The 57,671-nt window shown below is 46.0% G+C and carries 57 protein-coding genes and 2 pseudogenes (1 of these 59 running past the window's edge); 28 read left to right on the top strand and 31 right to left on the bottom strand.

Annotation, left to right across the window (positions count from 1 at the left end):
• From BLP80_RS07005 to BLP80_RS15620, 12 genes are all read right to left on the bottom strand, one after another.
• Window positions 1–357 carry the start of a type II secretion system F family protein gene (locus BLP80_RS07005; protein ID WP_090541709.1) on the bottom strand. The gene continues 591 nt to the left of window position 1, outside the view, so 357 of the gene's 948 nt are visible here — the first part of the coding sequence; it begins with the start codon at window positions 355–357; its stop codon lies beyond the left edge, outside the window.
• 76 nt (window positions 358–433) lie between these two features.
• Window positions 434–1,408, bottom strand: a complete 975-nt coding sequence (locus BLP80_RS07000) for a type II secretion system F family protein (RefSeq protein ID WP_090541707.1) — start codon at window positions 1,406–1,408, stop codon at window positions 434–436.
• Between the two features lie 9 nt (window positions 1,409–1,417).
• Entirely contained in the window at window positions 1,418–2,794 is a 1,377-nt protein-coding gene (locus tag BLP80_RS06995; RefSeq protein WP_090541705.1) for a TadA family conjugal transfer-associated ATPase, read from the bottom strand.
• Window positions 2,795–2,851: 57 nt separating this feature from the next.
• The gene (locus BLP80_RS06990) at window positions 2,852–4,018 is read right to left on the bottom strand and encodes a CpaE/TadZ family protein (protein WP_090541703.1); all 1,167 of its coding nucleotides are present in this window, start codon (window positions 4,016–4,018) and stop codon (window positions 2,852–2,854) included.
• A gap of 41 nt (window positions 4,019–4,059) precedes the next feature.
• A complete protein-coding gene (locus BLP80_RS06985; RefSeq protein ID WP_090541701.1) occupies window positions 4,060–4,536 on the bottom strand; it encodes a TadE/TadG family type IV pilus assembly protein in 477 nt (158 codons plus the stop codon).
• Complete coding sequence (locus BLP80_RS06980) at window positions 4,533–5,048, bottom strand: TadE/TadG family type IV pilus assembly protein (RefSeq protein ID WP_256324990.1); 516 nt, start codon at window positions 5,046–5,048, stop codon at window positions 4,533–4,535. Before BLP80_RS06980 ends, BLP80_RS06985 begins: the two co-directional genes overlap by 4 nt.
• Before the next feature lie 5 nt (window positions 5,049–5,053).
• Entirely contained in the window at window positions 5,054–6,331 is a 1,278-nt protein-coding gene (locus BLP80_RS06975) for a pilus assembly protein TadG-related protein (protein WP_090541698.1), read from the bottom strand.
• Window positions 6,332–6,379: 48 nt separating this feature from the next.
• Window positions 6,380–6,715, bottom strand: coding sequence for a tRNA dimethylallyltransferase (locus BLP80_RS06970; RefSeq protein ID WP_090541696.1), 336 nt, complete (start codon window positions 6,713–6,715; stop codon window positions 6,380–6,382).
• 13 nt (window positions 6,716–6,728) lie between these two features.
• Entirely contained in the window at window positions 6,729–8,327 is a 1,599-nt protein-coding gene (locus BLP80_RS06965) for a type II and III secretion system protein family protein (protein ID WP_090541694.1), read from the bottom strand.
• Window positions 8,328–8,344: 17 nt separating this feature from the next.
• Window positions 8,345–9,148: a Flp pilus assembly protein CpaB gene (gene cpaB / locus BLP80_RS06960; RefSeq protein WP_090541692.1), complete on the bottom strand. Its 804-nt coding sequence runs from the start codon at window positions 9,146–9,148 to the stop codon at window positions 8,345–8,347.
• Window positions 9,149–9,561: 413 nt separating this feature from the next.
• On the bottom strand, window positions 9,562–10,098 hold the full coding sequence (locus BLP80_RS06955; protein WP_090541690.1) for an A24 family peptidase: 537 nt from the start codon (window positions 10,096–10,098) through the stop codon (window positions 9,562–9,564).
• An 83-nt stretch (window positions 10,099–10,181) separates the two neighbouring features.
• Window positions 10,182–10,370: a Flp family type IVb pilin gene (locus BLP80_RS15620; RefSeq protein ID WP_176754299.1), complete on the bottom strand. Its 189-nt coding sequence runs from the start codon at window positions 10,368–10,370 to the stop codon at window positions 10,182–10,184.
• Between the two features lie 747 nt (window positions 10,371–11,117).
• On the opposite strand from BLP80_RS15620, the gene BLP80_RS06940 reads away from it, so the two are divergent.
• The 5 genes from BLP80_RS06940 to BLP80_RS16215 all read left to right on the top strand — a co-directional run bounded on the left by BLP80_RS06940 (window position 11,118) and on the right by BLP80_RS16215 (window position 13,076).
• On the top strand, window positions 11,118–11,738 hold the full coding sequence (locus BLP80_RS06940; protein ID WP_090541735.1) for a methyltransferase family protein: 621 nt from the start codon (window positions 11,118–11,120) through the stop codon (window positions 11,736–11,738).
• A gap of 230 nt (window positions 11,739–11,968) precedes the next feature.
• Entirely contained in the window at window positions 11,969–12,259 is a 291-nt protein-coding gene (locus BLP80_RS06935) for a type II toxin-antitoxin system RelE/ParE family toxin (RefSeq protein WP_090541733.1), read from the top strand.
• 15 nt (window positions 12,260–12,274) lie between these two features.
• Window positions 12,275–12,568, top strand: coding sequence for an addiction module antidote protein (locus tag BLP80_RS06930; RefSeq protein ID WP_256324989.1), 294 nt, complete (start codon window positions 12,275–12,277; stop codon window positions 12,566–12,568).
• A gap of 15 nt (window positions 12,569–12,583) precedes the next feature.
• Window positions 12,584–12,817 carry a type II toxin-antitoxin system BrnA family antitoxin gene (gene brnA, locus BLP80_RS06925; RefSeq protein ID WP_090541732.1) on the top strand — a complete coding sequence of 78 codons (234 nt, stop codon included), beginning with the start codon at window positions 12,584–12,586 and terminating at the stop codon, window positions 12,815–12,817.
• Window positions 12,818–12,941: 124 nt separating this feature from the next.
• Window positions 12,942–13,076 (top strand): hypothetical protein, encoded by a 135-nt coding sequence (locus BLP80_RS16215; protein ID WP_256324988.1) that lies wholly within the window; start codon window positions 12,942–12,944, stop codon window positions 13,074–13,076.
• 198 nt (window positions 13,077–13,274) lie between these two features.
• On the opposite strand, the gene BLP80_RS06915 is transcribed toward BLP80_RS16215, so the two are convergent.
• From BLP80_RS06915 to leuS, 7 genes are all read right to left on the bottom strand, one after another.
• Window positions 13,275–13,559 (bottom strand): hypothetical protein, encoded by a 285-nt coding sequence (locus BLP80_RS06915; RefSeq protein WP_090541682.1) that lies wholly within the window; start codon window positions 13,557–13,559, stop codon window positions 13,275–13,277.
• A 347-nt stretch (window positions 13,560–13,906) separates the two neighbouring features.
• On the bottom strand, window positions 13,907–14,599 hold the full coding sequence (locus BLP80_RS16210; protein WP_090541679.1) for a LuxR C-terminal-related transcriptional regulator: 693 nt from the start codon (window positions 14,597–14,599) through the stop codon (window positions 13,907–13,909).
• 213 nt (window positions 14,600–14,812) lie between these two features.
• On the bottom strand, window positions 14,813–16,294 hold the full coding sequence (locus BLP80_RS06905; RefSeq protein WP_090541677.1) for a VCBS domain-containing protein: 1,482 nt from the start codon (window positions 16,292–16,294) through the stop codon (window positions 14,813–14,815).
• A 320-nt stretch (window positions 16,295–16,614) separates the two neighbouring features.
• Window positions 16,615–17,031, bottom strand: a complete 417-nt coding sequence (locus BLP80_RS06900) for an OsmC family protein (protein WP_090541675.1) — start codon at window positions 17,029–17,031, stop codon at window positions 16,615–16,617.
• Between the two features lie 254 nt (window positions 17,032–17,285).
• Complete coding sequence (gene holA, locus BLP80_RS06895) at window positions 17,286–18,305, bottom strand: DNA polymerase III subunit delta (RefSeq protein WP_090541673.1); 1,020 nt, start codon at window positions 18,303–18,305, stop codon at window positions 17,286–17,288.
• Window positions 18,306–18,345: 40 nt separating this feature from the next.
• Window positions 18,346–18,918 (bottom strand): LPS-assembly lipoprotein LptE, encoded by a 573-nt coding sequence (gene lptE / locus BLP80_RS06890; protein ID WP_256324987.1) that lies wholly within the window; start codon window positions 18,916–18,918, stop codon window positions 18,346–18,348.
• A gap of 119 nt (window positions 18,919–19,037) precedes the next feature.
• Complete coding sequence (gene leuS / locus BLP80_RS06885) at window positions 19,038–21,638, bottom strand: leucine--tRNA ligase (RefSeq protein ID WP_090541671.1); 2,601 nt, start codon at window positions 21,636–21,638, stop codon at window positions 19,038–19,040.
• Between the two features lie 117 nt (window positions 21,639–21,755).
• Between leuS and BLP80_RS06880 the strand changes: the two genes are divergently transcribed.
• From BLP80_RS06880 to BLP80_RS06870, 3 genes are all read left to right on the top strand, one after another.
• Window positions 21,756–22,553, top strand: coding sequence for a M48 family metallopeptidase (locus BLP80_RS06880; protein WP_090541728.1), 798 nt, complete (start codon window positions 21,756–21,758; stop codon window positions 22,551–22,553).
• 348 nt (window positions 22,554–22,901) lie between these two features.
• Window positions 22,902–23,771, top strand: a complete 870-nt coding sequence (locus tag BLP80_RS06875) for a phosphoribulokinase (RefSeq protein ID WP_090541669.1) — start codon at window positions 22,902–22,904, stop codon at window positions 23,769–23,771.
• 105 nt (window positions 23,772–23,876) lie between these two features.
• Window positions 23,877–26,117 carry a UvrD-helicase domain-containing protein gene (locus BLP80_RS06870; protein ID WP_090541667.1) on the top strand — a complete coding sequence of 747 codons (2,241 nt, stop codon included), beginning with the start codon at window positions 23,877–23,879 and terminating at the stop codon, window positions 26,115–26,117.
• 3 nt (window positions 26,118–26,120) lie between these two features.
• Here BLP80_RS06870 and BLP80_RS06865 read toward each other — a convergent pair whose 3' ends face one another.
• The 4 genes from BLP80_RS06865 to BLP80_RS06850 all read right to left on the bottom strand — a co-directional run bounded on the left by BLP80_RS06865 (window position 26,121) and on the right by BLP80_RS06850 (window position 29,307).
• The gene (locus tag BLP80_RS06865) at window positions 26,121–26,918 is read right to left on the bottom strand and encodes a BPSS1780 family membrane protein (RefSeq protein WP_176754298.1); all 798 of its coding nucleotides are present in this window, start codon (window positions 26,916–26,918) and stop codon (window positions 26,121–26,123) included.
• A gap of 206 nt (window positions 26,919–27,124) precedes the next feature.
• On the bottom strand, window positions 27,125–28,078 hold the full coding sequence (locus tag BLP80_RS06860) for a homoserine kinase (RefSeq protein ID WP_090541664.1): 954 nt from the start codon (window positions 28,076–28,078) through the stop codon (window positions 27,125–27,127).
• An 82-nt stretch (window positions 28,079–28,160) separates the two neighbouring features.
• Complete coding sequence (locus BLP80_RS06855) at window positions 28,161–28,535, bottom strand: DUF2782 domain-containing protein (RefSeq protein WP_090541662.1); 375 nt, start codon at window positions 28,533–28,535, stop codon at window positions 28,161–28,163.
• Between the two features lie 52 nt (window positions 28,536–28,587).
• Window positions 28,588–29,307, bottom strand: coding sequence for an LOG family protein (locus tag BLP80_RS06850; RefSeq protein WP_090541660.1), 720 nt, complete (start codon window positions 29,305–29,307; stop codon window positions 28,588–28,590).
• Window positions 29,308–29,323: 16 nt separating this feature from the next.
• Between BLP80_RS06850 and polA the strand changes: the two genes are divergently transcribed.
• The 3 genes from polA to BLP80_RS06835 all read left to right on the top strand — a co-directional run bounded on the left by polA (window position 29,324) and on the right by BLP80_RS06835 (window position 33,767).
• Window positions 29,324–32,059: a DNA polymerase I gene (gene polA / locus BLP80_RS06845; RefSeq protein WP_090541658.1), complete on the top strand. Its 2,736-nt coding sequence runs from the start codon at window positions 29,324–29,326 to the stop codon at window positions 32,057–32,059.
• Window positions 32,060–32,124: 65 nt separating this feature from the next.
• Window positions 32,125–33,432 (top strand): Xaa-Pro aminopeptidase, encoded by a 1,308-nt coding sequence (gene pepP, locus BLP80_RS06840; protein ID WP_090541656.1) that lies wholly within the window; start codon window positions 32,125–32,127, stop codon window positions 33,430–33,432.
• Window positions 33,429–33,767 carry a PepSY domain-containing protein gene (locus tag BLP80_RS06835; protein ID WP_090541654.1) on the top strand — a complete coding sequence of 113 codons (339 nt, stop codon included), beginning with the start codon at window positions 33,429–33,431 and terminating at the stop codon, window positions 33,765–33,767. The genes pepP and BLP80_RS06835 overlap by 4 nt, the downstream gene beginning before the upstream one ends.
• Before the next feature lie 242 nt (window positions 33,768–34,009).
• On the opposite strand, the gene BLP80_RS06830 is transcribed toward BLP80_RS06835, so the two are convergent.
• From BLP80_RS06830 to BLP80_RS16205, 4 genes and pseudogenes are all read right to left on the bottom strand, one after another.
• Window positions 34,010–35,521 (bottom strand): dynamin family protein, encoded by a 1,512-nt coding sequence (locus tag BLP80_RS06830; RefSeq protein ID WP_090541652.1) that lies wholly within the window; start codon window positions 35,519–35,521, stop codon window positions 34,010–34,012.
• A gap of 135 nt (window positions 35,522–35,656) precedes the next feature.
• Window positions 35,657–36,568, bottom strand: coding sequence for a fructosamine kinase family protein (locus BLP80_RS06825; protein ID WP_090541650.1), 912 nt, complete (start codon window positions 36,566–36,568; stop codon window positions 35,657–35,659).
• A gap of 3 nt (window positions 36,569–36,571) precedes the next feature.
• Window positions 36,572–37,978 (bottom strand): argininosuccinate lyase, encoded by a 1,407-nt coding sequence (argH, locus tag BLP80_RS06820; RefSeq protein ID WP_090541648.1) that lies wholly within the window; start codon window positions 37,976–37,978, stop codon window positions 36,572–36,574.
• A 90-nt stretch (window positions 37,979–38,068) separates the two neighbouring features.
• Window positions 38,069–38,714: pseudogene (locus BLP80_RS16205) on the bottom strand (IS5 family transposase); the annotation flags it as partial.
• Between the two features lie 1,008 nt (window positions 38,715–39,722).
• On the opposite strand from BLP80_RS16205, the gene BLP80_RS06815 reads away from it, so the two are divergent.
• Entirely contained in the window at window positions 39,723–39,944 is a 222-nt protein-coding gene (locus tag BLP80_RS06815) for a helix-turn-helix domain-containing protein (protein ID WP_218120397.1), read from the top strand.
• 189 nt (window positions 39,945–40,133) lie between these two features.
• On the opposite strand, the gene BLP80_RS06810 is transcribed toward BLP80_RS06815, so the two are convergent.
• The 3 genes from BLP80_RS06810 to BLP80_RS06805 form a co-directional block, all read right to left on the bottom strand.
• The gene (locus BLP80_RS06810; protein ID WP_090541646.1) at window positions 40,134–40,586 is read right to left on the bottom strand and encodes a hypothetical protein; all 453 of its coding nucleotides are present in this window, start codon (window positions 40,584–40,586) and stop codon (window positions 40,134–40,136) included.
• 117 nt (window positions 40,587–40,703) lie between these two features.
• Window positions 40,704–40,871, bottom strand: a complete 168-nt coding sequence (locus BLP80_RS15615; protein WP_176754297.1) for a hypothetical protein — start codon at window positions 40,869–40,871, stop codon at window positions 40,704–40,706.
• Between the two features lie 93 nt (window positions 40,872–40,964).
• The gene (locus BLP80_RS06805; RefSeq protein ID WP_256324986.1) at window positions 40,965–41,210 is read right to left on the bottom strand and encodes a transcriptional regulator; all 246 of its coding nucleotides are present in this window, start codon (window positions 41,208–41,210) and stop codon (window positions 40,965–40,967) included.
• A 374-nt stretch (window positions 41,211–41,584) separates the two neighbouring features.
• On the opposite strand from BLP80_RS06805, the pseudogene BLP80_RS16200 reads away from it, so the two are divergent.
• From BLP80_RS16200 to BLP80_RS06715, 16 genes and pseudogenes are all read left to right on the top strand, one after another.
• Window positions 41,585–41,716: pseudogene (locus BLP80_RS16200) on the top strand (transposase); the annotation flags it as partial.
• Window positions 41,717–42,264: 548 nt separating this feature from the next.
• Window positions 42,265–42,696, top strand: a complete 432-nt coding sequence (gene rimP, locus BLP80_RS06785) for a ribosome maturation factor RimP (RefSeq protein ID WP_090541638.1) — start codon at window positions 42,265–42,267, stop codon at window positions 42,694–42,696.
• A 31-nt stretch (window positions 42,697–42,727) separates the two neighbouring features.
• The gene (nusA, locus tag BLP80_RS06780) at window positions 42,728–44,200 is read left to right on the top strand and encodes a transcription termination factor NusA (protein ID WP_090541636.1); all 1,473 of its coding nucleotides are present in this window, start codon (window positions 42,728–42,730) and stop codon (window positions 44,198–44,200) included.
• A gap of 123 nt (window positions 44,201–44,323) precedes the next feature.
• Window positions 44,324–46,942, top strand: coding sequence for a translation initiation factor IF-2 (gene infB, locus BLP80_RS06775; RefSeq protein WP_090541633.1), 2,619 nt, complete (start codon window positions 44,324–44,326; stop codon window positions 46,940–46,942).
• Window positions 46,943–46,959: 17 nt separating this feature from the next.
• Complete coding sequence (gene rbfA / locus BLP80_RS06770; protein ID WP_090541630.1) at window positions 46,960–47,316, top strand: 30S ribosome-binding factor RbfA; 357 nt, start codon at window positions 46,960–46,962, stop codon at window positions 47,314–47,316.
• A gap of 142 nt (window positions 47,317–47,458) precedes the next feature.
• A complete protein-coding gene (gene truB / locus BLP80_RS06765) occupies window positions 47,459–48,442 on the top strand; it encodes a tRNA pseudouridine(55) synthase TruB (protein WP_090541628.1) in 984 nt (327 codons plus the stop codon).
• A gap of 147 nt (window positions 48,443–48,589) precedes the next feature.
• A complete protein-coding gene (gene ccmA, locus BLP80_RS06760; RefSeq protein WP_090541626.1) occupies window positions 48,590–49,204 on the top strand; it encodes a cytochrome c biogenesis heme-transporting ATPase CcmA in 615 nt (204 codons plus the stop codon).
• A 1-nt stretch (window position 49,205) separates the two neighbouring features.
• On the top strand, window positions 49,206–49,865 hold the full coding sequence (gene ccmB, locus BLP80_RS06755; protein WP_090541624.1) for a heme exporter protein CcmB: 660 nt from the start codon (window positions 49,206–49,208) through the stop codon (window positions 49,863–49,865).
• Between the two features lie 33 nt (window positions 49,866–49,898).
• A complete protein-coding gene (gene ccmC / locus BLP80_RS06750) occupies window positions 49,899–50,639 on the top strand; it encodes a heme ABC transporter permease CcmC (protein ID WP_090541622.1) in 741 nt (246 codons plus the stop codon).
• A complete protein-coding gene (gene ccmD / locus BLP80_RS06745) occupies window positions 50,636–50,818 on the top strand; it encodes a heme exporter protein CcmD (protein WP_090541620.1) in 183 nt (60 codons plus the stop codon). The genes ccmC and ccmD overlap by 4 nt, the downstream gene beginning before the upstream one ends.
• Window positions 50,815–51,264, top strand: coding sequence for a cytochrome c maturation protein CcmE (gene ccmE / locus BLP80_RS06740; RefSeq protein ID WP_090541618.1), 450 nt, complete (start codon window positions 50,815–50,817; stop codon window positions 51,262–51,264). Before ccmD ends, ccmE begins: the two co-directional genes overlap by 4 nt.
• Before the next feature lie 79 nt (window positions 51,265–51,343).
• A complete protein-coding gene (locus tag BLP80_RS06735; protein ID WP_090541616.1) occupies window positions 51,344–53,386 on the top strand; it encodes a heme lyase CcmF/NrfE family subunit in 2,043 nt (680 codons plus the stop codon).
• On the top strand, window positions 53,383–53,907 hold the full coding sequence (locus tag BLP80_RS06730) for a DsbE family thiol:disulfide interchange protein (RefSeq protein WP_090541614.1): 525 nt from the start codon (window positions 53,383–53,385) through the stop codon (window positions 53,905–53,907). The genes BLP80_RS06735 and BLP80_RS06730 overlap by 4 nt, the downstream gene beginning before the upstream one ends.
• A gap of 5 nt (window positions 53,908–53,912) precedes the next feature.
• Window positions 53,913–54,443, top strand: a complete 531-nt coding sequence (locus BLP80_RS06725) for a cytochrome c-type biogenesis protein (RefSeq protein WP_090541612.1) — start codon at window positions 53,913–53,915, stop codon at window positions 54,441–54,443.
• 6 nt (window positions 54,444–54,449) lie between these two features.
• Window positions 54,450–55,790 (top strand): c-type cytochrome biogenesis protein CcmI, encoded by a 1,341-nt coding sequence (gene ccmI, locus BLP80_RS06720; protein ID WP_090541610.1) that lies wholly within the window; start codon window positions 54,450–54,452, stop codon window positions 55,788–55,790.
• 40 nt (window positions 55,791–55,830) lie between these two features.
• Entirely contained in the window at window positions 55,831–56,292 is a 462-nt protein-coding gene (locus BLP80_RS06715) for a peroxiredoxin (protein WP_090541608.1), read from the top strand.
• Between the two features lie 7 nt (window positions 56,293–56,299).
• Here BLP80_RS06715 and BLP80_RS06710 read toward each other — a convergent pair whose 3' ends face one another.
• Window positions 56,300–57,283, bottom strand: coding sequence for a malate dehydrogenase (locus BLP80_RS06710; RefSeq protein ID WP_090541606.1), 984 nt, complete (start codon window positions 57,281–57,283; stop codon window positions 56,300–56,302).
• Window positions 57,284–57,671 lie beyond the last annotated feature (388 nt).

The raw sequence follows: 57,671 nt of genomic DNA, 5'->3' as shown, positions 1-57,671 counted from the left end.
AGCAGACAACAGGAAGATTGCTGGGAACACCAGCGTCAGCAATGTCTTGGCAGCAAAAAAAATCATTGGTGCCGAACTGGAGCGGTAGCCCGCATGTAAAAAGCGAGTCCGTAATACAGATTTCTCCCAATCCTTGTCGGGCAGGGAAAGCTTCGCCAATGGCTGCGATATCTTGACCATTGCTTCTTTCCATTCATTCTCTGTTTTGTCGCCATTGTTCAGCCCATTATCCTGGGCAACAATCTTCTTCAGACGCGTTTTGGTGGCGCGAGGCGCGAATACGAGCATGATTGCGTAAGTAACGCCTGCCACCGCCAGAAAAATCATGATCAAAAAAGCAGTCTGTGCAGAAATCATTATAGGGTTGCCTCTAGAACGGATAGAAAAGAGAGGGGAGTGGATACATGGCCGTCTTTTATTGACTTAACATCATTTAGACGCGAATCTTGATAATGCGCGACATGGCAAAAATGCCGGTAACCATCATGCCCAGGGCAATTGCAATGATGATCGGCCCTGCTGGATCTGTCCACAAGATGCTCATGAAATCTGGGTTGATCGTGTTAAGCAATAAAGCCATTGCAAAAGGCAGCGACGAAAGGATCCAGGCGGATAGCCGTCCTTCCGCTGACAGGACGCGAATTTTGCCTAACAGCGTAAGCCTGGCGCGGATCAATCCACTGATTTTGTCAAGCAATTCCGCCAGGTTACCGCCGCTTTCGCGCTGAATCAGCACCGCAATGACAAAGTAACGTAAATCGGTGATGGGCACCCGTGTCGCAAGATTCATCAGCGCATGCTGCATGGGAACGCCAAAATTGACTTCATCGAATACCAGGCGAAATTCACTGGCGGAAGGTTCAACGCCTTCAGTCGCCGCCATTTGTAATGCACCCGGGAAGGCATGCCCTGCTTTCAAGGCGCGCGACATCAGATCGATGGTTTCCGGCAATTGCTGCTCGATTGTTTTCAGGCGCTCATTTTTTGCCCGGACTACAAAGAAATAGGGAATCAGGGCGCCCCCCGCCGCGCACAGCAACATGATCAGGAATGGCCAGCCCAGCAGCGCAGCCATGGCCATGGCGCCTATGCCGGTCATGGCGCTGTAGCTCAGGAATTGCGTGACCATCAGCGGCATGCCGGATTGCAGCAATAACTGGTCGAGACTGTGCATGCGTGGGAATTTCAGCAGCAGTTTTTGCAGGGGAGGGGAGTCGCTCAAGAGGCGTTGTTTGAGCAAGGAGGCATTGGCTGCATCCTTCCAGGCCACAGAAACCTGCTGCAGCCGTTTTTTGATGCGCTTTGCCCCCGCTCCCTGGCTGGAGCGCCAGGTCAGATAGCCTCCTTCCAGCAATAGCACGACTGCAAGAAAGGCAAACGCGATGAATAAATAATAAAGGTAATCCATGACTATTCCTTATTCATATCGCCGGGAAGGATCAAACAAATCTTCCCGGACAGGAACACCAAATATCCGTAAGCGCTCGGCAAACTTGGGACGGATACCCGTTGCACGGAAATGCCCCTGTACGGATCCATCCGCCGCTACGCCCGTTTGCTCGAATGTATAAATTTCCTGCATGGTGATGACATCGCCTTCCATGCCGGTAATCTCCTGAATGCTTAAAATCTTGCGTTTTCCATCGGGCAGCCGCGAGACCTGAACGACGGCAACAATCGCCGAGCTGATCTGCTGGCGGATTGCCTTGGGTGGCAGATTGAGTCCCGCCATACCGACCATGTTCTCGATCCGGCTCAGCGCATCGCGCGGGGTATTGGCATGGACCGTGGCCATGGAGCCTTCATGGCCGGTATTCATGGCTTGCAGCATATCGACGGCTTCCGCGCCGCGCACCTCGCCGATGATGACCCGGTCAGGGCGCATCCGCAGGCTGTTGCGCACCAGTGAGCGCTGAGAGACTTCGCCTTTGCCTTCCACGTTGGGCGGGCGTGTTTCCAGACGGACCACATGCGGTTGCTGTAATTGCAGCTCGGCGGCGTCTTCGATGGTGATGATCCGTTCGGAGGGAGGGATGAAACTGGACATGATATTGAGCAATGTCGTTTTACCGCTCCCCGTACCCCCTGAAATCAATATGCTGCATTTTGCCTTGACCAATCCGCTGATGATTTCAGCCACTTCTGGCGTCATCGATTTGTAGCGTATCAGATCCTCCACTCTGAGCGGGACCACGGCAAAACGCCGGATCGAGACCAGCGAGCCATCGAGGGCCAGCGGTGGAATAATCGCGTTGACACGCGAGCCATCGGGCAGCCGCGCATCCACCATCGGACTCGACTCATCCACCCGGCGTCCGACCCGCGAAACAATGCGGTCAATGATTTTTCTCAAGTGGCCTTCGTTGGCAAAATGAATATCGGTGATTTCCAGTTTTCCGCGCCGCTCGACATAAACCTGACGATGAGTGTTGACCAGAATATCCGAAATCGTGGGATCAGCCAGCAACGGTTCGAGCGGACCGAGCCCGAGTACTTCGTGCTGAATATCCTGAATGATGCGCTGGCGTTCAGTATCATTGATCGGGGTGCGTTCCTCGATCAATAGCCGCTCCACCAGGCTCTTGATTTCCGACAACAGCCGTTCTTGCGGCAGGCTTTCCATGACGGCCAAATCCATCCGGTTGAGTAGCCCTTCGTGGATGCGGGACTTCAATTCATGATAGACCGCGTTATTCTGCAAAGCCGCATGGTTATGTGCTGGTATAGCGGATGCGGATTGAGTGGCGGCAGCATTGGCCGCTCCTATACCCTGAAGGCGATCTCGTATTGACATGATGAGGGTTCCATAAAAATAAATAAGTGATTTTTCATGGGATGCGTGGTTTCTGCGCTAAAAAGGAAACAGTTTTTTGAGCAGCCCGCCATGCGCATTATTACGCGTCAGCGCTTGCGTGATTTCCTGTAATGATTTCGCTATTGCACTGCGCCGCGCCAGCTTGGTGACCGGTATGCCCTGATTGACCGATTCGGCGACGATGCTATAGTCGTTAGGGATCGCCTTGAACACTTCCAACTGTAAAGTGCTGGTCACATCGTTCAGGGTAATGTCGTCTTTTTTGCCAAAGCGGTTCACGATCAAGCGGATTTTGTCAGCGGAATAGCCTAACGAGTCAAACGTGTTGATGACACGCTTCGCATCGCGGATGAAAGGCAAGGTCTGCTGTAATACCGGGAAGATCAAGTCAGCCTGATCCAGGCACTGAATTGAAATGGCATCGAACGAGCGTCCGATATCCAGAATGACATAATCGTAGTGTTTTTTGGCGACCTGGATCAACGACTTGATATGCTCCGGTTTTATTTCTGCCGCCTTATCAGGCTCATCCGGAGCGGGCAGCACATCGAAATTAGGCAGCACATGAATCGAGCTGGAAGAGAGAAACGAGCCATCCAGCCGCTGAATCTGCCGGGTGACATCCGCAATGGAAGTGGTCGATACCCCTTCGTGAACGAACAGAGAGGCATCGCCAAACTGCAAATTGAAATCGAACAGGATCACCCGCTTGTTTTCCAGTGACGCCAGAGTATAGGCAATGTTGCTCGCCAGAAAGGTTGCGCCACTGCCACCCTTGCAGGGAATAAACGCCAGTATTTTGCCCTCCTGCATCGGCGTTCTGGCCATCGTCATTCTTTGCTGGAAACGCCCGACTGCATCGATCAGCCCATGCTGGCTGACAGGGGTCGGGACGATTTCGCGCACCCCCACGCGCATCGCCTCGAGCAGAAATTCCTGCGGTTGAGGCGGGCACAGCATAATGACTCCTAAATCAGGGAAACGCGAAGTCACCCGGCTGAGAATTTGCTGCTCCCCTGGGTTAAGTTGCACGCCCTCCAGCAGCAGCAGATCCGGGTGTACCTGTTCGACCACCGCCGGGATTTGTTGCGCGCCGCCTGTTATGGCTACCGGCGGATGCGATGTCTGGGTGTGCGCAAGGAACTTCTGAATATCATCCAGACATTGTTGATCTTGTGCAATCGTTGCGATTTTCAATTTCATACTCCTCTGTTTGCTGGCACAGCTATTTTATTCATACTATTTCAGGTGCAATCCGGATTGTTGGCGCTATTCATGCTCTCGCGCGGCAGCGTCGTGGTAAAGGGCGGCATGGTGATGTTCAGCGGCACCAACGGAATCACGGTGGAAACCGTTAAACCAGTGATCCTCACGGTGACGGATCTGCAGGTATTGACATCACAACTGTTACCAGCCTCGTCTGCATAATCGACAGTGATATTGCCAGGCGTGAGCACCCCTAACATCGCCCGCATTTTCGTTTTGATCGCACTGGCATCCTGATTGCACACGACTGCTAACCGTGCCCCCAGCCGTGTCGCTTCCGTGGCCGTGTTCCAGTAGAACAGCACCCGGCTCATTTCCATGACGCCAAGCAGCAGTGTGAACAGCAGTGAGGCAATCAAGGCGAATTCAACAGCCGCTACCCCACGTTGAGCTGCACGCTGACTGAAACGCTGAGCTGATGTGGATTTTGGATTAAATTGTTGGGGAACTTTCATGATTGCCTCATCGTTGCGCGAATATCACCAAATGTGAGCGAATTCTCGCCGCCGCCCAGGAACGTGCGCGGATCGAGTATAAAATTAAAGATATAGCGGGTAATGCCTACCTCAACTAAGTTAATTTTTGAACCAGCATCAGTAGAAACATTTGCGTAATTGTCAATAGTTTTACAGCCGTTTTCTGTGTTTATACTATCGCAAATAAAAACTAAGTCAGTAGTTAGCCCTGGCACCAAAGGATCTCCTTTGCACTCGGTTTTGCCATATACCGCGAGGCATTCGGCATTACTCTTTTCTTTGGAATAAGTGAGGGTATCTGCCGGATTGAATTGAGAGAGATGCCGTACCGCATCGCGCGTGGCCTTGACGAGCGTGTTGTATTGATACAGCGCTCGGCCAAATTCGGCTGCCCCGAGTGCGAGTGCCAGCAGCAGTGGGATCAATAATGCGAATTCCACCGCGACTGCGCCGCGCATTGCTTTGGGTAACGTGTAGTGTTGTCTATGCATGATCATTACCTCACGAGAGCGGGCACCATCGGGCCTGCGGCAGTGGGGCCTGCTGGCACGCCATTGGTGGCGCAAGGACTGTTAGGCTCATTCGATCGTCCCAGGTATTCCAGAAACATACTTACAGATGTGCTGCCACCTCCACTACCTTGATTGATCGGATGCAACATCAATACACACGCCCATCCTTCAATTGATGCAGTAGAACTAGTTTCATCAGAGAATCCGCCACAATTGACTATCGGAGCAGTTGCCATCCTGCGATCAGTCCCGTTTGCAATAAGATAGTTATCACTTACCGGAACTCCATGTTGCTCAACGTTTAGTCCTGCTAAAACATCTCCTTGATAGGATCGATTATTTGCTCTTTTGAGCTTAAAGTCAGAAAAGGCATCAAATTGTGTTGGCCAACTATATGTTGTGTAGGCATAACCCGAGAAATCAGGGTTAGGTTTTACTGCGTTGGGGTTACCGTTCGGATAAATACCAAAGCGAGTATTCCACGACTTTGCGATAACAGCCATATAGCCAGATTCACCTATTTCTATATCTTTGGCAGGGAGGTTACATGTTCCTGGACCTTCCAAAGTATCAGCCACTTCTTGCGCACCTCCAGACGGGGGAGTAAAGTCAATCCATTTAAAACTACCACTAATGCTGTTTCCTGGGGTCAATGTGCCGCCCAGCCAGTCTCCTACCTTTATAGTAGGAAGAATCTGATCGCTGCAGATTCCAACGGGAATGGCACAAGAGGTAATCTGGGATGGCGAGAGGGTGGCCACTGCACTCGCAGCAACGGTCTGATCCCCAATGGCCGTACCAGGCAGGAGATTCAGCACCTGGATGAACCAGTTGGCGATCCCGGCTTTGCTGGCTTCGCAACGGGCAAAGCGCTTCTTGGTTGCTTCCAATCCGGTAAAAGCGGCAGCAGTATCATAACCTCCTGCCAGCGTTTCACTGAAGGTCACGCTGCTGATGACAATTTGTTCGTCCTGGAACAGCACATTGTGGCGCTCGCCAGTAGTTTTACCAGCCGCTTCAGCCAGCTCTAGCTGGTTGGTATTAGCACCGGTCAGTTCGCGCGCCGCAGCTAATGCGCAAGCATCCGCACTGTTTTGCAGCTCTGTTTTGGCGACAAAAAGCTTGCCCAGATCGAGTGCCAGGCCGACAAAACCGACCAGCCCGACCAGCGATAGCGCGACAATGATGGCAACAGCGCCTGTTTCTTTCTGAACAGAATGAAAATTCCGGTGAGTGGATAATCGAACCGGGGAGGGGTTCATAGGCGGTTCTCCTGTAACGAATATTTGGGGGTGATCATGGTGTCGCGCTTAGTTCCCGCCACTGCCGCCGCCACCACCACCGCTGCTACCGCTCTTTCCAACATTGAGCACGCCTCCCGACATGGGCCGGGGTGGATTTCTGAATGAATCTCGGTAATTATCAAAGATGGCATCGCCGGCCTGACCATTGATGCCTTTGACGGGTTCCGTATTGAGTGAGGCTTCAGGACTGATGGTTTGCTGGGCTTTGGCAATGCCGACGGCTTCACCAAATCGCGCATCCAGGCGCGGGGTGACCGGCGCGCATCCCGCTGTCAGGCTGGCTATGGCCAGCAGCAGGCATGAAAATGAGCCTGAAATATTTCCTGGGGGTGTTGTTTTCATGTCAATTTTCTCCTTATTTCATTTGAAAACCGCCGTGCTCACTCTGCGGTATCTCCACCCTGGCGGGCCGTGCTGGTTCGGATGCGCTTTCCATTCTGCCCTGAAGCAGGAATTCGCCGCGATCAGGCGTGACGAAGGCATCGGTCGGTAGGGGGTAGTCTGTCTGGAGCGGTTTTATCAGGCGGGGCGTGACCACGATCATGAGCTCCGTTTTATCCATTTGAAAGTCGCTGCTGCGAAACAGTGCGCCTAATACCGGCACTTCCCCAAGCATCGGGAAACGTTTGACCGCTTCCTTGAAGTTATCCTGTAATAGTCCCCCAATCGCCAGAGATTGACCATCGCTGAGCTGTACCGTGGTCGAAACGCGTCGGGTTTTGAAAGTGGGGACGGGTTGGGTCACGCCCAGCGTTCCAGACAAATTGTTATTGATGGAGACCAACTCTGAGACTTCCGGGCTGACTCGCAGGTGAATGCGGCCTTCTTCGAGGACAGTCGGGGTAAAGCGCACGCCTATGCCGAATTCCTTGGAATTAAGTGTCACCTGGCCTATGCCGCTTTGCACGGGAATCAGAATTTCACCGCCCACCAGAAAACTCGCATCCTGCCCGCTGATCGCTACGATGTTGGGTTCCGCCAGAATTTTGACCAGCTCGTCTCTTTTCTGGGCGTCCATGAGGAAAGAGGTGCCCTCATCCATGGTGGCATTGTTGACTCTGGGCAAACCCAGCTCGACATCCGCCGTTAAATTCTTTCCTGTCAGAAAATTTGCGGCGCCTCCGCCAATCATCCCCGCCATGACCTGTGTCCAGGCGCTGCCGGCCTTTCTGGCGGCCCGGGCGAAGTCAAAGCCAAGTTTCTCGGCGATAGTGCGGTTGACCTCGGCTACCTTGACCTCCAGCATCACCTGCTGGTTGTCGCGCACGCGCAGCAAATTGACGATCTTGGTGCTGCCCAGCCCCGCGCCCGCACCGGGTGAGTCCTCGTCACTTTGCATGCCTTGCCGTAACATCTGCGTTCCTTGCTGCCCTCCCTGGCCACCTTGCCCGCTACCTGCCTGACCGCCGCCTCCCATGCTCATCATCATGCCGAGTACGGAAGTGCGGATATAGGTATCCGCCAGGGTGACAGCGCGATCCACCTTGATGGTATCGGAGACCGTGCCGGAAAGCACCAGTGAATCACCCGCAGCCCTGACTTTGATATCTCTTTCTTCCGGCATGATTTCCAGCAGTTTATTTTGCAGCGCGGCGGCATCCATCAGCACGGTTACATCGACCACCCGGGTTTGCCCGCTGCGTGACCATAGAATAATGTTGGTGGTGCCGATCATCTTGCCGAGGATGTACACTTCGCTCGGGTTGATCAGGGTGACGTCGGCCACGCCGGGGTTGCCGACCGATATGCGTGAAATCGGCGAGGGCAGTCTGAGCAGGGTGGATTTACCCAGCGTCACATCCATGCTGGAGGCCATCTCAGCCATATCGGCTGCTTTGAGATGGGGTGGAATGGCTGCGACAGTTTGCGCCAGCACCGTTGAAACACTGATTACCCACCCTATGATCATCCAGAATAACATCGTGGTGAAATCAGGCAGTTGTTGCGATTTCATTGAATTTCCCCTTTATTTTATCGCGCGTTGGTTTTCTCAAGCCCGCGGATGATCTCGACCGATGGCCTGGGTGTCCCCACAGATTTGTAAACAATTTTTTTGTCTTCCGGCTTGGCTTCAACCGTGGCCATTTTTGTGCCCAGCAAATCGTGCGTGCGTATGCCATCGGTTGAACCGAAGCTCCTGTCAATCTGATTGCGCAATACCAGCGACAACGTGCCGACACTGCGCGCGAGGTCGAGCCGTTCTGCCTGCTCCGGTGTCACTTCGAGCGTGACGGCGTTGACGACTTTGGGCTTGGTTTCATCGCGGCCGAGATCCTGCGCGACAGCCAGCACCAGAATCTGCTCCAGGACAATCTTGGAAACGGGGTTTCTATGGTCTTCCTTGATATTCACCAGAATGTCCACCAGATTGCCGGGGAGCGCAAATCCGGCGACGCCGACCACATCGTTGACACGCACGGTAATCGCGCGTTTGCCATCAGGAATGACGCCCGACAGTCCGCCGGCCGTGCCTTCTGGCGCGAGTTTGCCTTCCAGCAACGGTTCGCCGCGTTGCAGATTGACCTTGACAACACGGCTATCGAGCAAGGTGAGATCGTTGAATGATCCAGTCGGGATGCTGCCGCTCGGCCAGTCGATGGTTTTCATCAGATCGGCTGTAAGTCGCGTGCCCACATTGATATCCTGCGCAGCCACCACGACCCGGGAGGCATCGATGCCTACCTGCTGGTTAATCCATTTTCCTGCCACGACCACCGCAGCCACGCCTAACAGCAGCGAGACCACGATCATTCCTAGCGCGCCTGTATTTCTCATTGATCTACCTCTCATCCTTTAATCGGGTTATGAATTTCGGGCTGCATCGTTGCATGATCACCACACCATCAATAGGCTGACTATATTGAAAATGAGGCTGTCATGATGATCGAAACAGAACGGCAAAATAACCTTACTTCATGGTTATACAGTCGAAAATATGACATCTGGTTGTAGGCATTGGTTACAGCGGCTTATCCATGGGGTTGAGGTAGAATAAGGAGAGATTTCCGGATTTTTTAAGAAATCGCTGAGCAGGTTCGATTTCGTCATTCCTGCGAAAGCAGGTGGGTAGGGCAATAAGCCAAGCGCATTGCACCAGATAGCGGCGGGTGATTTAATCAATAAACGCAACAGAGTGCATGGCGCAATGCCCGTTGGGGATGACGCCTCACCTGTTTACTTTCTTTGCGCTATCCCCAATGAGTTTTCGTCAGATAGATCAGCGTTCCGGTGGCAATCGCCACGCCGTAGGGTAATTTTCCAGCGGATTGATCAATGGTTTCCGTCGTCGGTAGATTGATGCTGGTCGATCCAGCCAAGCGCATGAGCAGCATGAATCTGAAATTATCCATCAGCTTGGCTAACTTGCCACGTACCAATACCACGCCGATCGCCAGCACCCCGCCCGCTAATAGGACATAGACTGTGATCATTAATATGCTGACTGGTCCGGCAAATGCACCGATCATGGCCATCAGTTTGATATCGCCAGCGCCTAGAGCACGTAGCAGATAGAGCGGTAGTAATATAATCAGGCCAACGCCTAATCCTGCCAGCGAAGTCAAAATATCGAGTCCCCCCATGTCGTGCGGCAGCAGGCTATTGAGCAACACGCCGATGACAGCGCCCGGAAAAACCAGTGCATTAGGTATACGGTGATGACGGCTGTCGTGCCAGGCGGCAAAGAGTAACAATCCTGTCAGAATGGCAATCTGTAATATATGCATGCTTTTTTCCATAAACATCACCCGGTAGTGACCGGGTGATGGATTTAGCCAAATTAACTACTATCTAAATATAATTAGACTAGTTAAGGAGCAGGTGGAGTTGCTAAGTTATTTTTGACGGCAGTGAATGCTGAATCTAATGCGCTTGAGAGGCTAGGCCATGTAATTACAATTCCTGCAGCCATAATAGCAACGATCAACGCGTACTCAACGGCACCCATACCTTGCTCGTCGTTAATGAATTGTTTTGCGGATTGAATCAGTTTGTTCATGGTATTTCTCCTATCAAGGTTAAGAAAGTTCTCTTTTAAAAAGTGACTTTGTTTTGTTACGCCACGGGTGTCATTGTGGCCAATCACGCATGCTGCGCCTATCGTACTGTGGTACATCGTACTTTGGTACAACCTGCGGGCAGAGTAAGGTGACCGGCGAACTATATTAAATAGGACGCTGTCGTGATGGCTGAAACAGAACAGCAAAAAGTCTTTATTTTGCTGTTAACCCGGTAGGGTGGATAAGCAACGCGCCATCCACCCAAAAACCAAACAACCACGGGCTAAAACGGGTGGGTTTGGGTTGCAGGCTAAAAACATGGATACACGCTGATTAAGCCATGCACCTTATTCCGATTCCAGCTTTTAAATCATCATTTGGATTGGACTCAAATACGGCGGATGACGCGTTGCTTATCCACCCTACGCCTGCCAATAGCCAGTTGATCATAGTTGATCTACTCATTTCATTCTGCCCCTAAAATCTCCTGGATTAGAGCCGCCGTCTTTATAAACACGAAATACGAGAGGTTTAGCGGTTTGTTCTATAACGCTTGATACGCTATTTTTTAACATAATGAAAAGGGTGGATAGGCGAGCAGAAAGAGGGCGGGTGAGCAGCGCGTCATCTGCCAGAATATTTACACTCCAGCTATTCGGCATGGGTAAATTTCAATCAAACGGTGGATGGCGCAAGTTTATCCACCCTTCTGCACTCCTCCTTTTTATATTTATTATGGGGAAAAAATGAATTCATTAGCAAAGATAATCGAATCCAAGAGATTCAATGTGTATAGCGGGGCGCTATTGGCAACACTCTATGGATTTTTTGCCTATGCGCAATTCAGCAAGTTTCAAGAAACATATGAGTGGACGCTGTTGCTGGTTATTACTTCTGAAACTCTGGCAGCCGTATTCTTTATTTGCCGTAGCCATCCGGAAACTGTTTCATCAACGCCATCCGATTGGCTGGTGGCGATGATTGGGACTTTCGCACCGCTGTTTTTCCGTCCGGCAGAGTGGGGGATTTTTCCCATGGCCAGTACCCTGATAGCAGCGGGTACCCTATTGCAGATCATCAGTCTGGTCTCCCTCAATCGTAGTTTTGCACTTGTCGCCGCCAAGCGTGAAATCAAAACAGGATGGATGTACCGTATTGTGCGGCATCCGCTCTATGCGAGTTATTCCCTGTTATTTGGCGGCTATGTGCTGGCGCATACAACGCTCTTGAATCTGCTGGTTTACACCGTGATGGTAATATTTCTCTGCATCCGTATCATCCGGGAGGAAAGGCATCTCGCTCAGGATCCGGCCTATCGCACTTACATGGTTGATGTGCGCTACCGGTTGATCCCGTTTGTGTATTGATGTGGCACGGGTGGATGGCGCGCTGCTTATCCACCCTACCACGCTATCGAAGGCTAATATTCTCATAGCATCGTAGGATGTGCTGAACGCAGTGAAGCGCATCGTTCGCGATTGATGCGCTTTGTTTCCCGGCACATTGGACTTGAACTGCATATGGCATAAAGAATGTGGCGTTAGGTTGAAGCGCTTTATCGCTTGCATATTTGTAAACTATGGTATACGGTCGTCCTATGAGAACAATCTACACTACAGATGTTTTCGATGAGTGGTTTTCCAGTCTACGCGACAAGCGTGGCAAGGCGCGTATCGAAGCCCGGTTACGGCGAGTCGAGCAGGGGAATCTTGGTGACGCTAAGCCGATTGGTAAGGGGATTTCTGAATTGCGTATCGATTGCGGTCCTGGCTATCGGGTATATCTGGCGCAACGGGGTATTGAAGTTGTTGTGCTGCTTGCGGGGGGCGATAAGAGTACGCAGGAGCAAGATATCAAAACCGCGCTTGAATTGGCGCGGAAACTGTAAGGGACAGTCATGAATATGATGAAACTTAAAAAATGGGATGTAATCGACCACCTCAAGACCGAGGAAGATATGGCGCTCTATTTTGACGCTTGCATTGAGGAAGATCCGGGTGACGGCAGCTTGATTCGCGCTGCTTTGGGTGATATTGCGCGTGCTCACGGGATGACCCAGCTTGCGCGTGATACCGGATTGGCTCGAGAAGGGCTTTATAAAGCCTTGTCTGCTGATGGGAACCCCGAGTTTTCCACGATCCTGAGAGTCATCAAAGCACTCGGGTTACGATTGCATGTCGAGGTTGCTCGTCATTGAATGATTATGTTTTATATGAAAGCTAAGCAATTTGACGCCGACTTTGATGGCGGCAAGGATATCGCTGCAATCTTGGATCTTTCGCAGGCGCGTAGACCTTTGCAAAAACAGAGAAGAATCAATGTGGATTTTCCAGATTGGATGGTTGAATCCCTCGATAGGGAAGCCAGTTGGCTCGGTGTGACGCGTCAGTCCATCATCAAGATTTGGCTTGCCGAACGGCTTGAGCAAGTAGCCTCTGGCAAGTAGATCTGTTCAGTGCCGCAGGAGGCGCTGAACGTAATGAAGTACATCGTTCGCGATTGATGCGCCTCGTGCCTCGGCACATCCTACAGCTCTGTTCGTCGTTCACGTCCAGAAGAGGAGATTTTGTATGAAAGCTAAGCAATTTGACACCGACTTTAATGGCGGCAAGGATATCACTGCAGTCCTAGATCTTTCGCAGGCGCGTAGACCTTTGCAAAAACAGAGAAGAATCAATGTGGATTTTCCAGACTTGGATGCTTGAGTCCCTCGATAGGGAAGCTAGTCGGCTCGGTGTGACGCGTCAGTCCATCATCAAGATTTGGCTTGCCGAACGGCTTGAGCAAGTAGCCTCTGGCAAGTAAATCTGTTCAGTGCCGCAGGAGGCGCTGAACGTAATGAAGTACATCGTTCGCGATTGATGCGCTTCGTTTCCCGGCATATCCTGCAGCCCTGAATCCGGCTATACCGATGTTAGATCACGTGTGGCTTCTTCGATGATGGCTTCGGAGACCCCATGTTTTTTTAGTGCCTCGATCAATCGCGCTGTTGACCCACTGGAATAGCGTTCCTCATCTTTGCGCAATCCTTCGCTGATGTATGATTTCAGCAGTGTTTGGTATCCAGAGAAACCCTTAAGCGGCGCAATTTCCTTCATGGATTCCACAACATCAACCGGAATGCGTATCGTGATAGATGTCATAGGACGGTCTTTTTGCAGACGTTTTTTTAAGCGTTCAGAAAGCATAAATAGATTCCTCTTTAGGTTCGGCGCGGCGCGCAGAAATGATGCGAATAAAAGACTCATTAGCCCGAATATTTCATAAATTCGCGTGATGATCACGCAGGATTTTGATTAATAGGGAAGTTTTGAGAAGGCGTGGTGTAGTGATTCATACACCCGACTGAGCAAAATCTTTTTTATTAATCAAAAGACAAGTGAGGGCACGTGCCAATTTATGAAATATTCGGGTTAACCGTGAAGAAGTAGGTTCCGCCTGGGATGCGATTGCGCCGGTAGTTCGGCATTAACCAAGTAGCATGCGGCGGATGACGCGCTGCTTATCCACCCTACTATGCTGGTTGAATTTTGTATTAGACAGAAATGGTGGGGTAGTCGCTGTCATGATCGATGTCTGTCTGATTCGATGTGGCGGCGGTATCCTTGACGAGCAGGGCCAGCTTGATTCGATCTGAAATGGCCAGCTTGCGGAATATCTCGGTCAGGTGTGCCTTGACGGTTCGTTCGGTGATATCCAGTTGTCTGGCAATTTGCTTGTTGCTTTCACCGCGCCCTACCAGGATGGCGATTTCATATTCGCGCCGGGTTAAATTTTCAAGCAAGCTATTTACTGCGCGTTCAATTTGTTTTTTTTCTTGCAAGGTTATGGCCAGCTCATTTTGCATGTGCTGGACCAGCTTACGCCGGATCCATAGTTCGCCTTGCCAGACAGCCTTGACTGCGCGTTTGATTTGTTCAGGCTCGATGGTGTCCAGGCAAAATCCCCTGACGCCCGATTTAAATAACGCCCACTCCATTTCATCGGAAAGGCCGTGGATAGATAATATGATCCGGGTTTTAGGGCTCAGCACCAGCAGGCTTTCAATGATCTGCAGGCTGTCTATACCGAGTAAGTCATGATCAAGCAGAAGGATGGGAGGGGATCTTCTGATCAGTTCATGTGAGAGAGAATCCAGATCGGTCAGGCAGATCAGGGTAGAAATATCCGATAATCCTTGCTTCCAATGAGCAAGTTTTTCTTCGCAGGAACTGGCAAGCAGAATCAAGATCGTTTCTCCTGTTCAACTGGATTAAGGTTGTCATTTATTAACATAACGACTTATTTTTCCCGGTCTTGAAACATTAAACGAAGCACATGCGGCGCTATGCCCGCTGGTGGTTACTGCCTGACGCATTGAATACTGAAATTCAAGGGCGGCGGGTGAAAGGGTGATGAATCGCTTCATCACCCTGACCCCAGTACGTCAATGCACACGCATTCAATGAACAGGCACTGCTCTAAGCAGATTCAGCGTATTACTCTCGGGCTGATAGAGCATTTCGACTGAATACACGGCACCGGATTGAGTATCGAGCACTTGAGGAAATTTAACGATCTGGTTAACCGGATTATAGGTTGGCAGATAAGGATCCGCCGTTAACGGCTCGCTGAGTGATTGGATCGACCGGATGCCGAACGTGGTTAAGATATTGGCATCTGTCGGGGTATTCAGCTGCTCCAGTTCAGCAGTAAATAGCTGATTATTTACCCGTATCCTGGCGACATGGGCTTTCCGGCCGACTGCGTCGAATGCTACGCTATCGGGAGAGAGGACAGCGAAGGGATCAGCGCCGGTACGCGTGACTCTCAGGGTATATTGATCGTCGGAGAAGGGGAATGCGGTGATGAATTGTTCAATGATCTTAGTTCCACCAGGAAGAGTAGCTTTCACTCTTTCTAGTACTACATCCCCAGCGCCACATCCTTCCACATCATTGTTTATTTGAGGATCAAGACTACTACTCCTGAATAAGGGTGAGGTGATCAGCACCAGATAATTTTTGGGTTGTTGACCTACCCCGATATCCAGGGTGCGCCGGTCACCGAAACAGGGATCAATGATGCCAATCAGGCTATTATTGAAGAAGCCTTTGTCGTAAAGTAAATAGAAATGATTTGCTTGAGTGGTAGATAGCGTTTCATTGGTGCGGTCTATATAAGTCCTGAGAGTGACAGTTTTGTCTTCATTGCCTTCACTTTCAAATTTATCGGCATCGAAAACGTACATTACCCAGCCTTTTTCATCCTTGCACTGTGAGCCTTCCGGGCAGAGCTCCAGGTTGATGATTTCATTGCCGAGGCTGTTGACTATGAACCAGTCCCGGTCATCGGGACTCGTCAATTGACCGCGCATATACTGCCCCATCTGGGAAGCGCTTCCTGCATGAATCGGGCTTGCTTCATTGGAGCTATTGTTGAACTCAATCTCGACATTATCAAAAGATACGGAGGGATTACCAAGAATATAAACAGTCAGCTTGGCATCAATAGTGTTGTCATTGGTAGTAATAATCTGGTAAAGAAAAGTTTCTTGTGCGACATCGTTGAGGCCCAAAGCCTGAACCTGCGGCAGATCGTTCTTTATGACATAACGAAAACTGCCGGCTGCAGAGATGTCCAGAAAACCATAATTTCCAATGGGACTATTCAGTAACCTGAGGGATAGGCCATCTAATTCAGCAAACAGATTTCCCGAGGCCTCCGGCTTTTCATTCTTTATCACGGTTACCACAAGCTCTAGATGATCAATCTGATTGGTGTCGGTGCTACTGCCTGATGATCCGCCCGATGAGGTGCCTCCACCTGATGAGGTGGTGCCTCCTGGTGGCCGTATTGTCGCCTCCGCAGAGAAGACTACACAGGAAAATATCAGCATCATAACCAGCATCATGGCATTACTTATTGCAGTCCATTTATTCATAATCGTTCGCAATTGAGTGTGTTGATCAAGAGTGTTCAGACGATAGCGGAATAGCAGAACAGCCAGGCAATGATTCACTTTGTCCCGAGAGATGAATCAGAGTCTGGCGGCAAGCGCTACGTAAAACCTTATGCTTGAGATTATGTGGAAGTTTGTTGTGCCGTGAGGGAAGGAACAGCCCGATAAAAAGCGGTTATTTCAGATTTATTAAATGAGTCTGAGGGGAGGTTTTCTGGGTCGATTGACGTGGAAGAATTGAATAGGGGGTTTTCAGAACCAGATAAGAATGGAATCGACTCATCCGGTTCTATTTTGCAGAACTATCCTTCAACGATTTCAAAATCATGGGTGATATTGACTGTGTTCTTTAGCATGATAGAGGCTGAGCAATATTTTTCTGCGGAGAGATTGATCGCGCGTTCTACCTGTTGGGCATTCAGGTTTTTTCCGGTTACGATGAAGTGCAGGTGAATATCGGTAAATACCTTGGGATCTTCGGTAGCCCGGGTGGCATCGATTTCCACGACGCAGTCGGTGATTTCCTGACGGCTTTTCTGCAGAATCAGAATGACATCGATTGAGGAGCAGCCGCCGAGTCCCAGCAAGATTAGTTCCATCGGGCGGGGTCCCAGATTTTTTCCACCGATATCCGGTGCGCCATCTATCTGGACTGCATGGCCACTTTCTGTTTCGCCGGTGAAATGAATGCCGTCCTGCCATTTGATACGTGATTTCATCAGTCTTTTTCCTGTATTTTTATTAGAGAACTTAACCCGAATATTTCATAAATTGGCGCGTGCCCTCACTTGCCTTTTGATTAATAAGAAAGATTTTGCTCAGTCGGGTGTATGAATCACTACACCCCTCCTCCTCAAAACTTCCCTATTAATCAAAATCCTGCGTGATGATCACGCGAATTTATGAAATATTCGGGTTAAGTAAATTCGTTTATTCAATTTCATCGTTCCCGCGGGCGGAAACCCGGGAAATATCAGTGCGCAAAAGATTGACGGGTCGTGAGGCGCAATCCAAGTTGCAGTAATTCATTTCCAATATCACCCTTGGCGACGCCTTTGATCATTCTGTCTATGCTTGCGGCGTGTAAAAGCGCCTGTAAAAGTAATCGAGGGGGCAAGCGTTTTACGGCAGTCGTCATGGTTTTCTGCTGCTGACTCCAGACACGTGCGTCTTTTAACGCTTGCGCGAGTGGCTTACCTGTACCCACTGCCTGGTGAATTTGCAGCAGCGTGCGAATGGGCTCAGTCAGCGCACTCAGTATCAGGGGAGGGGGCGTGCCTTCACCTTGCAGTCCTTCCAGGATACGGGTGTAGCGTACGGTATCCGCCGTCAGCATGGCTTCAGACAGGCTGAATACATCGTAGCGCGCGACATCGAGCACGGCATTCTTGACGTGCTCAAAAGAAAGCATGCCAGGCGGATAGAGTAAGGCAAGTTTCTTGATCTCCTGCTGGGCCGCCAGAAGATTGCCTTCCACCTTGTCTGCGAGAAATTGCAGGGTATCCGGCGCAATGTGCTGTTCTTGTAGCGCGAGGCGTTGCTCAATCCAGTTTGCCAGCCGGGAGTGTGCTATCGGATCGGCGGCGATCATTACGCTTGAATGCTCGAGCGCTTTAAACCATTTGCTGGTCTGGGTCTGTTTATCAATTTTGGGCAGCGTTATGAGCGTTATGGTATCAGGAGACTGGCTCTGACAGAGTGCTTCGATAGCGAGACCGCCTTCTTTTCCAGGCTTGCCTGAAGGAATACGGATATCGAGCAACCGCCGTTCTTCAAATAATGATGATTGGCAGCGCCATCGTTGCAGATTAGACCAGTCGAAACGGTGGTCTACCGTAAAAATATCCCGCTCGGCGTAGCCGTGTTGCCGGGCATGAGCGCGAATCGTGTCCGCTGCTTCCATTGCGAGCAGTTGCTCGTCGCCTACGATGGCATAAAGCGGTGCGAGCTGTTTTTGCAAGTGACGGGAAAGCTGATCGGGATTGATGCTCATAAATGAGTTTGATTGGAATTATGCAAGGCTTAACATTTTCTCAAAATGACGGGTGAGGCTTGATTGCGGCGATGCGCCGGATGATCTGCTGCACAGCGTCTGACTGCATGTCCTTGTAAAGCATTTCCTCTTCTGCTGCTTTGGCGAGAACCTGTTCATCCAGGAAAGGGAGCACCCGTGTCACGTTGATCTCCTCAACGGGTGCGATTTCAGCACCCTGGGAGTCGATCAGGCGCGCGGAAATACGATAGCCTAACTGAAATTCCCTGACGCGCCCACCAATTGAAAGAGACAGAATTTTCTTTTCATTAACCGCGCTCAGGATCTGCAGGATGGCCTGAGCTTTTTCTGGTTTTTTGACAACTTTTGCATTGGTGCTGACACGAATGGCACGCTCGACATCGATTCTGATGGAATGGCCTGGTGGCGCGGTGACATGAATAGAGTCAAATGGCAGGGCGGTGATTTGTCCGCGCAAATGGAAGCCGCAGGCGGTGAGTGTGAGCATAAGAGTGATCGCAAGGAATGCAAGGATGGGTTTCATAATATCGATAACGCTTATTTCCAGTTTATACGCATCACCCTTCAAAATTCGGTTTTTATCATCCTTCATCCGGCCTTCTCCCAGCGGGAGAAGGTCTAGCTGCCGGATTTTGAAGTGCGATGAGTATAAATCCAGCATTTGAGTATCTTTGTTTATTAGCCCGAATATTTCAAGGCAGCGCATTATTCTTAAACGACAATATTGATCAATCTTCCTGGGACGACGATCACTTTTTTCACTGACTGCCCCGCAATGGTTTTCTGAATATGCTCATGATCCAGGGCGATACGTTCGATTGTTGGGCGATCCGCATCTTTGGCGACCCGTATTTGAGCGCGTAATTTACCATTGACCTGGACAACGAGCTCGATGTCATCCTGGAGCAGCGCCTGAGGATCGGCCTTGGGCCATGCTTGATCGAGCAGTTCTGTACCTGGCTTGAGTGCCTGCCAGAGCGCGTGGCAAATATGCGGAACGATCGGTGACAGCAGCAGAACAATGCTTTCCAGCGCTTCTTGCATGAGCTGACGCGCTGCTAAATCGGTCGCTTGCAGTTTGGCCAGTTCGTTCATCAATTCCATTACAGCAGCAATTGCAGTATTGAAAGTGTGGCGGCGGTCCAGATCGTCGGTCACTTTGGCGATCGTCTGGTGAAGCTGGCACCGCAACGATTTGAGTTCAGGCGGGAGTGTATCGGCCTGAAGCTGCCCGGCAAGGACGCCGCCTTGTTGCAAGTGGCTATAAGTGAGCCTCCACAAGCGTTTGAGAAAACGGAAAGATCCTTCCACGCCCGTATCGGACCATTCCAGCGTCTGGGTAGGCGGGCTGGCAAACATCATGAACAATCGGGCGGTATCGGCACCATATGATTCCACTAACTCCTGGGGATCGACTCCATTATTTTTTGATTTTGACATAGTGCCGATACCGCCCGATTCAACGGGTTGGTTATCAGCATGCAATACGGCGCCAAACCGCTTGCCCAGCTCATCAAAATGAATGTCAACCTCCGCTGGATTGAAATAAGTGATACGGCCGGTATCCATTTTACGGAAGAAGATTTCATTCAATACCATGCCCTGGGTCAGCAGATTGGTAAAAGGCTCGTCGAGGGAAATCAATCCGAGATCACGCATGACTTTGCTCCAGAATCGCGAATAAAGCAGATGCAAAATGGCATGTTCAATCCCGCCGATATACTGGTCTACCGGTAGCCAGTAATTCACTCGTGAATCCGCCATGGCGGAACCCTGATCCGGGCAGGTATAGCGGATGTAATACCAGGATGAGTCGACGAACGTGTCCATGGTGTCGGTTTCACGGCGTGCGGATTGGCCGCACCGAGGGCAGGCACATTCATAAAATGACGGCGATTTTGCCAGAGGATTACCCGATCCGTCTGGCACTATATCTTCTGGTAGCCTGACGGGGAGTTGATCATCCGGCACGGGAACGACTCCGCAATGATCGCAATGAATCAATGGAATAGGACATCCCCAGTAGCGCTGGCGTGAGATGCCCCAATCGCGCAGACGATAACGCATCCGCTTTTCCCCTAGTTCCTTGTGTTTCAGCGCGGTTGCAATGGCCTCTACCGCAGCTTGAAATTCCAACCCTGAAAATTCTCCTGAGTTGAAGGTGATGCCGTACTCGACATAGGCTTGAGTCAGTGCCGTGTCTGCATCGCCGTCTTTGGGTTTGATGACGGTTTTAATTGGCAAGGCATATTGGGTGGCAAATTCAAAATCACGTTCGTCATGCGCCGGGACAGCCATGACAGCGCCTTCGCCGTAACTCATGAGAACATAATTGGCGATCCATACTGGCAGGCTTTCTCCGGTAAGCGGGTGAATGACGGATAAACCGGTATCCATGCCTTTCTTTTGCTGGGTAGCTAGTTCCGCTTCCATGGTGGCGCCGTGTTTGCATTCTTCAATGAATTCAGCCAGTTTTGGATTATCTTTTGCTGCATGGAGTGCGAGTGGGTGCTCGGCGGCTACCGCTACATAAGTCGCGCCCATCAGGGTGTCCGCGCGCGTGGTGAACACTTTGAGATCCTGAGGGGTGCCAGATTTTTTATCGGCAGGAAAAATGATATCGACGCCATAACTTTTACCAATCCAGTTAGCCTGCATGGTCTTGACGCGGTCGGGCCATCCCGGCAGCTTGTCCAGATCGTTGAGCAGTTCATCGGCGTACTGGGTAATGGCCAGGTAGTAGCCGGGAATCTCGCGTTTTTCTACCAGCGCGCCGGTACGCCAGCCGCACCCATCGATGACTTGCTCATTAGCTAATACGGTTTGATCAATGGGATCCCAGTTCACGACCTGGGTTTTCTTGTAGGCGATGCCTTTTTCCAGCATGCGCAGGAATAGCCATTGATTCCAGCGGTAATAGTGTGGATGACAGGTTGCGATTTCGCGATTCCAGTCAATACCCAGCCCCAGGCTTTGCAATTGCTTACGCATGTAGGCAATATTGTCATATGTCCATTGGGCTGGAGGAACGCCATTCTGCATGGCTGCATTTTCGGCGGGCAATCCAAATGCATCCCAGCCCATGGGTTGCAGGACGTTATAGCCTTGCATACGGTGGTAGCGGGACAATACATCGCCTATCGTGTAATTACGTACATGTCCCATGTGCAGTTTGCCGGATGGATAGGGAAACATCGACAGGCAGTAATATTTAGGCATGCCAGGGTTTTCAGTCACATTGAATGCGGCAGTCTTTTCCCAGTGTTGTTGCGCGACTTGTTCGATTTCCTGAGGGTGATATTTTTCTTGCATGTAACGAATTTCCTGGCAGTAAAGAAAGATCTGATTATACCGTGAACAAATGCGCTTGATACGTTCCAACCGCTCATGATAGCCTCAATTAACGAATATTTATCGAAGGGTTTTGAAATGATCATTAATCAATACTTAAAGCCGTTTTGCACCTTGCTATTTATCTTTTTTCTGGCTGCGTGCGCCACGTCGCCAACGGGCAGAACGCAATTGGCTTTTATGCCAGATGCTGAACTGGATAGCATGGGGCTTCAGGCTTTTGAAAATTTGAAAAAGGAAAAACCCATTAACCATAACAACAAAAATAACCAATTTGTAAGCTGTATTGCCAATGCGATCACGCGTGAAATTGGAGGGGAGTGGGAAGTGGTCGTGTTTGACGACCCATCGCTGAATGCGTTTGCACTGCCAGGTAGAAAAATCGGGGTACATACCGGTCTGATTGATCTGGTTGATAATCAGGATCAATTAGCTGCAGTCATCGGTCATGAAGTAGGTCATGTCCTGGCCAGACACAGTAATGAACGCATGTCGCAGCAATTAGGCGCGCAAGCAGGAATAGCCCTGGTTCAAGCGGTAGCAGCGCCGCAGACGGCAATGGGCCAGACTGCGATCAGTTTGCTGGGGATCGGCGCGGAGTATGGGGTTATCATGCCTTTTAGCAGATTGCATGAGAGTGAAGCCGATACGATTGGGCTGGATCTCATGGCGAAAGCGGGCTTTAATCCTGCAGAAAGCGTTACCCTATGGCAAAAAATGGCGCAAGCTAGCCACGGCAGCCAACCTGTCGAGTTTCTCTCAACGCATCCTTCCCATGCTACGCGCATTCAGGATCTGCAAGCCCGGCTGCCTCAGGCGCAGCGGTTACAACAACAAGCCAGGGCCGCGGGCAAGAGCCCTCGTTGTGTTAAGTGATCGTCAATCTCCTGGAAATCAGTGGGGGACGTGAATAAGGTATTGTGATATTGGGTAGATGATGCGCCGGAGCATGAACTGCATCAACCGCCAACGATGCGCTTTACTACGCTCGTTTCATCGAAATTTACTCCGTTCGTTCTCTCGTTTCCCACGCTCCGTCTTACTTTACTTCATGCTATCTGACGACTTATTCAGAGCTTGCCGGATTGCTTTCAATTTATATTTTCAGGTGATTACCTGTCAAAACAGTGTGGAAAGGAGGTATCATACAAGGTTATTGCCAGTGGCGTAGAGATCATCGGTAAATTCAGCATTGTTGTTTATATTTAAGGAGATAGTAGCAAAATGTCGCAAAAACATCCCGTTATTGCCGTGACCGGATCATCCGGTGCTGGCACATCCACGGTTAAGAATAGTTTCGAGCATATCTTTCGCCGGGAAAAATTGAATGTCGCTATCGTGGAAGGAGATAGTTTCCACCGCTACGACCGGGACGCCATGAGAAATGCAGTAGCAGAATCAGAGAAAAGCGGCGGGCGCCCTATCAGTCATTTTGGGCCAGAAGCCAATGAATTTGAGAAACTGGAAATTCTGTTCAGGGAATATGGTGAAACAGGCTCGGGTATGACCCGCCTATACCTTCATAATGAAGAAGAGGCTGCCCCTTACAATCAGAAACCTGGCACCTTTACCTCTTGGAAACCGATTGGGCCCGGTACCGATCTTTTGTTTTATGAAGGTCTGCACGGCGGTGTAAAAAGTGATACCGCGGATGTGGCAAAATACGTGGATCTTCTCGTGGGCGTGGTTCCCATCGTCAATCTGGAATGGATACAGAAAATTCACCGTGATACCAGTGCTCGCGGTTATTCAGCAGAGGCCGTGACACAGACTATTCTGCGCCGTATGCACGACTATGTGCACTATATTACGCCGCAGTTTTCACACACACATATCAATTTTCAGCGTGTTCCAACGGTCGATACCTCCAATCCTTTTATTGCGCGTGAGATTCCGACGCTGGATGAAAGCATGGTGGTGATCCGTTTTCGCGATTACAAATCTGTGGATTTTCCTTTCCTGTTGAATATGATTCATGATTCATTCATGTCACGTCCCAATACCATTGTTGTGCCGGGCGGCAAAATGGGCATGGCGATTGAATTGGTTTTGACGCCATTGATCCTGGATCTGACCGCAAAAAGTAAACAATAGTTTTACAAAGCCTACCTGGGAAGAGAGTGAGCGTTATGATAGCTCCTCATTATTCGCTCTCAGGTAGGTACAAGCTGAGTACACTGCAACACTTCCTTCTGAGTTATGACTTCCTTACTTTCTGGATTGAATCCACAGCAACTTGAAGCTGTCACTTTACCTCATCAGTCGGCATTGATACTGGCTGGAGCAGGGAGTGGCAAAACACGGGTGCTGACAACACGTATTGCCTATCTGATTCAATCAGGACAAGTTAGCCCAAACGGTATTCTTGCGGTCACGTTTACCAATAAAGCAGCTAGAGAAATGATCGTGCGCATTGCTGCGATGCTGCCCATCAATACGCAAGGAATGTGGATCGGGACTTTCCATGGGTTATGCCATCGCATGTTGCGCGCACATTATCAGGACGCGGGATTGCCAAAAACTTTTCAGATTCTCGATATGGGCGATCAGCAGGCGGTAATCAAGCGACTTCTGAAAAATCTTGCCGTTGATGAAAAGGCATTTCCTCCCCGCCAGGTTCAATGGTTTATTAATCACGCAAAAGAAGAGGGGCGGCGTGCTGCTCAGGTTGAAGTGTATGACAGTTTTACACGCAATATGCTCGAATTTTATCGTGCCTACGAAGTATCGTGTATGCGGGAAGGAATCGTTGATTTTGCCGAGCTGCTGTTGCGCTGTTACGAGTTACTGACGGATAACGAGCTTCTGCGAAATCATTATCGTGATCGTTTCAGCCATATACTGGTAGATGAGTTCCAAGATACCAACCGGTTACAATATCAATGGCTCAAACTGCTGGCAGGTGTGGGATCGCCAAAACAGGCTGCCGTATTTGCTGTCGGGGATGATGATCAAAGTATCTATGCTTTCCGCGGTGCTCATAGTGGAAATATGCAGGATCTCGAGCGTGATTTTGCCGTTTCGGGCATTATCAAGCTGGAACAAAACTACCGTTCCCACGGCAATATTCTGGAAGCAGCCAATGCACTGATAGAAAACAATCGCGGGCGTCTTGGCAAGAATTTGTGGACTGCTGAAGGACAAGGCGAGCCCGTGCGGGTGTATAACGCTGTGACGGATTTTGATGAAGCGGCCTTTATCGTGGATGAGATCAAGGCGCTGCATTCAGAAGGGGTGGCGCTCTCCGATATCGCTTTGCTTTATCGATCCAATGCGCAGTCACGCGTCCTGGAACATAGCTTGTTTAATGCCTCGTTGTCTTATCGAGTTTATGGCGGTATGCGCTTTTTTGAACGCCAGGAGATCAAGCATGCGATTGCTTATTTGCGATTGATCGCGCATCCTGATGATGATCATGCGTTGTTACGGGTGATCAATTTCCCGCCTCGGGGCATTGGGGTACGCAGCCTGGAGCAATTGCAGGATGCAGCGAAATTGCATCAAATAAGCTTATGGGCCGCAGCGCTCAAGAAATGCAGTGGCGAGACAGCCGTTAGTCCTGATGAGAGCAAAGCAAGAAAAGGACTTCCGAATTTTGTGTCGCTGGTGATGGCGATGCAGCACGCGTGCGCTGATTTGCCCTTGCCTGAGATAATCCGCTATATGCTGACGCATAGCGGATTATTGAATCATTACAGCTCGGAACGTGAAGGAACAGAGCGGCTGGAAAATCTCAATGAATTGATCAATGCAGCGACCAGTTTCGTTCATGAAGCTGAAGATGATAGTCTTGTGGCATTTCTTTCCCATGCCTCGCTCGAAGGGGGAGAGCATCAGGCAGATAATCACCAGGACGCATTGCAACTCATGACCGTGCATGCAGCTAAAGGACTGGAATTTCACACTGTATTTCTGAGTGGATTGGAAGAAGGGTTATTTCCGCATGACAATAGCCGCAATGAGGCGAATGGCGTGGAAGAAGAACGGCGTCTGATGTATGTGGCCACGACGCGTGCGCGGCGGCGATTATATTTAAGTTTTTCGCAAAGCCGGATGCTGCATGGCCAGACGCATTACAATATTCCTTCGCGGTTTATCGATGAAATCCCTGAGCATTTACTGAAATGGTTGCAGCCGCTATCAAAGGCTAACATGGGTTCTTACCGATCTTCTAATGAGCAGGCTAGATTTTCCTCTAGCAGAAGTTCATGGGGGCAGTCTCCTGCCGGAGGCGGGGGGGCGGAAAAGTTGTCTCGGGATTCAGCAGAACAGCTATCCGACTGGCGCATAGGACAGAATGTTTCACACGCAAAATTCGGCGCCGGTGTCATCATTAACTATGAGGGCCAGGGCCCTGATAGGCGAGTTCAGGTTCAATTCAACCGTGCAGGAACCAAATGGCTCCTGCTGGAATATGCCAAATTGACACCGTTGCAGTGAGGATCAGTCGCGGGTTTCTTGGTTGTTTTCGGTATTTTCTTTATTCTGCATCTCTTCTTTTTCCTCTGTAATTTCTTTACCGGTAGGCATGGTCCCAAAATGAAAAATATCCTGGTAGCTAACATAGATTGAGGCAAATACGGTCGGAATCCATAGGAGGAGCCCCAATCCATAAGGCATGATGGCAAGGAAAAGCAGTATGATGAGGGCGATGGTATAGATCTGAAAGGGAATGATATTTTTCAGGCAGGCAAAAAAGCTTTTTCGGATGGCAATCATGGGAGGCATATTCTCGAACATGACCAGCAACGGAGCAAACCAGATCGCCATCATGAGCGGAACTGTCAGCAGCAATCCAGCCAATGAAGCAGACAGGGCATTATCCATTACTTCCATCAGTTCCTGCTCATCAAATCGTTTTCCATAAAGTAACATATCGACCAGCGCGCTTCCTCCTATCAGCATGAATATGCCGATTATCAACACTTGGCTTATCAGATAAAATCCGCCTACCGTAATCAGCGGCACGGTATTCTTTTTGAAACCAAGAAATAAATGGCCCAGCTCTAATTGATCACCTTGCTCCAGACTTCTGCAGCCTGTCATGATTCCCGCCATAAAAACGGGAGAAATGAGCGTGAAAATAAATTTCCCCAGCACGGGCAGAAATTCCAGCGTCATGGCAATTAGTAGGAAGGTGAGGCACAGTAATATCCATACAAAAGGGGATAGGCGGAACAAATAAAAGCCACTCAGTATCCATTGCAATCCTTGCCTACCGCGAACTTGTCGAGCTTCCATCAATTTTGTTTTCTCCAATGAATTTTGTAACGGGTTATTTGTTTTTAAAATCTATTCATTTTCCAGAAGTACTTACAGATTTCCTGGGACTGTGGATATCAAGCAGATGATTCCGTTGAATCAAATTTAGGGAAATAATTCCATTATTCCCCTTTCCTTTCTGGTAAAGCCCGGAGATCAAGGCAGCACATAGATTTTTTAGTCGATTAGCTAATCCAGATTTGCATCAATCTGGAATGATTAGCCAGGTGATATTTCAGAATTTCTCTGAAATATCCAGGATCTTTCTGGTGAGTGAGCTCTCCTTCCCGAGGCAGATAATAATCATATAAACGCGATATCCAGAAACGCAATGCGCCAGCGCGCAGCATTTGTGGCCATGCCTTGTGCTCCTCGCTGACGAGGGGGCGTATACGGTGATATGCCGACAAAAGTGCCCGTGTGCGCATTTCATCCAGTGCGATATCTTCAGATACGCACCAATCATTGATTGTAATAGCAAGATCGTACAAGAACGTATCATTACACGCAAAATAGAAATCGATGATGCCGCCGATCGAGGTATCAATAAATAACACATTGTCGCGAAATAGATCGGCATGAATCACTCCCCGCGGCAGAGTTTCTGTTCGATGTAATGATTGGAATTGCAGCTCTTCATTAAGTAATGTTTGTTCTTCTCTGGTGAGAAACGGCATCACTTCTTTTGCTGCAGTATTCCACCATATTAAGCCGCGCGGATTGGCCATCTTTACAGGGTAAGATAAGCCAGATAAATGCATTCTGGCTAACATTCCGCCAATTTCGGCGCATTGCTCGAGAGTGGGATGTGTCAGTGATTTACCTGGTAAAAAGGTAACGATGCTGGCTGGCTTGCCATTCAGTTCACCCAGCAGTTTCTGTTCGCGCGTGGCAATTGGATTGGGACACGGAATACCTCGATGCGATAAATGGGCCATCAGATTGAGGTAGAAGGGGAGTTCTGAAACGGTCAGTTTTTCAAATAGTGTCAGAATGTATTTGCCAAGTGTGGTGGTAACGAGATAATTGGTATTTTCAATACCAGACGAGATACCTTGAAGATTGATCAGGGTACCGAGCGGATAATCTTGAAGCCAGACTGAGAGTTGTTCCTGGGTAACCGGAGTAAAGACAGACATGAATAAACAGGTAGAAAAAGCGTCAATAGGTAGATTTAAGCCTCACGTAGCGATTATTTTCTTATGCTGATTTTGTTTGGCCTCAAAATCTGTAAAGCTCCCACATCGGTACGTTCACCCCATAACCTTCAAGATCACCTCGATGGGGCTCGCCTACGGGACTACGTTTATTTAAAAGGTAAAAGGGTTTACCAATACGAGGGATAACTTTAATCATATATAACTGACCATTGACCCGATATTCCTCCACAGTTTCTTCTTTACCCTTGATAATCGTCACTTGCGGTTCCAATGATGAGTCGGTCCCCAGGTCAGGCAGCGGGGATTCCTCACGTGGCGCTAAATCAGGCAGTTCGGGAAGGGGTTGTAAATCTTTTGGTTGCTCATTGGATTGTGCGGATACGGACAACGTATACCAAATAGCACACAAAAATAGAGTAGTCTTTATGGATTGCATGCTGATTCCTGGCGGCTGGTAGCGTTCATTCTATCTGAAATAAAGTAGATTGTTATAAATTGAGTTGAATTTCTCTTTCGGCGGGAGTGGGTTCAAAGCCAGAGGTTTCATAATGTTGAAAAATGGCATCGACAATTTGCGCGGGCTCGTCGATAATCTGAATTAGATTCATATCTTCCGGAGAAATATAACCTTCATTAATGAGCACTTGCTGAAACCAGTCAAGCAAGCCTCGCCAGAAATCCGAGCACACTAAAATAATGGGCATTTTCCTCGTCTTACCAGTTTGCACCAGTGTCAACGCTTCCATCAATTCATCCACGGTACCAAATCCACCGGGCATGACGATATAAGCTGTCGCAAATTTGACGAACATGTATTTTCTGGCAAAGAAATGGCGAAATGATTGGCTGACATCCTGATAAACATTGCGATGCTGCTCATGAGGCAACTGGATATTCAGTCCTACACTGGGTGATTTGCCAAAATAGGCACCTTTGTTTGCTGCTTCCATAATGCCTGGGCCGCCGCCTGAAATAACTGAGAAACCTGCATCCGACAATTGCCGTGCGATGGCCTCAGTTAATTTATAATAAGGGTGATCCGGCTCAGTGCGCGCACTCCCGAATATACTGACTGCCGGTTGAATATATTCAAGACGTTCTGTGCCTTCAACAAACTCTGACATAATACCAAAGACACGCCATGATTCCCTTATTGACCAGGGTTTCTCAAGAGACATGATGCCGCTTAGTTTTTCTTGCAAACTCATAGAGGTCCTTTATTAGATGAAAACGCTTTTGCTAGTTGATGGCTCATCTTATTTATATCGTGCATTTCATGCACTACCCGATTTACGCAACCGCCAAAATGAGCCAACTGGCGCAATTTACGGTGTGCTCAGCATGTTACGGCGCTTGTACAAGGAATATCATGCAGATTATAGCGCGTGCGTGTTTGATGCAAAAGGCAAAACTTTTCGTGACGATATTTACCCGCAATATAAAGCACATCGTCCTCCCATGCCTGCTGATTTATCTCAACAAATTGCGCCATTGCATGAATGCATCGATGCGATGGGTTGGCCTATGCTGATAATAGAAGGCGTTGAAGCGGATGATGTGATCGGGACACTCGCTAAAAAGGCGAATCAGTCGGGTATGCAATGCATTATTTCAACAGGTGATAAAGATATCGCCCAATTGGTCAATCCTGGTATTAAACTCATTAATACCATGAACAATGAAATCCTGGATGAAGCGGGTGTGCAGAATAAATTTGGTGTCATCCCGGCACAGATACTCGATTACCTGGCACTGGTAGGCGACAGTGCAGATAACATTCCAGGGGTTGAGAAAGTGGGTCCTAAAACAGCAGTGAAGTGGCTGACACAATACGACACCTTGGATAATATCATCGCGCATGCCAGTGAAATAAGCGGAGTCGTCGGAGAAAATCTGCGCAAGGCATTACCTTGGCTGCAGATATCACGTACATTACTGACGATTAAGTGCGATGTGATGCTGCCGATTGATTTACATGATTTGATCATTAAGTCGCAAGATACTCAGAAACTGGCAGCGCTCTTCGAACATCTGGACTTTAAAACCTGGTTACGAGAGCTGCAGCAAAATGTCCAGCCGGACTCTGCTCATTCAAATCCCATTCCAGTGGCAAATCTACAACGTCAAGCAGAGCACTTGCCTGGAGGAGAGATTTCGCTTGTTTATGAAACCATTCTTACGGAAGCGCAGTTGAATCAATGGTTGGCGCGTTGTGAGGCAGCGCCACTGGTTTCACTTGATACCGAGACGACTAGCTTAAATCCAATGCAGGCTCAGCTTGTAGGAATCTCCTTATGTATTGACGCAGGTGAAGCGGCTTATCTGCCGCTCACTCACCGCTTTCCTGGTGCGCCGCAACAATTGGATATTGATTTTGTATTGAGCAAAATGAAACCTTGGCTTGAGAATCCGGCAAAATTGAAAGTCGGGCAGAACCTGAAATACGACAAGCATGTTTTTGCCAATCATGGCATCAGTCTGAATGGTATTGTCCATGACACGCTACTGCAGTCTTATGTGCTGGAGTCCCATCAATCGCATAATATGGATAGCCTGGCATTGCGCCATTTGGGTATAAAAACGATTACCTATGATGAAATCACGGGTAAGGGCGCGAGCCGGATCGGATTTGATCAGGTGATGATTGAGCAGGCCACTCGCTACGCAGCAGAAGATGCTGATATTACACTGCGATTGCATCAGTGTTTATACCCTGAAATTGAAAGTCAGGCGCAACTTGACTATGTTTATCGCCATCTTGAGATGCCACTGCTAGCTGTATTATTTCAGATTGAGCGTAATGGCGTGCTGCTGGATGTGGATCTTTTACGGGCACAAAGCCGTGAACTGGAAACGCAATTACTGGCGCTGGAACAGCAGGCTTGTTCGATTGCCGGCCAAGTATTCAATTTGAACTCAACCAAACAAATCCAGGAAATTTTGTTTAACCAACTCAAATTGCCGGTTATCAAGAAAACACCCAAAGGCTCCCCATCAACCGATGAAGACGTATTGCAGCAACTCGCGCTAGATTATCCGTTACCCAAGATTCTGCTCGATTATCGCGGTCTGGCTAAACTCAAATCGACGTATACGGATAAATTACCGTTAATGGTGGATAGCAGCACCGGGCGGGTACATACCAATTATGCGCAAGCAGTGGCCGTAACCGGGCGGTTGGCTAGCAACGATCCAAATTTACAGAATATTCCGGTACGCAGGCAGGAAGGCCGGCGTATCCGCGAAGCATTCATAGCACCTGCTGGTTGTCGTATTATTTCTGCAGATTATTCCCAGATTGAATTGCGCATCATGGCCCATATTTCCCAGGATGAAGGATTGCTCAAAGCATTTGCGGCGGATGAAGATATTCACCGTGCCACTGCTGCTGAAGTGTTTGGCGTACCGGTCGATCAAGTTGATCAGGAACAACGCCGCTACGCCAAGGTGATCAATTTTGGGCTCATCTATGGGATGTCGGATTTTGGCCTGGCAACCCAGTTAGGGATTGATCGCAGCGCCGCACGCGCTTATATCGATCGTTATTTCGCACGCTATCCCGGGGTGGCTGATTACATGCAGAGAACCCGGGTACAGGCCAGGGAAAAAGGATATGTCGAGACCGTATTCGGTCGCCGGTTATGGCTGCCGGAAATTAACAGCTCCAATCACAATCGTAGACAGGGAGCGGAACGTGCCGCGATTAATGCGCCCATGCAAGGAACTGCAGCAGATATCATTAAGCTTGCCATGATTGCCGTGCATGAATGGCTGATAAAGGAAAAAATGCACAGTAAACTCATTATGCAGGTTCATGACGAATTAGTGCTGGAAGTGACGGATGAAGAAATCGATATTGTAAAAAACGCATTGCCGGATTTAATGGAAAGTGTCGGCAAACTTAACGTATCCCTTCGGGTCGAAGTGGGTGTAGGTAATAATTGGGAGCAAGCTCATTAATCTTTGTGGAAGTGGCCATTTTGTGTTGCTTTCCCTTGATATTCCTGTAAAAAGAACAAATCAATATGAATCAAATCAAAACCTTTAACGACCGGCGCTTGCGCTTATTGTCGCAAATGCAGAAAGGGGTTGCCATCATTGCAACTTCTCCTTCAAGACTCAGAAATCGGGATGCTTTTTATCCCTATCGCTTTGATAGTTATTTTTATTACCTAACGGGATTTCATGAACCTGAAGCCGTATTGGCCATCATTGCCGGGAATGGTCAGGGAAATGCTGAGCAGATACTGTTTTGCCGGGAAAAAGATAAGGAACGTGAAATCTGGGATGGCTTCCGTTACGGACCCGATGCGGCGCGTGAAGCATATGGTTTTGATGCCGCTTATCCTATTGCTAAATTGGATGAGTGGATACCCAAATTATTGGAGAATCAACCCGTTGTTTATTCCATGTTCGGGCAGGATGCGGCATGGGATGCACGTCTCATCAACTGGATCAATCGAGTAAGAGAACAGGCGCGTAGCGGCGTATCCGCCCCCAGTGAAATACGCGATGTCCGCCACATTCTGGATGAAATGCGCTTATTCAAAAGCGAGGAGGAACTTTCACTGATGCGTCATGCAGCCAAGATTTCTGCTGGCGCACATTGCCGAGCAATGCAGAAAACTAGGCCAGGTATGTATGAATATGAGATTGAGGCCGAGTTATTGCATGAGTTTCGCCGGCTGGGCGCGCAAGCTCCAGCCTATTCATCCATTGTGGCAGGGGGCGCCAATGCGTGTGTATTGCATTACATCGAAAATAATGCACCGCTCCATTCCGGTGACTTGCTGCTGATCGATGCTGGCTGCGAATTCGACGGCTATGCAGCGGATATTACGCGCACCTTTCCGGTAGATAGAAAATTTACCTCGGTACAAAAAGACGTTTATCAGCTTGTGCTCTCTGCCCAAATGGCGGCGATCGCGGCAGTGCAGCCCGGGAATACCTGGGATATGCCCCATCAAACTGCTTTGCAGGTGCTTGCTCAGGGATTTATCGATCTGGGTCTTTGTCAAGGTAGCGTAGACGCGGTGATTCAGTCAGAAGATTACAAACGTTTTTACATGCACCGTACGGGGCATTGGCTCGGATTGGATGTGCATGATGCGGGAGAATATAAGTTGAAGGGTCAATGGCGTTGTTTGTCACCCGGGATGGCCTTAACGGTAGAACCAGGGTGTTATATTCGTCCAGCAGATAATGTTCCGCAGCATTTTTGGAATATAGGCGTGCGTATCGAGGATGATGTGGCAGTGACATCTGCTGGTCATGAAGTGCTGACTGTCGCTGCCCCTAAAACAATAGCAGAAATAGAGGAGTTGACACAATGAATGATGATCATAGAAAAATAATCATCAGCAGAATAATTGATGATAAGCAGACAGAGTCGCCGCAGAACGGATCTGCTCCTGGTTCTCCTTTCCAGCGCTGGCTATTTTACTTGGCGCTTATTCCAATATTCATTGGGATACTGTTTATGGGTATGTTTTTTTTCTCGATTTTTCTTGCTTTATTTGTGATCGTGGCTGCTGGTATTGGAATTAGATTCTGGTGGTTACGTCGTAAACTGCAAAAGTCCGGCAGGTTTGATGGGGAAGAGAAGTATGTTGAAATTGAAGATGCTGAAATTATTGAAACTAAGACTAACAAGCCTGGGGGCAAGTAAAACTCTCTTGGTATAAAGGCATGGACTAGTCCTCAACGCGGATACTTACGATGTTAGCCAAAGCAACCCCCCCGGCATTACCGGGATATTTGATTGCGGATTTTCATTTGGGTAAGGCTGATATTTTTCAACGTAGCAGACTGCTTTGTATGAGGGAGCCTCTGAATAAGTCGTTTTTATACCCGCTAAAGCGGGTATCCAGTTCGAATTGGATTTATTCAGAGTCTCCTTAGTGCCTTTTCTTAAGATTGCTCGGCCTTGGTTTCAACCTCAGTTACGGTTTCTACCGTGGGTTCTTCTTCAACTTCAGCTTTGCGGCCAGATGGGTTAGTAAATAGATCATTCAATGATTGAATATAATCATTGGCTTCATTCTTGACCTGACCGAGTATCTGTTGATTGGCCGTATTCCAGCCAGCTGGTTTTTGTAGAAACATGGGTCGGTAGGCTGCTGTACTTTTAATGAATGCCTGCGTGTATTGCTTGCAGGTAGTATGATCATGACCAAATTCTACAGGAAGTTTCTTGATGATACTGTTAGCTGCCTTGCTGCGAACAGTAAAATGAATATAGCCAATAAAGCCTAGTAACGAGGCAAGCATGACGAGTGAAGGGGTTTCATTGGCCATGACATTTCCACAGAATGTTTTCAACAGATCCCAGCTGTTTGTCTGATATAAAGCCGCGCCGCTTAGAAGTAGCAATATACTGAATAGAATGCCATCAAAGAGGATGACTCTTTTTTTCCAGCTATGAAGCATGCTGGTAAGCTTGTGGATAACCTGGTTCTCAATGGTTTCTGCCGTTTGCTCGAGCATACCGGCTATACGATAAGATCGTTCGATTTCGATTTGCTGCATGCGAGTATTGATCTCCGCCATATCTTCTTCACGTTTCTTCTCATAACGTTCTTTGATTTGCGAATCATCAATCGGTGATGCTGCATCAGGATTATAAATCCGGTAAAACTTGCCAGCCAGTAAGCCTGCCTGGGCAAGGGAACGCTGCCAGGCAGAGACAACTTCTTCAGGATTATCTTCTTTAGCAGTTACATCCATCTGGTTGAGGATATAAAGGAATTTATTTGAGTCAGCGCGATTAATTGTGCCTGCTACCAAATATTCCAGAGTATCTTTCATGGCGCCTGGTTCTGGATGGCGTGCATCAAAGAATACAAGCACAAGATCAGATAAATCGATAATGTGTTGTGTCAGGCGTAAAGTAGAGTTACGCTGACTGTCTGCATCAAATCCGGGAGAGTCAATCATAATCTTGCCGCGGATCTTTTCGGAAGGGCATGTTTTTAGCTGAATATAAGCATCGATACGCTGTGGTCCAGCTTCTGAAATTTCTGCGATACTCCGGCTGATTTGGAAAAAAGGAAAACGCGGATCAGCATCCAATGCTACACCGGGTAACGTCTTGACTTCATGGTCGCTACCGTAGCAAATAACCGTAAATTTATCGTCGACTGCCTGATTGCCTGTGCGTTGCAAATGCAGGCCTAGGTAAGAATTGATAAAAGTTGATTTACCCGCCGAGAATGTTCCCAGCACCGCAATCATCGGCCACCAGGTAACATAGGTTGCGTAAGATTCATTTCTATCCAGCAACCCGATATCCTGAGCGACGCGATCTAATTTACGGAAACTATGAACGGCCTTAGCCAATACCGGATTATCAGGATGTTCTTCAGCAAGATGCTTTTCGAGACTTTGAAGACGCTTATAAATATTTGTTGAGCTTTGTGGCATAGCAGTCCTTATTCAATTTCAATTCGTTAAATAACAAAGAGCCTAATCAATTTAGTGGCTCTAGCGTTCAATCTTACCCAAATCTTATTCTATTACAATCAGACACAAAAAATTGTGAAGCCTTGCACCCATACTTTATTTTATTTCAGCAAGCAATCTATCCAGGATCTGCTCTGCCTGACGCAGATATCCCCCTCCAAACAGGTTCAGATGATTCAAAACATGGTAGAGATTGTAAAGTGTTTTGCGAGTACGATAGCCTGCATCGAGAGGGTAGGCGTCTTGATAACTCGCATAGAACTGTGCCGGGAATCCTCCGAAAAGCTCGGTCATCGCGAGATCGGCCTCGCGATCTCCATAATATACCGCAGGATCGAACAACACGGGTTGTCCGGCCGAATTAAATGAATAATTGCCACTCCACAGATCACCGTGCAATAAAGAGGCGTTGATGCGTGATCCAGTGAAGAATAATTCCAAGTCTGCCATAAGCCGCTCACCCTGGGTTTGCAGTTTGCCTTGATAGCCGTTTGTTTTCGCAAGCTGGAGTTGATGTCCCAAACGATTATAACGCCAGAAATGAATCCAATCCGAAGAGCGATCGTTTTTCTGTAAGGTTGAGCCAATGGTGTTGTCACGTATCCATCCGAACTGCGCCGAGAAAGTACGGTGCATGCCGGCCAGCCCAGAACCCAGTGCTTCGGCGTGCTGCTTGGCGGTATCTGTTAATTCCAGATATTCCAGCACCAACCAAGCATGGAAATCATTATGACCCCAGCACTTTGGGTCAGGAACGCGCAAGGCATGAGAATTTTGTATTTCTTTAAGCCCCATCGCTTCTGCCTCAAACATGGGTAGGCTGCTTGCTTTGTTTAGTTTGACAAAATAGTGCTGATCGTTACCTTGAATATGGTAAGTCTCGTTGATACATCCGCCGCCAATAGCGCTGATCTTTTCCAGAACAAAATGAGTATCCAAAGAAGAAATCTGTGCTGCAATCTCTTGCCAGGGAGATTGTAAGGATAAATGACTGGATAATCGAGTCATGATTTACTGATTGGCTAAATCCTGCCTTGCCTGCTTGATCGCTTTACGGACTTGCGCTGGCGCGGTTCCACCCGGATGGTTGCGGCTTTTCATTGAGCCTTCAAGAGTCAGGATCGAAAAAATATCTTCTTCGATGATGGAGGAAAACTGCTTCAATTCGGACAGCGAAAGTCCGCTCAAATCACAGTTTTTATTTTCAGCAAAACGAACCGCTTTAGCGACGATTTCATGTGCATCACGGAAGGGTAGTCCCTTTTTGACCAGATAATCTGCCAGATCAGTTGCAGTGGCATAGCCACGCATTGCAGCATGGCGCATGATGTCTTGTTTTACGGTTATACCGGGAAGCATGTCCGTATAAATCCGGAAGGTATCGACCAATGTGTCGACAGTATCAAATAGCGGCTCTTTGTCTTCCTGATTATCCTTGTTGTAGGCAAGCGGCTGGGATTTCATGAGCGTCAGCAGTGCCACCAGATGGCCATTGACGCGCCCCGTTTTCCCTCGAACCAGTTCAGGCACATCAGGGTTTTTCTTTTGCGGCATAATGGATGAGCCGGTACAAAAACGATCCGCAAGTTGAATGAAACTGAACGCAGGACTCATCCATATAATCAGCTCTTCAGAAAAGCGCGACAGGTGCGTCATGATCAGTGCTGCGCAGGCGCAAAACTCCACTGCGAAATCACGATCTGATACGGCATCCAGTGAGTTTAGGCAGATTCCGTCAAAACCAAGCGCTTGTGCGACCCTTTCACGATCAATGGGATAACTGGTTCCAGCCAGCGCGGCTGCTCCCAAAGGCAGTTTATTGGCACGCTTGCGACAGTCCAGCAGCCTTTCTGTGTCTCTGCATAGCATCTCATAATAAGCCATGAGATGATGGCCGAATGAGACAGGCTGAGCTACTTGCAAATGGGTAAAACCCGGCATGACCGTCTCAGTATGCTGTTCGGCTAGATCCAATAAAGCTTGCTGCATTTTCCTGATGAGATTGACGATCTCATCGATCGAAGCCCGCAGATAAAGCCGTATATCGGTAGCAACCTGATCATTGCGGGAGCGTGCGGTATGTAATCTTTTTCCGGCATCACCAATCAGCGCGGTCAGTCGTTTCTCAATATTAAGGTGAACATCTTCTAACTCAATTTGCCAGTCAAAGGCATTATTCCGAATTTCTTCGAGAATTTGACCAAGGCCTTGCTCGATGGCAGTCAGGTCAGCCGAGCTTATCACACCGACTGATGAAAGCATTTGTGCATGAGCCAGCGACCCTTGTATATCGTATTCAGCTAATCGTTTGTCAAAATTAACTGAGGCGGTGTATCGCTGCACCAATTGAGAAACAGGTTCATTGAATCGTCCTGACCAAGTTTTGGAATGATTTTCCACTGCTGCTTTCTTCTCCATTTAGATTATCTGGTTGCTATCGCTATATAGTTTAACCCGAATTTATGAAATATTTGGGCTAGCATAGCGTGTAGCTATACCACACCATCATTTGAGATGTAAAAGTACATTCTCTATAATGTGACGTGAACGATAGCGCTCTGGATTGCAATTTCTGGGTATTTTCCGGTTTTCTCGAGATGGAATCACAGGCTTCATGCCTTGAATTTTAGCCTGCTCAACAATAATATCGCTGTCGTAGCCACGATCGATCCACAAGCAAATATTTGACTGTAATACCCTCAGTCAGGCGAGAAGCTTGTGTACAATCCGCTGGGATGAGTATATCTTGCATAATAATCCTGACCGGCATACCAAATGCATCCACGGCCAGATGCAATTTTGTGTTGAGCCTCCTTTTGTGTGGTTCATATCCTGATTTCCACCTTTTGCACTAGCAGCATATGGATGAACCTTGATGTGACTGGCATTCATCATTAACCAATCATCATCTGGCTTATCAATCAACTGTTCCAATAAAAATTCCCAAATGCCGTGGTCACGCCAGCGGCAAAAGCAACGGTGTGTGTTCTTCCAATCGCCATAGGAGGGTAGCAAGCCACGCTACGGAGCGCCTGCCCTTAAAATCCAAAATAACCGCATTGAGAAACTGACAGTTATCTCGTGCTTTGCCGCCCCATGCACCCTCTCATCCAGGTAAATGTGGTTCTAGCCCGAATATTTCACAAATTGACACGTGCCCTCACTTGCCTTTTGATTAATAAGAAAGATTTTGCTCAGTCGGGTGTATGAATTACTACACCCCTCCTTCTCAAAACTTCCTTATGAATCAAAATCCTGCGTGATCATCACGCAGGATTTATGAAATATTCGGGCTAGTGATACCGTCACAAGGCAAGAGAATGGCATAATTGGCGAATTACCAATTTCTTAATGAGAAGGTTCGCCATGAGTTCAGCGCATCGCAGGCACGATATTTCAAATGAAGTCTGGGTGTCTGGAAAGTTAAAGTGGATTTAAGCGTAATAATATGTGTTTGAACTGATAGCGGATATCATGCCGCACATTCGCATAATTTACAGGGAAGAAAGGTGCATTCTGTGGGAAAGGCTTCAACATACATCTACGGCGCAACATTCCGTAGTGTTAAATCACTGCAAAGACTCATCTCATCAAGTTCATCCAATTACGGCCTTGATATTTCACTAATAGCAATTACTTACTAGGAGATAATCAGTAATCTAAAGAACTAATGATCTATCTAATTCAGCTAGAAGCAATAGCTTAAAGCTACCAGCTTCTAGCCTTCATAACATTTACATAAATCACTCTTGACACTTACCTTGATTAACAAATATGCCAAGAGGGAAGCAGGGAAACATGGTATCTACAGAAATAAATCAATTAGTATTTACCGCCCATCCCCGTCATAAATACGATTGCCCCTGCAATAATGATACCAATCGTTGCGATCGCGACTACTTTGAACAAACCTGCTTCATCAGTTCTTCTATTCTCTTCCATTTCTACTATCTCCTTTTGAAAATTTACTTTTTCACTCTTAGATACAACCCTCATTCATTCTTAGGAAGCACACAAACATGGTAGGGGGTTTACGAAGATTCTACGCATATTTACTTAGAATGGCAATATTTGAGAAATAGAAATGTAGAGAGCAAATAAACTGTCCGGACTTGTAGCAAATGATCTGTCCGGTTTATATGGAATCCGGGGAGGATTTCAGATGAAACGGACAGAATGGCTACAGGAGACCGGGAAGATGAGATTTGAAGAAGCGTATCAAGGTTACAGAAAGAGGAACCTTACGCAATCGGAAGCGGCGTTGTTGCTTGGGGTATGCGATCGCACATTCCGGCGCTATATGAACCGGCATGATGCGGGTGGATTGGATGCGTTAGTGGATAAGCGTCTTGTGCGCAGGTATCGCACCGGCGGGCACCGGTAGATGAAGTCATGTGGTTAGTAGAGCGCTACCGCAATCGTCACTTGGGTTGGAGCGCCAAGCACTTTTACGCCTGGTACCGTTCTGATGGCGGCAATCGCAGTTATACGTGGGTTAACCCGAATATTTCATAAATTGGCACGTGTCCTCACTTGCCAATTTATGAAATATTCGGGTTTAATCAAAGCTTCCTTAACTACTAGGCAAAGCAATCATGACAGACAATTCGTTTCCACATTCATCGCATGTAAAAAGCACATTTCTAACGCCTAAATCCTCAAATATGTGGCTATGTCGGCTGCGTATTAGTTTCAGTTTAGTTGATCCGCAATGCTCGCAAGCATGTTCATGAGGGTTGGAATTATGAAAATCCTCTATTCTCTCGCGCAATTTGTGGTTCTCAAACTTAATATTATGAAAACTCTCTATTCTCTCGCGCAACTTGCGGTTCTCAAATTTAATATTTTCGTTCTCCATCTTAAGATTTGATATTTCTTCCATAAGTGCCGTCGCCTGATTTCTGCATATGGAAAGCTGCGCATAGAGAGCAGCGAACTGCTCCTTAAGAAGAAGGACGGGTTCTTTCAATATGGCAGCAGATTCATTTCCGTTAATTAGCTTATCGATTCCATCAAAAATGTTCATAAGAATGCTCCGAAAAATATCAAGGAGAAAAAAACATGAGAATAAACGTAACAAGGAGATATAAGCAATGGCATCGCAAAATGAAACATTTGTTGTTGACGCATGGGGCTATTGCGATCATTGTTTCCTAATGCCAGCAGCGTGCAGTCCGGTTGCTCCGGAGGCGAGATCAGTGAGCATTTGTCCGGCCATTGGATTAATTGTCCCATTTGCGGCAGTAAACTCAAGCGCGGAACCGATATCCCCGAGGTCGGCTGTGCTGCTAGCGGCGAGAGTCGGTAGCATACTGTGGAGAACTTCCTGGACGATGCTAAGAGCCTCAATGTCTGACTCTTTCGTGATTAATAATCCTTTTGGTCATAGTTCATAAGCCAACTGTTACAGGATGATGCCCATAGCCGTCGCAGCCTTTTCCGGCGTTGCCTTGCGAGGGCGCTTGGCGGCCTCGATTTGCGCGTAACCGGCTTGCGTGATGCCCATGCGTTTGCCGGCCACATCATTCGCGATCATGCCGGGTCGCACTACGCAGGGCAGTTTGACAAAATCAGCATAGGAAACAACTACAAAGGTGGGTTTACCATTGCTATCCAAAATGGTCTGGTAGCTAGCGAGTGTGCTTATCACGTTTTATCACCTCTTCAATATCAATAATACGCATAGCCGCTATCGAACTCAAAAAAATACTCGACAATCTCCTGCCCGCAGACGGTAGCTGAGATCTGTAGTTAATAAGTTTTTTAACTCCCCTGACAATTTGGAAAATATGCCGGCACCTGATTTCGGCAAAGATTCTCTGGCGCATGGCGATTATCTTCATTTCTTCAACTTACTTAACCCAAATATTTCATAAATTGGCACGTGCCCTCACTTGTCTTTTGATTAATAAGAAAGATTTTGCTCGGTCGGGTGTATGAATCACTACACCCCTCCTTCTCAAAACTTCCCTATTAATCAAAATCCTGCGTGATCATCACGCGAATTTATGAAATATTCGGGCTAATGATCAGGGGGAATTGCTGAGCGTGAAAATAACGGCAGGTAATGTCGATGATCGTGACCCGGCGCCCGAGCTGGCACGCTCCTTATTTGGGAGACTCTTTGGTGACCGGGGCTACATCTCCCGGCTGCTCTTGTTATTTACGCTTCTATTGAGAATTAGAATGAGGTGTTTCGCGGTCAATCTTTTTTTCGGAATTTCAGTCACTTACTGTAAGGGTGTCACGGTTGGTGCTGGGCGATTACCTTGCCACTGAAGAGCAGGGTGATCCAAGTTGAGTCCGATCCGGCACTTGCATTTCACTGTTCTCATCACTGGAGACCAAGGCCTGCCCGAGCGGCAGCGGTTATTGCCCAATGCTCTTATGAGACTGATTGTATCTACTGCTGCGATAACGTGCCAAATCAAGAGTCAAGATTATCATGCAGGCAAAACATTCCCTGATGGTAAATTGCTAGTTTTTAATAACGCTACTGCTTATGAAATATTCTCAGCCTCATTTTATATATTCGGCTGTAAACAGCCCAGTTAATTCTTGCAAAGAAAGTATAGTAAATTAACAGTAACATATTGGAATTATTATCATAAAACAAAATTCTGTTTTGTTAGCAATTGATTATTGTTATAATAAGCACAATTTAGGTGGGCTTATTTGGCCCATTTTTTATTTGTGGCGAAGCTATGGCGTTGTATGAATTACTGGATTTGATGTTAGCGGGAATAGGTTATGAGCTGATAGAGGTGGAACAATCAGCTCCTGGAAAATTATTAAGAGTATTTGTGGATAAAAAGGATGGTGGTATTACTATTGACGATTGTGTCGCTATTAGTAATCATCTCAATAGATTATTAACGGTAGAAGGTATAGATTATAGCCGACTCGAGATATCTTCTCCGGGCTTGGATAGGCCTCTGAAAAAAGAAAGTGATTTTATTCGCTTTGCGGGAAAATCAGTAAAAATTAAGTTACGTATAGCACTGCAAGGTCAAAAGAACTTTATTGGAATCATACGAGAAATTAATGATGGAATGTTAGAGCTAGAGGTAGAAGGGAGGATCCTGCATATTAAGTTAGATAATTTAGAAAAAGCTCGGTTGGTTCCAGAAATATAACTATAGGTGCATAAAAATTGGCTGGAGGAATATGAGTCGCGAGATTTTGCTATTAGTAGATGCCTTGGCACACGAAAAAAATGTTGATAAAGCGATCGTTTTTACTGCCTTGGAAATGGCGCTTGCGTCTGCTACAAAAAAACATTTTCATGAAGATATTGATGTGCAGGTTGTAGTTGAGCGAGAGACTGGGAGCTATCGATGTTTTCGTAACAGATTAGTAGTTGCTGATGATGCTGTGGAGAATCCTGCGCGGCAAATTTCTTTGAGTGAGGCGTTACAGTACGATGCTGATATCAAATTGGGTGAGCATATAGAAGAGCCTCTGGAGGTAATAGAGTTTGATCGCATTGGCGCTCAAGCGGCTAAGCAAATAATCTTTCAAAGAATTCGTGATGCAGAACGTGAACAGAATCTGAATGATTTTCTTGAGCGTAAAGAATATTTAGTTGCTGGTACTATAAAACGCATAGAGCGCGGTAATGCTACTGTGGAGGCGGGCAGGATTGAAGCAATTCTACCTCGTGATCAGATGATCCCAAAAGAAAATCTGAGGGTTGGAGATCGTGTTCGCGCTTATTTATTCAAAGTTGATCGCTCAGTAAGGGGGGCTCAATTAGTACTTTCACGTACTTCTCCAGAATTTTTGATCAAATTGTTTCAATTAGAGGTGCCTGAAATTGAAGAAGGATTGCTCGAAATTAAGGTGGCCGCAAGAGATCCGGGTTCACGCGCTAAAATAGCGGTTAAATCAACTGATCAGCGTATTGATCCAATTGGTACCTGTGTAGGCATGCGTGGTTCTAGAGTACAGGCTGTTATAAGTGAACTAGCGGGAGAACGGATTGATATTATATTGTGGTCGGAAGATCCTGCTACTTTTGTCGTTAACGCACTAGCGCCAGCCGAGATCAGTAGTATCATGGTCGATGAAGATAAACATAGTATGGATATTGTTGTCAATGAAGATAATCTCGCGCAAGCAATTGGTCGTGGTGGGCAAAATGTTCGGCTTGCCTCAGAATTAACTGGCTGGGATCTCAATATCATGACTGTAGAGGAGTCACAGAAAAAGAACGAAGAAGAAACCTCTATGATTTGTAAGGTCTTCATGGAAAAACTCGATGTGGATGAAGAGGTGGCCAATATTTTGATAGAAGAGGGTTTCTCTACGCTAGAAGAGATCGCTTACGTACCACTCAATGAAATGCTGGAAATAGAAGCGCTTGATGAAGAGACAATCAATGAATTACGTAATCGGGCACGTAACGTTCTTCTAACCGATGCAATTGCTACTGAGGAAAAGCTTGAACATACATCAGAAGGGCTACTTTCTCTGGAAGGTATGGATGCTCAGCTAGTTCGTGAGCTAGCGGCTAATGGTATTAAAACACAAGAAGAGCTTGCTGATCTGGCTGCAGATGATTTAGTTGAAATGACGGGTATTGATATTGAACGTGCTAATAAGCTTATTATAAAGGCACGAGAGCCATGGTTTATTTAAAATATGTTTATCATTTTGCTTTGAACTTGAAATTTTAATTATCAACACCAATAGAATAAAAGTAAGAGCCAAAATTAATGCTCTTGTTTTTGAAATGAATTTAAGGTAAACAAAGGGTTGCTGATGACTCAAATGACTGTAGAAAAATTTGCCAATGAGCTGGATATGTTGCCAGAAGCGTTACTTGAGCAGCTTCTGGCTGCGGGCGTCAAGAAGCAGTCGATAGGGGATATTTTGACAGAAATAGATAAAGCGCAGCTGCTTGATTATCTTCGTAAAACGCATGGATCGATTGAGTCAAAGAAGAAGATCACATTGACTCGTCGGCAAACTACTGAAATACGGCAATCGGATGGAGCTGGAAAAGCTCGAACTATTGAAGTCAAAGTCCGAAAAAAGCGTGTGCTCACTAACCCCTCTGAGCAAGATACTGAAAGAGAGACAGTGCTGGAAGCAACAACCACATCAGCTCCTGCTATTTCCTCAACATCAGCTCGAAAGCCAATAATTGATGCGGCACAGCAGGCATTACGTGAACAGGAAGCATTAAAACAAGCTGAATTAATTGCTCGTCAAGCAGCGGAGCTCAAAGAGAAGCAGGAAAAAAGAAAAAATATAATTGTTGAGGAAAAGAAAGAATTAAAAGAAGAGAAGATAATCCCAAAAAAAGAAGAGCCAGCCTCATCTACTCCTGGGGAAATACCATCAGTACCACAAGTAACAGTATCTCAACCAAAACAAGTGTCAGCTGAAAGCACTCTCAGCAAGCCTGCCGTTAAACCAGAAGATAAAACTGAAAAGAAAAAGAAACAAACTAAACAAGAAGATTTATGGAAGGATGGGGTTGCTAAAAAGCGTGAAGCTAAAATACGCGGTGATTTGTCAGGAAATCAAGGCTGGCGCGTTCGCAAAGATAAACAGCATCATGGCAAATCAAATTTAGCTGAGGTACAAACACAGCACGGTTTTTCTGCTCCAACCGAGCCGGTTGTGCATGAAGTTCTTGTGCCTGAAACTATCTCGGTTGCTGCACTCGCGCAAAAAATGTCGGTAAAAGCTGCTGAGGTTATCAAAGTGCTGATGAAAATGGGTAGCATGGTGACGATCAATCAAATGCTAGATCAAGATACTGCCATGATAGTAGTTGAAGAAATGGGTCATATTGCAAAATATGCTGCACTCGATAGTCCTGAATCTTTTCTTGAAGAAATTAAGACGCCAGTTTCAGAGCTGGAGATGCAGCATCGTGCGCCGGTAGTGACTGTTATGGGACATGTTGATCATGGAAAAACATCTCTATTGGATTATATTCGTAGAACACGTGTAGCAGGTGGCGAAGCTGGGGGAATTACACAGCACATTGGCGCTTATCATGTTGAAACTGCGCATGGAATGATCACTTTTCTTGATACGCCGGGTCATGAAGCATTCACTGCCATGCGTGCGCGTGGTGCAAAAATTACTGATCTTGTTGTTCTGGTTGTAGCAGCCGATGACGGTGTAATGCCTCAAACCATAGAAGCCATTCATCATGCCAAGGCGGCAAATATCCCAATTGTGGTAGCCGTTAATAAAATGGATAAACCTGAGGCAAATTTTGAGCGTATTAAGCAAGAACTTACAAATCATGGCGTTGTATCAGAGGATTGGGGGGGGGATACTATATTTGTAGGTGTTTCAGCTAAAACTGGTCAGGGTATTGATGAGCTTCTTGAAAGTATTTTATTGCAAGCAGAGGTTTTAGAGCTTAAAGCAATTAAAAATGCGCCTGCTAAAGGAGTGGTAATTGAATCACGCTTAGATAAAGGACGCGGCCCAGTTGCAACCATATTAGTACAGTCTGGCACTTTAAAACGTGGTGATGTTTTATTGACTGGCGCTGTATTTGGAAGAGTAAGGGCGATGTTAGATGAAAAAGGTAATTCAGTTGAAGAGGCGGGGACATCTATACCAGTAGAAATTCAAGGGTTATCTGAAGTGGCAGTTGCAGGTGAAACGATTATAGCCCTGGATGATGAGCGTAAAGCCCGTGAAATTGCATTGTTTCGTCAGGGCAAATTCCGGGATGTGAAGCTTGATAAACGACAAGCTGCAAAGATGGAGGATATTTTTGGCCAGAAAGAAGATATCAAAATACTCAATCTTATTATTAAAGCAGATGTTCAGGGCTCATGTGAGGCGCTGTCATATGCTTTGCAGAAACTTGCTACTGATGAAGTGAAAATCAATATTATTCATAGTGGTGTGGGTGCGATTATTGAATCTGATATTAATCTGGCTCTCGCATCCAAAGCTGTTGTGATTGGCTTTAACACACGTGCTGATGCCAGTGCCCGCAAGTTGATTGCTACAGCGGAAGTTGATGTTCGCTATTACAATATAATTTATGATGCGGTTGATGAGATTAAGAAAGCGCTGTCTGGGATGATGGTGCCAGAGCGAAAAGAAAGTATTCTTGGTTTGGTCGATATTCGTGAGATATACCGAATTTCAAAAATAGGCACTGTAGCTGGTTGCTATGTTCTTGATGGTTTGGTGAGGCGTGATTCTCTTGTGCGAGTGCTGCGCGATGGTGTAGTAATACATAGTTGTGGTCTTGATTCCTTGAAGCGGTTCAAAGAGGATGTGAAGGAAGTAAAGGCAGGGTTTGAATGTGGACTTTCACTTAAGAACTTCAATGATATTCAAGTTGGTGATCAACTGGAGGTATATGAAATTATTGAAACTGCGCGTGTGCTGTAACGTTAAAAGTAGATGTAATGTCTAAAGATTTCTCTCGAACGCAGCGTGTTGCTGATCAAATACAGCGTGAGTTGGCTGATATGATTAAAACCGAGGTCAAAGATCCGCGGGTAGGAATGATTACTATCACTGGTGTAGAGGTGACGCGTGATTATGCTCATGCCAAGATTTTTTATACATCGATCAATAGTAATAAAGAGAATAACATTACTATTGAAGAGGGTTTAAAACATGCAAATGGATTTCTGCGTAGTCAATTATCAAGCAGAATGAGATTACGGGTAATTCCACAACTTCATTTTATTTATGATGAATCAGTTGAGCGTGGATTATATCTTTCGCGGTTAATCGATGAAGCAATTGGAAAAAACTAACAAATATTTTTATATAAGCAATAATTGCTTTTTAATATACTTTTCTAGTTGACCTGAATTCCAGGAATGTAGAAATTTAATTTTAAAATATTAAATATAATAAAAAATACGTAATCTAGATAAGGTTATTAGTATAAATTATTTGTCTTATACAAGCCTACTTTCAAGACTTAGTAAAATTAAACTTATTAAACGCAATATTAGTGGTGTTTTGTTGCTCAACAAGCCATCTGGCTTAACTTCTAATTATTCCCTGCAAATTACTAAGCGTTTTTTCGGCGCTACTAAGGCGGGTCATACTGGCACTCTTGATCCAATGGCTACTGGATTGCTGCCAATCTGTTTCGGAGAAGCCACAAAATTCTCGGCTATGTTATTGAGTGCAGATAAAACCTATCATGCTACATTGAAACTTGGTTATATCAGCACGACGGGCGATGTGGAAGGAGAGATAACTGCAGCAACACGCACGGTGTCAAGTGACAATAAATTAAGCGCCTTACGAATAAAAAATATTCTTCAAACTTTTATAGGGCGAATCAAGCAAACTCCTCCCATGTTTAGTGCTCTGAAATTTAATGGAAAACCCTTATATAAATATGCTCGGAGGGGTGAGGAAATTGAAAGAAAACCGCGTGAGATTATTATTTATGATTTATGTTTAGATTCATGGATCGGAAATGAAATATCGATCATGGTTCGTTGTGGAGCAGGAACTTATATACGTACATTAGCTGAAGATATAGGCAAAGCATTGGGTTTTGGTGGTGCATATCTTACAAGTTTATGCCGAAGCCAGATTGGTGAGTTTAGCTTGCAGCAAGCACATCAATTAGATCAATTTCAAGGAGTTTTTTCTTCTGAGCATGATGCATATTTATATCCTATCGATAGCTTGCTTTACAATTTTCCTTCCATCGCATTCAGTGAAGCAGAAACTTTAGCTTTATTACAAGGACAACTGATAAATAATAAAAATAAATATGGCTTGCCCCTGGGAACTAAAATCAGGCTGTATAGCAGTAGCGGGTTATTTCTAGGATTGGGAGAAATAACAGAAATTGGAATAATAGCCCCCAAAAGATTAATATCTTCCAAAGGTATGATAAATCATATTACTGAATAATATGGCTTTTATACTTAAAGTGAAATAAATACTATTAGTAGAAATAAAATAGACAATGATTCATTCATTTTTAAGTCATGTTTTCTATAACGACAAAGTGTCAAAGATATTTCAGTGCGTTATAATGCTTAGTTTTAATTGCTAACTATGTTGCAAGGCAACAATCTAGAATGTATGCGTGGTGACCGCGTATTATTCAGTGGTATCAATTTTTCTATAAAGCCGGGTGAATTGATGCAGGTACGTGGGCCTAATGGCAGTGGCAAGACTAGTTTATTAAGAATGTTATGTGGCTTAGCGGTTCCAAACTCAGGCGAGGTTAGCTGGAATGGCTCCGATATCCGATCTCTAGGCGAAGATTATTATAGTGTTATAACTTATTTAGGGCATTTAAGTGGTGTAAAAGATGACTTGACCACCATTGAAAATCTGTGTATCACAAGCGCTCTTGCTGGTGTAGAGATTGATAAAAAGACAGCCTGTGAAATCTTACAGAAAATGGGTTTAGAGAAGCGTGAGGCGTTGCTGGCTAAAGTACTATCGCAAGGTCAGAAGCGGCGAGTTGCATTGGCGCGCTTATTGCTGGTACAGACTAAACTATGGATACTAGATGAACCTCTGACTGCATTGGATGTTTCAGCAATTGAATTGATTAAAAATATAATAGAACGATATTTGGCTCAAGGTGGTATGGTAATACTGACGACGCACCAGGAAATTAATATTACAGCTACGGTAACGCATCAACTATACCTTTCTTGATATGTTGATTTGGATAATTCGGCGTGATTTATTATTGGCAATGCGCCGGCAGGCTGATGTATTAACGACATTATTTTTCTTTATTATCGTAGTGAGCCTATTTCCACTAGGTGTGGGGCCAGAAATGAATATACTTCGGATCATGGCTCCAGGAATTGTATGGGTTGCCGCATTACTAGCGTCAATGCTCTCACTTGGACGTATGTTTTCCAATGATTATTTGGACGGAACCTTAGAGCAAATATTACTCTCACCAACATCCCTGCCTTTATTAGTACTAGGAAAGATGTTTTCACATTGGTTGGTTACGGGAGTTCCCTTAGTATTGATGGCTCCAGTATTAGGTATTCAATATGATTTACCTTTTAGTGCGCTTATAGTGTTGACATTATCATTATTGTTAGGTACTCCTATCTTGAGTCTAATTGGCGCAATAGGCGCTGCCCTAACTTTAGGATTAAGAGGGGGGGGAGTGCTAGTATCATTACTGGTGTTGCCGTTATATATCCCAGTACTTATTTTTGGCGCGGGTGCGGTAGAAGCAAGTACCGCAGGCTTAGGGTTTGACGCACATTTCTCATTGCTTGGTGCTTTCTTGCTTGTATCATTAGTTTGTGCACCTTGGGCAACAGCAGCCTCTCTTAGGATCTCAATCGAATAAAATTCAACTAAAACTTACAAGCAAAAATTTGATATGTCGATAAATTGGTACAAATATGCTTCACCTGCAAGTTTTTATTTTCTGGCAGGAAGAATGATTCCATATTTTTCTATTGCAGCCATAGTATTGCTCATTATTGGTCTTTATATTGGCTTTTTTGTAGCACCGACTGATTTTCAGCAAGGAGAAGCATATCGCATTATTTTCATTCACGTACCAGCTGCGTGGATGTCCATGTTCCTATATTTGGTTATGGCATTTTGGGCAGGGATTGGCCTTGCTTTTAATACCCGTCTTTCATCAATGGTGGCTACGGCTATTGCACCAACGGGAGCAATGTTCACCTTCATTGCATTATGGACAGGAGCTTGGTGGGGCAAGCCAATGTGGGGAGCATGGTGGGTGTGGGATGCACGACTTACTTCCGAGTTAATTTTATTATTCCTTTATATTGGATTTATGTCACTTCAGGCTGCTATTGATGATCCGCGACGGGCAGATAAAGCTGGTGCGGTTATCGCATTAGTGGGCGTAGTTAATATCCCTATTATTTATTTTTCTGTTCAATGGTGGAATACTTTACACCAAGGTGCATCGGTCAGTGTTACTCAATCACCCAAGATGGCGGCAAGTATGCTTGTTGGAATGCTGATCATGTCACTTGCCGCATGGATGTATTCCATTGCCATGATATTAATGCGAACACGGGTTATTATATTGGAGCGTGAACGTCATACTGCGTGGGTGGCAGAATTAAAGGGGGCTGCACGATGATCTGGAATAACTGGTCAGAATTTTTTTCAATGGGTGGGTATGGACTCTATGTCTGGGGCTCGTATCTAGTCTCATTTGCTTGCATAGCTGGTGAAATTTGGCTGATATTAAATCGTCGTAGAACTTTGCAAAAGTATCTTGGTCTCAGAGACGAATCAACTATAAGAGAGAAAAAATGAAACCACGTCATAAAAAAATAGCGATTATTGCCTCAAGTGTTACAGCATTAACAATTGCAGCTATTTTGGTACTGAATGTTTTCCAGAGCAATCTAGTTTTTTTCTTTAGCCCTAGCCAAATTGCAGCCAATGAGGCACCGATTGGTAAGAGTTTTAGAATTGGTGGAATTGTAGAAGAGGGTAGTTTAACTCGCCAAGGCAGCAGCACGACTGTTAGCTTTGCAGTAACCGATACTGCAGAAGCAATACAAGTGGTATACACTGGGATACTCCCTGATTTATTCAAAGAAGGTAAGGGTGTGGTAGCGCAAGGGAAAATAGCAGATGATGGTATTTTCTATGCGGATGAAGTTCTTGCCAAGCATGATGAAAATTACATGCCACCAGAGGCTGCAAGCGCACTAGAACAAGCGGCCAAAGCTCAGAAAACATCATTAACCCAATAAGAAAAAAGCTTTCATAGAGCACATAGGGTTAGGATTTCTTAATCTCAGATAATTATTTTTTAGGGATAGCATTTCAATCATGATTCCAGAACTTGGTAATTTTGCTCTAATTCTTGCTATGTTATTAGCTTTAATTCAAGGCACCTTGCCCATTATTGGCGCAGCTCGCGGCATCCCTTCATGGATTGCCCTGGCTCGCCCAGCTGTGCAAGGTCAATTCGTGTTTATTGCTATCTCTTTTGGTTGCTTAGCCTATTCCTTTGTTAGCAATGATTTTTCAGTACATAATGTAGCTTCTCACTCTAATTCTGAATTGCCGCTTCATTTTCGGTTTGCTGCTACTTGGGGGTCACATGAAGGATCGTTGCTTTTATGGGTACTGTTATTAGCAGGATGGTCAGTTGCTGTTAGTGTATTTAGCCGTCAACTGCCAGACGATATGGTAGCCAGGGTTTTAGGTGTGCTAGGTCTAGTTAGTGTGGGTTTTTTATTATTTTTGCTATTTACTTCCAACCCCTTTGATCGTCTTTTGCCAGCAGCTCTTGACGGTAATGATTTGAATCCTTTACTGCAGGATCCCGGGATGGTATTGCACCCACCTATGCTTTATATGGGGTATGTTGGCTTCTCGGTGGCGTTTGCTTTCGCTATTGCGGCCCTCCTAAGTGGTCAGCTAGATGCTGCCTGGGCACGTTGGTCGCGTCCCTGGACAACTGCTGCGTGGGTATTTCTGACTACCGGTATTATGATTGGTAGCTGGTGGGCTTATTATGAATTGGGTTGGGGCGGCTGGTGGTTTTGGGATGCAGTTGAAAATGCTTCCTTTATGCCTTGGCTAGTTGGCACCGCTCTTATTCATTCTCTAGCAGTTACGGAAAAGCGTGGTAGCTTCAAAAGCTGGACTGTGCTGCTTGCAATAGTCGCATTTTCATTGAGCTTACTCGGTACATTCTTAGTGCGTTCTGGTGTGCTTACATCAGTTCATGCATTTGCCACAGATCCTGCGCGCGGGATATTTATCTTAGTTTACTTAGTTGCGATAGTAGGTTTTTCATTAATATTATTTGCTTGGCGTGCGCCAAAAGTGGGTTTGGGAGGAAACTTTCAACTCATTTCACGTGAATCCATGCTTCTTGTAAATAATGTCCTGCTGTTGGTTGCTGCTGGCAGCGTTATGTTGGGCACACTCTATCCTTTACTGGTTGATGCTTTGGGTCTTGGAAAGATCTCAGTTGGACCGCCATATTTTGAAGCTGTATTTGTACCGTTAATGGCACCGGCTATTTTTCTGATAGGATTGGGGCCTATTGCGAGATGGAAACAGGCAAGTTTACCGTCTATGGTCATTCGTTTACGCTGGGCTTTTGGCGTGAGTCTGATCAGCGCATTAATAATGCCATTTTTCATGAGTGAGTGGAAACCACTCGTTAGTTTTGGCTTATTGTTAGCTTTCTGGATCATTGCCAGTATTTTTGTAAATATCAAACATCGTTTACAAAATAGTGGTGAGGGTGGATTACTCACAAAATTATCCCGGCAATCCCGTAGTTACTATGGAATGCACTGCGCACATTTAGGTATAGCTGTTTTTGTCATTGGCGTAACACTCGTCAATGGTTACGAGACTGAAAAAGATGTTCGTATGGAAATCGGTAATACTGTTTCAATTAGTGGGTACACTTTCCGATTTAATGGAATATCAAATATTCCTGGACCTAATTACAAAGCAGTTCAGGGTGATATTGATGTTCTGAAGGATGATAAGCTCATTCAGAAACTGTATCCAGAAAAAAGGACTTACAATGCTTCCGGTATGGTCATGACTGAAGCAGCCATTGATGCCGGTTTATTCCGTGATCTATACATTGCCTTAGGTGAACCATTAGATAACAATGCCTGGGTTGTTCGCGTTTACCATAAGCCATTTGTAGACTGGATATGGCTAGGATGTATCCTAATGGCATTAGGTGGAATTCTAGCTGTTACAGATCGTCGTTATCGTTACGGTATTCGTAAAAAAGACAAGACTGAGATCACTTCAGAAATACTTACTAAAAGTAATACAGACATAAAATCCAGAGATATAGAGCCGGTTATTCTTCCAGAGGTAAGAAAAGTATGATTCGCTTCTTACTACCGCTTGCTATATTTATTGTTCTGGTTGTATTTCTTGGAATTGGTCTGACACTAAATCCTCGCCAGGTACCATCGCCTCTTATCGATAAACCTGCACCTGTTTTCCAGTTAAATCATTTGCATGATCCGGACAAAATCATGATGTCGAAAGATAATCTTGGTAAAGTATGGATGTTGAATGTTTGGGCCTCTTGGTGTGTGGCTTGCCGTGATGAGCATCCTCTGCTTGTGCAACTAGCCAAGACAGGAATAGTGCCAATATACGGTCTCAATTACAAAGATGAGCGAGATACCGCTTTACAATGGCTTAGACAATATGGTGATCCTTATACGGTCAGTATTGTTGATTCCGATGGTAAGGTAGGCATTGATTATGGTGTCTACGGTGTTCCTGAGACATATATTATTGATAAACAGGGAATTATTCGTCACAAGCATATTGGACCTGTAACGGTAAAATCACTGGAAGACAAGATTCTCCCCTTGATAAGGGAGTTGCAAGGATAGATTCGATGTATAAATTTAAAGCTATAAATGTTTTTGTCTTACAAGAGCGTGCTAGTCAATTTTTTAAATATATAAGACAGTTAGTTATTGTTTTTTCTGTGTTTTTATTGCCATTGACTAGTTTTGCTAATGAAGCATTACCGGTTGCCGAGGATCCAGTGCTGGAAAAACGCCTGGTTGAACTATCAGAGAATCTCCGTTGTTTGGTATGCCAGAATGAATCACTTGCTGGTTCTCGTGCTGATTTTGCTATCGATTTGAGGCGTGAAATTCGAGAACAAATGAAAGCTGATAAAAGTGACGAAGAAATCATAGATTTTTTGGTTGCTCGCTATGGTGACTTTGTTCTTTACAATCCACCATTCAAAACTACCACAATATTATTATGGTTTGGCCCGCTTATTTTATTTATAGGTGCAACGACAGCCCTAATCTTCTATTTAAGACGCCGTCGCACACAGATAGATGATATCCCACTATCAGAAAGTCAGCGCTTAGAGGCTGAAGCTTTAATAAGAAAAATTAATAAGGAATAAGTAAGTATGACTTCATTTTGGGTCGTGGCTGGTATTTTTATTGTTGCTGCGTTGCTGTTTGTACTTCCGACTCTGCTGAGAAAAAGGCAGGATAAAATAGAACTATTAGAACGGGAAACTGCGAATATTGCGATTTATCGTGACCAGCTTGCTGAATTAGATAATGATCTGCGTAATGATATTTTATCCAAAGAACAATATGATAAAAGTAAGCAGGAATTGCACAAAAGAATGCTGCAAGATTTAGCGGCATCATCAAAAAATCCTTCAGCCTCCTCTGCTATAAAAAGCCATGGAATTGCCACGATAGCTGTTGTCATTTTAGCGATTCCACTTACAGCAATATCGTTATATATGGTTTTGGGTGATACACGTGGATTGCTTCCACAATCCCAGTTAGCTAGCGTAACACAATCTCATTCACAAGATATGGCAGGGATGCCTCCTGGCCATACCGAAATTAAATCTGTTGTGGATAATTTGGTTGCGCGTCTTAAGGAAAATCCAGAGGATATCGAAGGTTGGGTTATGCTAGGCCGAACCTACGCAATTACGGGTCAATTTGATGAAGCAAGTGCGACGTATGCCAAATTAATTGAAATTATTCCTGATAGCGCACAATTGTTGAGTGATTATGCAGACGTACTTGCAATGACAAATAATGGGAGTTTGATTGGTAAACCCGCTGAGTTAATTAATCAAGCACTTAAGATTGATCCAAATTATCCCAAGGCCCTTGCATTAGCAGGAACTGTTGAATTTGAACAAAAAAAATATGATCAAGCTACAGTCTATTGGGAAAGATTATTGAGCGCTATTCCATCTGATTCACAATTAGCTAAATCAGTAAGTGACAGTATTGCTCAGGCAAAATCACTGGCTATGAAAGGTGAAGAGAGTACCGCCCCGCTGCAATTGACACAAAGCTCAAATATAAGCAGTGACTTACCTGCTGAGACAAAACAGCAACCATTATCTGATAAATCGGATAGCACCAAAGCTACCACTACTATCACGGGTACCGTTACGCTGAACCCTTCTTTGACCAACAGAGTGTCACCAAATGATACTTTGTTTGTTTTTGCACGAGCCAAAACTGGACCAAAAATGCCATTAGCTATTTTAAGATTGACTGCTAAAGATTTACCTACAACCTTTTCACTAGATGATGATATGGCCATGACACCAACTATGAAGATGTCTAGTTTTCCAGAAGTGGTTATAGGTGCTAGGATAACGAAGTCAGGTCAAGCTGTACCAGCAAGTGGCGATTTAGAAGGTTTTAGTCAACCTGTAAAAATTGGTGATAAAGATATCGCTGTTGTAATCGATCAAATAATTCCCTAGCCCAACTTTTAATAAAACATTAGTTTGTGTAAATATTACGATGATGCTTAAACCTGCTCCAGATTTTGAGCTTAAGGCCACTGGTGAGAAAGTGTTTCACCTATCAGCACATTTAGGGAGAAATATAGTAATTTATTTTTATCCTAAAGATAATACGCCAGGTTGTACAGATGAGAGTCTACAATTTCGTGATCTATATACTGAATTTAATGATCTTAACTGTGTAATTATTGGAATTTCACGAGATAATATAAAATCTCATGAGAATTTTAAGGAGAAATTATCATTACCTTTTGACTTGCTTAGCGATACTGATGAGTCCATATGCGAACTTTACAGTGTCATTAAAATGAAAAATATGTTTGGTAAACAAGTGCGCGGTATAGAACGTAGTACTTTTGTGATCGATGCAAAAGGTATCTTACGAAAAGAGTGGCGTGGTGTTAAAGTGCCTGGTCATGCCGAGGAGGTTCTCTCGTTTATTAGAGAATTAAAAAATTAAATAAATTTTATGCTAATAAATGCTTAATTGAGCCTTTTTCCTCTAAAAGTTCTTTATATGTTGCAAGTATCTTTGTTCTAGAAATTTTATTTATTTCTAACCCCTGAACAATTGTATAAACGCCATTTTGGCAAGTGACGGGAAACCCATAAATTACCCCCTCCGGAATTTCATAGCTTCCATCAGAAAGAACTCCCATTGATACCCAATCATTTTCTCTTGTACCAATAACCCAGTCATGGACATGGCTAATTATTGCATTAGCGGCACTGGCTGCACTCGATAGTCCTCTTGCTTCAATTATTGCAGCACCTCGATTCTGAACGGTAGGAATAAAATAATCCTCTATCCAAGCCTGATCACCAATAAGGTTTATGACTTTCTTGTTATCTATTTCTGTATGACTCAGATCAGGAAACTGCGTAGAGGAATGATTGCCCCAAATAATCATTTTTCTGATTTCAGATACAGGCTGACCTAATTTTGTTGCTATTTGATACAATGCCCGATTATGATCAAGTCTAAGCATGGCAGCAAAATTACCTGTTGGTAAATCCGGAGCATTTCTCATTGTAATATAAGCATTAGTATTGGCTGGGTTGCCAACAATCAGTACTCTTACGTTACGTTTAGCAACTTTATTAAGTGCTTTACCTTGAATGCTGAATATTTCTGCATTTGCTGTGAGCAGATCTTTGCGCTCCATGCCTTTAGTTCGAGGGCGCGCGCCAACTAGAATGGCAATATCCGCCATATTGAAAGCAACTAACGGATCATCTGTTGTGACGACATTCTTCAAAAGTGGGAAAGCACAGTCGCACAATTCCATTACTACGCCATCAAGGATATGCTGAGATCCAGTAACGTCAAGTAGATGCAAAATGATGGGTTGATCACTTCCAAGCATATCACCAGCCGCAATCCTGAACAACAGACTATAGCCAATTTGACCTGCTGCGCCTGTGATCGCAATACAAAGAGGAGGTTTCATTCTTTAATTTACAAAATATTATCACTCATAATAAAACGCATAAATAAACAAGCTTGTCTATTATATTAAAAGTCTACCACTGTTTCCTTCTGATTTAGGATAATAATCCGATAATATTGCATACTTCCCATTTTCATGGGTTAGAAAAATACTGGGCAGCAAAGCATCTTACAGGATGCTCTGTGAGAAAAGGAAACAAAAAGAGCTCATAATCTTATTAAAATAGGGGCTCAGGCAAGGAAGAGCTATAGTTAAATCTGGTGTACTAGTACTCAGTCATTCTTCTAAAGTCAGGTAAAGTTTCTTCAATTTTACCCGAGCGTCATCATTCGTAAAGCGCCACTCCATGGGACGTGCGGAAGCATTTCGTTGTGCTTGCCACGCTGCC

Source organism: Nitrosomonas sp. Nm132 (assembly GCF_900100485.1).
In the GTDB taxonomy this organism is placed as follows: Bacteria; Pseudomonadota; Gammaproteobacteria; order Burkholderiales; family Nitrosomonadaceae; genus Nitrosomonas.
Note: the sequence above shows the minus strand (reverse complement) of the source record. Positions and strands in the feature narration are given on the sequence as shown.

Coding starts and splice junctions, on each gene's coding strand:
- infB (WP_090541633.1), top strand. CDS start 44,324: ATGACTCAAATGACTGTAGAAAAATTTGCCAATGAGCTGGATATGTTG.
- BLP80_RS06730 (WP_090541614.1), top strand. CDS start 53,383: ATGATTCGCTTCTTACTACCGCTTGCTATATTTATTGTTCTGGTTGTA.
- BLP80_RS07000 (WP_090541707.1), bottom strand. CDS start 1,408: ATGGATTACCTTTATTATTTATTCATCGCGTTTGCCTTTCTTGCAGTC.
- BLP80_RS06725 (WP_090541612.1), top strand. CDS start 53,913: ATGTATAAATTTAAAGCTATAAATGTTTTTGTCTTACAAGAGCGTGCT.
- leuS (WP_090541671.1), bottom strand. CDS start 21,638: ATGCAAGAAAAATATCACCCTCAGGAAATCGAACAAGTCGCGCAACAA.
- BLP80_RS06940 (WP_090541735.1), top strand. CDS start 11,118: ATGAATTCATTAGCAAAGATAATCGAATCCAAGAGATTCAATGTGTAT.
- BLP80_RS06875 (WP_090541669.1), top strand. CDS start 22,902: ATGTCGCAAAAACATCCCGTTATTGCCGTGACCGGATCATCCGGTGCT.
- BLP80_RS06870 (WP_090541667.1), top strand. CDS start 23,877: ATGACTTCCTTACTTTCTGGATTGAATCCACAGCAACTTGAAGCTGTC.
- BLP80_RS15620 (WP_176754299.1), bottom strand. CDS start 10,370: ATGAACAAACTGATTCAATCCGCAAAACAATTCATTAACGACGAGCAA.
- cpaB (WP_090541692.1), bottom strand. CDS start 9,148: ATGAGAAATACAGGCGCGCTAGGAATGATCGTGGTCTCGCTGCTGTTA.
- BLP80_RS06965 (WP_090541694.1), bottom strand. CDS start 8,327: ATGAAATCGCAACAACTGCCTGATTTCACCACGATGTTATTCTGGATG.
- BLP80_RS06860 (WP_090541664.1), bottom strand. CDS start 28,078: ATGTCTGTCTTTACTCCGGTTACCCAGGAACAACTCTCAGTCTGGCTT.
- BLP80_RS06935 (WP_090541733.1), top strand. CDS start 11,969: ATGAGAACAATCTACACTACAGATGTTTTCGATGAGTGGTTTTCCAGT.
- BLP80_RS06865 (WP_176754298.1), bottom strand. CDS start 26,918: ATGGAAGCTCGACAAGTTCGCGGTAGGCAAGGATTGCAATGGATACTG.
- BLP80_RS06930 (WP_256324989.1), top strand. CDS start 12,275: ATGATGAAACTTAAAAAATGGGATGTAATCGACCACCTCAAGACCGAG.
- nusA (WP_090541636.1), top strand. CDS start 42,728: ATGAGTCGCGAGATTTTGCTATTAGTAGATGCCTTGGCACACGAAAAA.
- BLP80_RS06810 (WP_090541646.1), bottom strand. CDS start 40,586: ATGAACATTTTTGATGGAATCGATAAGCTAATTAACGGAAATGAATCT.
- BLP80_RS06815 (WP_218120397.1), top strand. CDS start 39,723: ATGAAACGGACAGAATGGCTACAGGAGACCGGGAAGATGAGATTTGAA.
- BLP80_RS06990 (WP_090541703.1), bottom strand. CDS start 4,018: ATGAAATTGAAAATCGCAACGATTGCACAAGATCAACAATGTCTGGAT.
- holA (WP_090541673.1), bottom strand. CDS start 18,305: ATGAGCATCAATCCCGATCAGCTTTCCCGTCACTTGCAAAAACAGCTC.
- brnA (WP_090541732.1), top strand. CDS start 12,584: ATGAAAGCTAAGCAATTTGACGCCGACTTTGATGGCGGCAAGGATATC.
- BLP80_RS06995 (WP_090541705.1), bottom strand. CDS start 2,794: ATGTCAATACGAGATCGCCTTCAGGGTATAGGAGCGGCCAATGCTGCC.
- BLP80_RS06980 (WP_256324990.1), bottom strand. CDS start 5,048: ATGCATAGACAACACTACACGTTACCCAAAGCAATGCGCGGCGCAGTC.
- BLP80_RS06905 (WP_090541677.1), bottom strand. CDS start 16,294: ATGAATAAATGGACTGCAATAAGTAATGCCATGATGCTGGTTATGATG.
- rimP (WP_090541638.1), top strand. CDS start 42,265: ATGGCGTTGTATGAATTACTGGATTTGATGTTAGCGGGAATAGGTTAT.
- BLP80_RS06975 (WP_090541698.1), bottom strand. CDS start 6,331: ATGAACCCCTCCCCGGTTCGATTATCCACTCACCGGAATTTTCATTCT.
- BLP80_RS06830 (WP_090541652.1), bottom strand. CDS start 35,521: ATGCCACAAAGCTCAACAAATATTTATAAGCGTCTTCAAAGTCTCGAA.
- ccmA (WP_090541626.1), top strand. CDS start 48,590: ATGTTGCAAGGCAACAATCTAGAATGTATGCGTGGTGACCGCGTATTA.
- ccmD (WP_090541620.1), top strand. CDS start 50,636: ATGATCTGGAATAACTGGTCAGAATTTTTTTCAATGGGTGGGTATGGA.
- BLP80_RS06710 (WP_090541606.1), bottom strand. CDS start 57,283: ATGAAACCTCCTCTTTGTATTGCGATCACAGGCGCAGCAGGTCAAATT.
- pepP (WP_090541656.1), top strand. CDS start 32,125: ATGAATCAAATCAAAACCTTTAACGACCGGCGCTTGCGCTTATTGTCG.
- argH (WP_090541648.1), bottom strand. CDS start 37,978: ATGGAGAAGAAAGCAGCAGTGGAAAATCATTCCAAAACTTGGTCAGGA.
- BLP80_RS16215 (WP_256324988.1), top strand. CDS start 12,942: ATGAAAGCTAAGCAATTTGACACCGACTTTAATGGCGGCAAGGATATC.
- BLP80_RS06970 (WP_090541696.1), bottom strand. CDS start 6,715: ATGAAAACAACACCCCCAGGAAATATTTCAGGCTCATTTTCATGCCTG.
- rbfA (WP_090541630.1), top strand. CDS start 46,960: ATGTCTAAAGATTTCTCTCGAACGCAGCGTGTTGCTGATCAAATACAG.
- ccmC (WP_090541622.1), top strand. CDS start 49,899: ATGTCGATAAATTGGTACAAATATGCTTCACCTGCAAGTTTTTATTTT.
- ccmE (WP_090541618.1), top strand. CDS start 50,815: ATGAAACCACGTCATAAAAAAATAGCGATTATTGCCTCAAGTGTTACA.
- BLP80_RS06985 (WP_090541701.1), bottom strand. CDS start 4,536: ATGAAAGTTCCCCAACAATTTAATCCAAAATCCACATCAGCTCAGCGT.
- BLP80_RS06955 (WP_090541690.1), bottom strand. CDS start 10,098: ATGCATATATTACAGATTGCCATTCTGACAGGATTGTTACTCTTTGCC.
- BLP80_RS06735 (WP_090541616.1), top strand. CDS start 51,344: ATGATTCCAGAACTTGGTAATTTTGCTCTAATTCTTGCTATGTTATTA.
- BLP80_RS06855 (WP_090541662.1), bottom strand. CDS start 28,535: ATGCAATCCATAAAGACTACTCTATTTTTGTGTGCTATTTGGTATACG.
- BLP80_RS06900 (WP_090541675.1), bottom strand. CDS start 17,031: ATGAAATCACGTATCAAATGGCAGGACGGCATTCATTTCACCGGCGAA.
- lptE (WP_256324987.1), bottom strand. CDS start 18,918: ATGAAGGATGATAAAAACCGAATTTTGAAGGGTGATGCGTATAAACTG.
- ccmB (WP_090541624.1), top strand. CDS start 49,206: ATGTTGATTTGGATAATTCGGCGTGATTTATTATTGGCAATGCGCCGG.
- BLP80_RS06715 (WP_090541608.1), top strand. CDS start 55,831: ATGATGCTTAAACCTGCTCCAGATTTTGAGCTTAAGGCCACTGGTGAG.
- polA (WP_090541658.1), top strand. CDS start 29,324: ATGAAAACGCTTTTGCTAGTTGATGGCTCATCTTATTTATATCGTGCA.
- BLP80_RS06835 (WP_090541654.1), top strand. CDS start 33,429: ATGAATGATGATCATAGAAAAATAATCATCAGCAGAATAATTGATGAT.
- BLP80_RS06915 (WP_090541682.1), bottom strand. CDS start 13,559: ATGCTTTCTGAACGCTTAAAAAAACGTCTGCAAAAAGACCGTCCTATG.
- BLP80_RS06880 (WP_090541728.1), top strand. CDS start 21,756: ATGATCATTAATCAATACTTAAAGCCGTTTTGCACCTTGCTATTTATC.
- BLP80_RS15615 (WP_176754297.1), bottom strand. CDS start 40,871: ATGCTACCGACTCTCGCCGCTAGCAGCACAGCCGACCTCGGGGATATC.
- BLP80_RS06825 (WP_090541650.1), bottom strand. CDS start 36,568: ATGACTCGATTATCCAGTCATTTATCCTTACAATCTCCCTGGCAAGAG.
- ccmI (WP_090541610.1), top strand. CDS start 54,450: ATGACTTCATTTTGGGTCGTGGCTGGTATTTTTATTGTTGCTGCGTTG.
- BLP80_RS06850 (WP_090541660.1), bottom strand. CDS start 29,307: ATGAGTTTGCAAGAAAAACTAAGCGGCATCATGTCTCTTGAGAAACCC.